Origin of the sequence: Limnomicrobium aquaticum, assembly GCF_040545545.1 — a bacterium.
Taxonomy (GTDB): domain Bacteria; phylum Pseudomonadota; class Alphaproteobacteria; order Rhizobiales; family Rhizobiaceae; genus Ensifer_A; species Ensifer_A aquaticum.
Window position 1 is genome coordinate 1 of record NZ_JBEPMB010000011.1, and the last position, 56,160, is coordinate 56,160.

The 56,160-nt window shown below is 60.0% G+C and carries 56 protein-coding genes and 4 pseudogenes (1 of these 60 only partly in view); 47 read left to right on the plus strand and 13 right to left on the minus strand.

The annotated features are described in order from the left end of the window. The coding region (locus ABID16_RS21590; RefSeq protein ID WP_354558448.1) for a DUF7933 domain-containing protein at positions 1-997 on the minus strand (997 nt) is incomplete at its 3' end. Positions 998-1,646: 649 nt separating this feature from the next. Between ABID16_RS21590 and ABID16_RS21595 the strand changes: the two genes are divergently transcribed. Next, positions 1,647-2,393, plus strand: coding sequence for a LuxR family transcriptional regulator (locus ABID16_RS21595; RefSeq protein ID WP_354558449.1), 747 nt, complete (start codon positions 1,647-1,649; stop codon positions 2,391-2,393). A 124-nt stretch (positions 2,394-2,517) separates the two neighbouring features. Here the strand turns inward: ABID16_RS21595 and ABID16_RS21600 are convergent. Continuing rightward, a pseudogene (locus ABID16_RS21600) lies at positions 2,518-3,022 on the minus strand (IS6 family transposase); the annotation flags it as partial. A 78-nt stretch (positions 3,023-3,100) separates the two neighbouring features. Here ABID16_RS21600 and ABID16_RS21605 point away from each other — a divergent pair. The 11 genes and pseudogenes from ABID16_RS21605 to ABID16_RS21650 all read left to right on the plus strand — a co-directional run. Then, positions 3,101-3,604: pseudogene (locus ABID16_RS21605) on the plus strand (IS66 family transposase); the annotation flags it as partial. Between the two features lie 318 nt (positions 3,605-3,922). Further along, entirely contained in the window at positions 3,923-4,162 is a 240-nt protein-coding gene (locus tag ABID16_RS21610; RefSeq protein WP_354558451.1) for a type II toxin-antitoxin system Phd/YefM family antitoxin, read from the plus strand. Continuing rightward, entirely contained in the window at positions 4,162-4,578 is a 417-nt protein-coding gene (locus ABID16_RS21615; protein WP_037146307.1) for a type II toxin-antitoxin system VapC family toxin, read from the plus strand. Before ABID16_RS21610 ends, ABID16_RS21615 begins: the two co-directional genes overlap by 1 nt. After that, positions 4,568-5,710, plus strand: coding sequence for a tyrosine-type recombinase/integrase (locus tag ABID16_RS21620; RefSeq protein WP_354558452.1), 1,143 nt, complete (start codon positions 4,568-4,570; stop codon positions 5,708-5,710). The genes ABID16_RS21615 and ABID16_RS21620 overlap by 11 nt, the downstream gene beginning before the upstream one ends. A 498-nt stretch (positions 5,711-6,208) precedes the next feature. Beyond that, positions 6,209-7,420 (plus strand): plasmid partitioning protein RepA, encoded by a 1,212-nt coding sequence (repA, locus tag ABID16_RS21625; RefSeq protein ID WP_354558453.1) that lies wholly within the window; start codon positions 6,209-6,211, stop codon positions 7,418-7,420. After that, entirely contained in the window at positions 7,417-8,460 is a 1,044-nt protein-coding gene (gene repB / locus ABID16_RS21630; protein ID WP_354558454.1) for a plasmid partitioning protein RepB, read from the plus strand. Before repA ends, repB begins: the two co-directional genes overlap by 4 nt. A 154-nt stretch (positions 8,461-8,614) precedes the next feature. Beyond that, a complete protein-coding gene (repC, locus tag ABID16_RS21635; protein ID WP_354558455.1) occupies positions 8,615-9,829 on the plus strand; it encodes a plasmid replication protein RepC in 1,215 nt (404 codons plus the stop codon). A gap of 1,313 nt (positions 9,830-11,142) precedes the next feature. Beyond that, positions 11,143-11,187, plus strand: a pseudogene (locus ABID16_RS23635) (hypothetical protein); the annotation flags it as partial. 16 nt (positions 11,188-11,203) lie between these two features. Next, the gene (locus ABID16_RS21640; protein ID WP_354558456.1) at positions 11,204-11,788 is read left to right on the plus strand and encodes a hypothetical protein; all 585 of its coding nucleotides are present in this window, start codon (positions 11,204-11,206) and stop codon (positions 11,786-11,788) included. Positions 11,789-11,799: 11 nt separating this feature from the next. Continuing rightward, entirely contained in the window at positions 11,800-12,468 is a 669-nt protein-coding gene (locus ABID16_RS21645; protein WP_354558457.1) for a transcriptional regulator, read from the plus strand. Between the two features lie 178 nt (positions 12,469-12,646). Further along, positions 12,647-13,099 carry a hypothetical protein gene (locus ABID16_RS21650; RefSeq protein ID WP_354558458.1) on the plus strand — a complete coding sequence of 151 codons (453 nt, stop codon included), beginning with the start codon at positions 12,647-12,649 and terminating at the stop codon, positions 13,097-13,099. Positions 13,100-13,393: 294 nt separating this feature from the next. Here the strand turns inward: ABID16_RS21650 and ABID16_RS21655 are convergent, their stop codons facing one another. Beyond that, positions 13,394-13,756 carry a transcriptional regulator gene (locus ABID16_RS21655; protein ID WP_354558459.1) on the minus strand — a complete coding sequence of 121 codons (363 nt, stop codon included), beginning with the start codon at positions 13,754-13,756 and terminating at the stop codon, positions 13,394-13,396. Between the two features lie 93 nt (positions 13,757-13,849). Between ABID16_RS21655 and ABID16_RS21660 the strand changes: the two genes are divergently transcribed. From ABID16_RS21660 to ABID16_RS21740, 17 genes are all read left to right on the plus strand, one after another. Next, entirely contained in the window at positions 13,850-14,389 is a 540-nt protein-coding gene (locus ABID16_RS21660) for a hypothetical protein (protein ID WP_354558460.1), read from the plus strand. Between the two features lie 2 nt (positions 14,390-14,391). Beyond that, entirely contained in the window at positions 14,392-15,078 is a 687-nt protein-coding gene (locus ABID16_RS21665) for a lytic transglycosylase domain-containing protein (protein ID WP_354558461.1), read from the plus strand. Next, complete coding sequence (locus tag ABID16_RS21670; RefSeq protein WP_354558462.1) at positions 15,075-15,374, plus strand: TrbC/VirB2 family protein; 300 nt, start codon at positions 15,075-15,077, stop codon at positions 15,372-15,374. Before ABID16_RS21665 ends, ABID16_RS21670 begins: the two co-directional genes overlap by 4 nt. Before the next feature lie 2 nt (positions 15,375-15,376). Then, positions 15,377-15,718 carry a VirB3 family type IV secretion system protein gene (locus ABID16_RS21675; RefSeq protein WP_354558463.1) on the plus strand — a complete coding sequence of 114 codons (342 nt, stop codon included), beginning with the start codon at positions 15,377-15,379 and terminating at the stop codon, positions 15,716-15,718. Continuing rightward, positions 15,711-18,092, plus strand: coding sequence for a VirB4 family type IV secretion/conjugal transfer ATPase (locus ABID16_RS21680; RefSeq protein WP_354558464.1), 2,382 nt, complete (start codon positions 15,711-15,713; stop codon positions 18,090-18,092). The genes ABID16_RS21675 and ABID16_RS21680 overlap by 8 nt, the downstream gene beginning before the upstream one ends. Further along, complete coding sequence (gene virB5 / locus ABID16_RS21685) at positions 18,092-18,790, plus strand: P-type DNA transfer protein VirB5 (RefSeq protein ID WP_354558518.1); 699 nt, start codon at positions 18,092-18,094, stop codon at positions 18,788-18,790. The genes ABID16_RS21680 and virB5 overlap by 1 nt, the downstream gene beginning before the upstream one ends. Further along, positions 18,787-19,020: an EexN family lipoprotein gene (locus ABID16_RS21690; RefSeq protein ID WP_354558465.1), complete on the plus strand. Its 234-nt coding sequence runs from the start codon at positions 18,787-18,789 to the stop codon at positions 19,018-19,020. The genes virB5 and ABID16_RS21690 overlap by 4 nt, the downstream gene beginning before the upstream one ends. 4 nt (positions 19,021-19,024) lie before the next feature. Beyond that, positions 19,025-19,960, plus strand: coding sequence for a TrbL/VirB6 family protein (locus tag ABID16_RS21695; RefSeq protein WP_354558466.1), 936 nt, complete (start codon positions 19,025-19,027; stop codon positions 19,958-19,960). A 34-nt stretch (positions 19,961-19,994) separates the two neighbouring features. Next, entirely contained in the window at positions 19,995-20,261 is a 267-nt protein-coding gene (locus ABID16_RS21700; protein WP_354558467.1) for a hypothetical protein, read from the plus strand. A gap of 3 nt (positions 20,262-20,264) precedes the next feature. Continuing rightward, complete coding sequence (locus tag ABID16_RS21705) at positions 20,265-20,936, plus strand: VirB8 family type IV secretion system protein (protein WP_354558468.1); 672 nt, start codon at positions 20,265-20,267, stop codon at positions 20,934-20,936. Beyond that, positions 20,933-21,787 (plus strand): P-type conjugative transfer protein VirB9, encoded by an 855-nt coding sequence (gene virB9, locus ABID16_RS21710; protein WP_354558469.1) that lies wholly within the window; start codon positions 20,933-20,935, stop codon positions 21,785-21,787. Before ABID16_RS21705 ends, virB9 begins: the two co-directional genes overlap by 4 nt. A 14-nt stretch (positions 21,788-21,801) precedes the next feature. After that, positions 21,802-22,974, plus strand: coding sequence for a type IV secretion system protein VirB10 (gene virB10, locus ABID16_RS21715; RefSeq protein ID WP_354558470.1), 1,173 nt, complete (start codon positions 21,802-21,804; stop codon positions 22,972-22,974). Between the two features lie 8 nt (positions 22,975-22,982). Then, on the plus strand, positions 22,983-23,984 hold the full coding sequence (gene virB11 / locus ABID16_RS21720) for a P-type DNA transfer ATPase VirB11 (RefSeq protein WP_354558471.1): 1,002 nt from the start codon (positions 22,983-22,985) through the stop codon (positions 23,982-23,984). A 108-nt stretch (positions 23,985-24,092) separates the two neighbouring features. Continuing rightward, on the plus strand, positions 24,093-24,365 hold the full coding sequence (locus ABID16_RS21725; protein WP_354558472.1) for a hypothetical protein: 273 nt from the start codon (positions 24,093-24,095) through the stop codon (positions 24,363-24,365). A 101-nt stretch (positions 24,366-24,466) separates the two neighbouring features. Next, complete coding sequence (locus ABID16_RS21730; protein WP_354558473.1) at positions 24,467-26,620, plus strand: ParB/RepB/Spo0J family partition protein; 2,154 nt, start codon at positions 24,467-24,469, stop codon at positions 26,618-26,620. Between the two features lie 71 nt (positions 26,621-26,691). Beyond that, on the plus strand, positions 26,692-27,348 hold the full coding sequence (locus ABID16_RS21735) for a hypothetical protein (RefSeq protein WP_354558474.1): 657 nt from the start codon (positions 26,692-26,694) through the stop codon (positions 27,346-27,348). A gap of 228 nt (positions 27,349-27,576) precedes the next feature. Then, entirely contained in the window at positions 27,577-27,999 is a 423-nt protein-coding gene (locus ABID16_RS21740; protein ID WP_354558475.1) for an antirestriction protein, read from the plus strand. Positions 28,000-28,410: 411 nt separating this feature from the next. Here the strand turns inward: ABID16_RS21740 and ABID16_RS21745 are convergent, their stop codons facing one another. Both ABID16_RS21745 and ABID16_RS21750 read right to left on the minus strand, forming a co-directional pair. After that, positions 28,411-28,734, minus strand: coding sequence for a type II toxin-antitoxin system RelE/ParE family toxin (locus ABID16_RS21745; RefSeq protein ID WP_354558476.1), 324 nt, complete (start codon positions 28,732-28,734; stop codon positions 28,411-28,413). Beyond that, positions 28,734-29,015, minus strand: coding sequence for a type II toxin-antitoxin system Phd/YefM family antitoxin (locus tag ABID16_RS21750; RefSeq protein ID WP_354558519.1), 282 nt, complete (start codon positions 29,013-29,015; stop codon positions 28,734-28,736). Before ABID16_RS21750 ends, ABID16_RS21745 begins: the two co-directional genes overlap by 1 nt. A gap of 249 nt (positions 29,016-29,264) precedes the next feature. Between ABID16_RS21750 and ABID16_RS21755 the strand changes: the two genes are divergently transcribed. Together ABID16_RS21755 and ABID16_RS21760 are read left to right on the plus strand one after the other, a co-directional pair. Beyond that, positions 29,265-30,455, plus strand: a complete 1,191-nt coding sequence (locus ABID16_RS21755; RefSeq protein ID WP_354558477.1) for a DUF932 domain-containing protein — start codon at positions 29,265-29,267, stop codon at positions 30,453-30,455. Between the two features lie 87 nt (positions 30,456-30,542). Next, complete coding sequence (locus ABID16_RS21760; protein WP_354558478.1) at positions 30,543-31,541, plus strand: hypothetical protein; 999 nt, start codon at positions 30,543-30,545, stop codon at positions 31,539-31,541. Between the two features lie 40 nt (positions 31,542-31,581). On the opposite strand, the gene ABID16_RS21765 is transcribed toward ABID16_RS21760, so the two are convergent. Next, positions 31,582-32,772 carry a DUF1173 domain-containing protein gene (locus ABID16_RS21765; RefSeq protein ID WP_354558479.1) on the minus strand — a complete coding sequence of 397 codons (1,191 nt, stop codon included), beginning with the start codon at positions 32,770-32,772 and terminating at the stop codon, positions 31,582-31,584. Positions 32,773-33,074: 302 nt separating this feature from the next. Between ABID16_RS21765 and ABID16_RS21770 the strand changes: the two genes are divergently transcribed. The 6 genes from ABID16_RS21770 (at position 33,075) to ABID16_RS21795 (ending at position 41,134) form a co-directional block, all read left to right on the plus strand. Continuing rightward, a complete protein-coding gene (locus ABID16_RS21770) occupies positions 33,075-33,323 on the plus strand; it encodes a DUF6117 family protein (protein WP_354558480.1) in 249 nt (82 codons plus the stop codon). Positions 33,324-33,557: 234 nt separating this feature from the next. Beyond that, entirely contained in the window at positions 33,558-33,779 is a 222-nt protein-coding gene (locus ABID16_RS21775; RefSeq protein WP_354558481.1) for a hypothetical protein, read from the plus strand. A 104-nt stretch (positions 33,780-33,883) separates the two neighbouring features. Next, on the plus strand, positions 33,884-34,216 hold the full coding sequence (locus tag ABID16_RS21780) for a hypothetical protein (protein ID WP_354558482.1): 333 nt from the start codon (positions 33,884-33,886) through the stop codon (positions 34,214-34,216). Between the two features lie 121 nt (positions 34,217-34,337). Beyond that, positions 34,338-38,774: a strawberry notch-like NTP hydrolase domain-containing protein gene (locus ABID16_RS21785; RefSeq protein ID WP_354558483.1), complete on the plus strand. Its 4,437-nt coding sequence runs from the start codon at positions 34,338-34,340 to the stop codon at positions 38,772-38,774. Between the two features lie 5 nt (positions 38,775-38,779). Next, positions 38,780-39,817: a DUF7146 domain-containing protein gene (locus tag ABID16_RS21790; RefSeq protein WP_354558484.1), complete on the plus strand. Its 1,038-nt coding sequence runs from the start codon at positions 38,780-38,782 to the stop codon at positions 39,815-39,817. 375 nt (positions 39,818-40,192) lie between these two features. Further along, positions 40,193-41,134 carry a DUF2493 domain-containing protein gene (locus ABID16_RS21795; RefSeq protein WP_354558485.1) on the plus strand — a complete coding sequence of 314 codons (942 nt, stop codon included), beginning with the start codon at positions 40,193-40,195 and terminating at the stop codon, positions 41,132-41,134. A gap of 49 nt (positions 41,135-41,183) precedes the next feature. Here the strand turns inward: ABID16_RS21795 and ABID16_RS21800 are convergent, their stop codons facing one another. From ABID16_RS21800 to parS, 3 genes are all read right to left on the minus strand, one after another. After that, entirely contained in the window at positions 41,184-41,462 is a 279-nt protein-coding gene (locus tag ABID16_RS21800) for an HU family DNA-binding protein (protein WP_354558520.1), read from the minus strand. A gap of 111 nt (positions 41,463-41,573) precedes the next feature. After that, positions 41,574-42,083 (minus strand): RES family NAD+ phosphorylase, encoded by a 510-nt coding sequence (locus tag ABID16_RS21805; RefSeq protein WP_354558486.1) that lies wholly within the window; start codon positions 42,081-42,083, stop codon positions 41,574-41,576. Next, a complete protein-coding gene (gene parS, locus ABID16_RS21810; RefSeq protein WP_354558487.1) occupies positions 42,080-42,565 on the minus strand; it encodes a type II RES/Xre toxin-antitoxin system antitoxin in 486 nt (161 codons plus the stop codon). Before parS ends, ABID16_RS21805 begins: the two co-directional genes overlap by 4 nt. Positions 42,566-43,155: 590 nt before the next feature. On the opposite strand from parS, the gene ABID16_RS21815 reads away from it, so the two are divergent. From ABID16_RS21815 to ABID16_RS21840, 6 genes and pseudogenes are all read left to right on the plus strand, one after another. Further along, entirely contained in the window at positions 43,156-43,416 is a 261-nt protein-coding gene (locus ABID16_RS21815) for a type II toxin-antitoxin system Phd/YefM family antitoxin (RefSeq protein ID WP_354558488.1), read from the plus strand. Beyond that, positions 43,406-43,800 (plus strand): annotated as a pseudogene (locus ABID16_RS21820) (hypothetical protein). Before ABID16_RS21815 ends, ABID16_RS21820 begins: the two are co-directional and overlap by 11 nt. Positions 43,801-43,897: 97 nt before the next feature. Then, positions 43,898-44,164, plus strand: coding sequence for a type II toxin-antitoxin system Phd/YefM family antitoxin (locus tag ABID16_RS21825; RefSeq protein WP_354558489.1), 267 nt, complete (start codon positions 43,898-43,900; stop codon positions 44,162-44,164). Next, positions 44,161-44,559, plus strand: a complete 399-nt coding sequence (locus ABID16_RS21830) for a type II toxin-antitoxin system VapC family toxin (protein WP_354558490.1) — start codon at positions 44,161-44,163, stop codon at positions 44,557-44,559. Before ABID16_RS21825 ends, ABID16_RS21830 begins: the two co-directional genes overlap by 4 nt. A 612-nt stretch (positions 44,560-45,171) precedes the next feature. Further along, positions 45,172-45,495 carry a DUF736 domain-containing protein gene (locus ABID16_RS21835; RefSeq protein ID WP_354558491.1) on the plus strand — a complete coding sequence of 108 codons (324 nt, stop codon included), beginning with the start codon at positions 45,172-45,174 and terminating at the stop codon, positions 45,493-45,495. Between the two features lie 347 nt (positions 45,496-45,842). Then, positions 45,843-46,010 (plus strand): hypothetical protein, encoded by a 168-nt coding sequence (locus tag ABID16_RS21840; protein ID WP_354558523.1) that lies wholly within the window; start codon positions 45,843-45,845, stop codon positions 46,008-46,010. Between the two features lie 94 nt (positions 46,011-46,104). Here the strand turns inward: ABID16_RS21840 and ABID16_RS21845 are convergent, their stop codons facing one another. Further along, a complete protein-coding gene (locus ABID16_RS21845) occupies positions 46,105-46,374 on the minus strand; it encodes a WGR domain-containing protein (RefSeq protein WP_354558492.1) in 270 nt (89 codons plus the stop codon). A 502-nt stretch (positions 46,375-46,876) separates the two neighbouring features. Here ABID16_RS21845 and ABID16_RS21850 point away from each other — a divergent pair. Continuing rightward, complete coding sequence (locus ABID16_RS21850) at positions 46,877-47,200, plus strand: hypothetical protein (RefSeq protein ID WP_354558493.1); 324 nt, start codon at positions 46,877-46,879, stop codon at positions 47,198-47,200. 210 nt (positions 47,201-47,410) lie between these two features. Here ABID16_RS21850 and traG read toward each other — a convergent pair whose 3' ends face one another. Genes traG through ABID16_RS21865 form a run of 3 tightly spaced genes read right to left on the minus strand, consistent with a single transcriptional unit; the run spans position 47,411 to position 49,840 of the window. Next, a complete protein-coding gene (gene traG / locus ABID16_RS21855) occupies positions 47,411-49,330 on the minus strand; it encodes a Ti-type conjugative transfer system protein TraG (protein ID WP_354558494.1) in 1,920 nt (639 codons plus the stop codon). Continuing rightward, entirely contained in the window at positions 49,327-49,563 is a 237-nt protein-coding gene (locus ABID16_RS21860; RefSeq protein ID WP_354558495.1) for a conjugal transfer protein TraD, read from the minus strand. The genes traG and ABID16_RS21860 overlap by 4 nt, the downstream gene beginning before the upstream one ends. Further along, complete coding sequence (locus tag ABID16_RS21865) at positions 49,553-49,840, minus strand: TraC family protein (RefSeq protein WP_354558496.1); 288 nt, start codon at positions 49,838-49,840, stop codon at positions 49,553-49,555. The genes ABID16_RS21860 and ABID16_RS21865 overlap by 11 nt, the downstream gene beginning before the upstream one ends. Positions 49,841-50,062: 222 nt before the next feature. Here ABID16_RS21865 and traA point away from each other — a divergent pair, with 222 nt between their 5' ends. The 3 genes in view from traA to ABID16_RS21880 are tightly spaced (at most 28 nt apart) and all read left to right on the plus strand, a layout consistent with a single transcriptional unit that may run on beyond the window. Then, positions 50,063-54,697 carry a Ti-type conjugative transfer relaxase TraA gene (gene traA / locus ABID16_RS21870; RefSeq protein WP_354558497.1) on the plus strand — a complete coding sequence of 1,545 codons (4,635 nt, stop codon included), beginning with the start codon at positions 50,063-50,065 and terminating at the stop codon, positions 54,695-54,697. Between the two features lie 28 nt (positions 54,698-54,725). Continuing rightward, the gene (locus ABID16_RS21875) at positions 54,726-54,995 is read left to right on the plus strand and encodes a hypothetical protein (RefSeq protein ID WP_354558498.1); all 270 of its coding nucleotides are present in this window, start codon (positions 54,726-54,728) and stop codon (positions 54,993-54,995) included. A gap of 2 nt (positions 54,996-54,997) precedes the next feature. Further along, positions 54,998-56,160 carry the start of a zeta toxin family protein gene (locus ABID16_RS21880; protein ID WP_354558499.1) on the plus strand. It continues 1,300 nt past the right edge of the window, so only the first 1,163 of its 2,463 coding nucleotides appear in the window; its start codon is at positions 54,998-55,000; its stop codon lies beyond the right edge, outside the window.

Here is a 56,160-nt window from a genome sequence, read left to right on the forward strand (position 1 = left end):
AACTGGTCGAGAAGCCGAGACCGGCCGGAAGCGTGCCGCCGGAGAGAGCATAGCTCAGCGTTCCGGTTCCGCCAGAGGCCGTGACCGGCGTGAAAAGCGTCGCCGCCGTTCCGGCGGTCAGCGTCGTCGAACCCACGACTTGAGTGGTCGTCAGCGAAGTTGCGACGGTCAACAGGGCAGCGGTGCCGGCGACGCCGGCACCGCTGCCTGCAGCACTGGGTGTGCCTGCGGGGATCGTATAGGGAGAACCGCTTGCGCCCGAGGCGGTGATGGCAACCTGAAAGGCGCAACTCGCCGATCCACCGATCGAACCACCCGAAAGCGACAGACTTGAGGATCCTGAATTGGGCGAGAAGGTCGCGCCACACGTGTTTGAAGCATTCGGCGTCGCTGCAACGGTAACGTTTGTCGGCAGTGTGACGCTATCCGCGACACCTGTGAGCGATGATGTGTTAGGATTGGTCAACGTCACTGTCAACGTGGACGTGCCGCCTGCAATGATCGTCGTTGGGCTGAGCGCGGTGGCGGAGGTCGGTGCGAAGGCGGATGCTATGGACGCACAAGTGACACTGTAGGTCGAACTGACCGTGGAAAACGAATTCCCGGCCTGAAAAACAACGGCACTTGAAACGTTGCTCGAAGTAATAACAAAACTTCCTGACGTGCTCGTACTCGAAGCGACAATCGTAGTGGCGTCAGAAGCTAACATAAAAGCGTGTTCGATCGACTCCGTACTATCTGTCGTCCAGCTGATCCTTTCGTTCACCGCAAAGCCATTGGAGGCCAAAAGCGTTTGTACAAGCTGCCCGGCGGGTAGCGTAATTGCAGATCCGTTTGCTCCCTCGGTCACTTGGCCGGAAGCATTGCTGTCGTACCATTGGCCATTATTTATGTCCGTACATGCTTGCGAAAGCGCCCAACTCGTTTCAGTAGCCGCAAAAAAGAAGACCAGAAAACTGACGAATATCTTTATTGCGCTAAGCTTCAAAATCTTCATCGAACGACAGCCGCCTTAATGCGCTTAAGTCACGCATGGTTTCGGCCCTAGGAGCCCTCCCGTCAACACGATGACCGGCGTGCCATGGATGGAGGCTCGCCGCTCGTCGCTGACGATTTAACTAAAATGAGAAAGTGTTCGGTCTGCTATTGTAGGAAATGACAAGGTGCGATGCATTTGCTGCTGCTGCTGCAAATTCGCAACAGCGCTCTGACGTCCGCCTCTCCAGCAAAGTGCGAGCATCTTCTCAGATGATTATCGAGCGGAGGACAATCGCCTTTGCCACCACCGCTTTTCTGCGGAAATTGTGGAAGGTGTAGGAATTTGTGTGTGGCGTCCGATATTTCCTCTCTAAATCTGCTGCAGGTGCAAAGCGCATTGTTTGACGAGCGTCGCGTCAAGGGCTCGTACGACGAAGCGATCTGTTTCGCGCAAGACTTGCGTCGCCAGATGTTTTAAAGATATGTTAATGACAATTGGGGGCTGCGGGATTGTTCTTATACATCTCCGGATTGACCGGGGCATTACAAGGCAGGCGCTCTGTCTATCGTGTTTTCGCAGCAGTATTGAGAAAAGTCTCGCGATCCGGCTGAAAGCTGTGATGGTGGAAAAATGCTGCGGAACCAGGCGACGTCGCTGAGGAGGAGTGATGGGGCGGAAAGAAGGCCATGAATCGCCTGCGCTTTGGCGTATGGCTTTCGAATTTATAGACAAGCTCAATCAAATGAAGCACCTCAACGACGTTTTGCGGGCGTCGTCGTCCGTTGCGCATGACTTCGGGTTCGATGCCATTGCTCTGGTCGACATACCGTCAAAGACGGCCGATATTCCGTTCAAGGTTTTGATTGACGATGTTCCCGCCGGCTGGATCGACCACTACACCGAACACAAATACGCAGAAAAAGACCCCATTCTTCGATGGAGCGTGACGACCGGGCTTCCCTTCGAATGGTCGGAAGCGCGCCATGTTCAGGCCCATAGCGATGAGGGACGCGTTGTCATGCAGAGGGCAGCGGACTTCGGCATGCGGCATGGATTTTCTCTCTCCGTGCGCCATTCCGATGCGCCGATGAATTGCCTTTCTATGGCCAGCACCGCCAAGCCGCATATCGATGCGACCACCAAGCCGCTGCTGCATCTGATGTCGACTTACGCCATCATGCGCGCGCACGTGCTGCGTACGGCACGACCGGTTTTTCCCGAACTGAGCCCGAGGGAGCGCGAAGTCCTGACTTGGGTCGCCATCGGCAAGACAAGCGATGACATCGCAGACACGCTTGGGCTCACCTCGCGCACAGTTGTCGCGCATATCACCAACGCGAGCCGGAAGCTTGGCGCTCTAAACAGGACACACGCGGTGGCCAAGGCAGCAACATTTGGTTTGATCAATATCTGAAATGAGAATTGGCGATAGCGGCAGGATCGGGGTTTGTCTGCCGGCATGTGGATGCTTGACATTCTTGCGGAGGCTGCGTCGCCTTAACTTGAGAAGGTTGGTCAGAGTGTCGCGGCGGCCAACTTTATGTGGCGTTTGGCAGCGTGATTTTACGCCAGACGGCCATAGCCCTCAGTGCGAAGGGTTCGGTGATCGGCGGCCGTTTGATGTTTGCGGTGGAATAGAAAGAGGTTCGAAATCGGGCCGTGGTTTGAAACGAAACGTTGGCATTGCGCGGCAGACTTGAACCGCATCATGATCAGTTCTCTCCGCCTTATCGGGAGATGGGAATTCTCGGCCCGATTGTTCAACCCCTTATGCGAACGATGCTCAATGCCGGGCATGATATCGCGTTTGGCGGCATCGTAGGACCGGAGTTTGTCGGTCACCATCACACGGGGCGTCACGCCCTGGCCTTTGAGCAACTTGTGCATCAATTTCAGCGCTGCCTTTTTGTTGCGACGGCTTTGCAAAAGGGCGTCGAGAACATAGCCTTCAGCATCGACGGCACGCCAGAGCCAGTATTTCCGGCCTTTGATCATGACCACCATCTCATCGAGGTGCCATTTATCCGCAAAGCTGCCCTTTGAGCTTGCATGATAAATCCTCTCGTTGACACGGCCACTATTTGCCGCCGAGGGCGCCGGCGGAAGGGGCGTCCATACCATCATGCCGAACGTCTTCTGCAAAAGCTGATGCCAGGGACCAAAAAAGAGGAGCGGTCGCTCACCCTGGTCCGCGATCTCGTGTGGCGGTTTTACAAGGCGCTGAAAGGCTACAAGCAAACGCCATCACCCCAGGCTGCTCCTGGCTTTCGATTACGGTTCGACCGCATCTTTGGCCTGCGCACCGGTTATGAGGCTCTCGATAAACTGCTTGCGCGGTTACTTCGAAGGAAGACCGAGCTGTTGAAGGTGCTCGATTATCCCGACATTCCGCTACACACCAACGCATCGGAAAACGATCTGCGAACGCTCGTGACGAAGCGGAAAATCTCTGGCGGCACGATGAGCCGGGATGGCCGTGTTGCACGTGACGTCGTGCACGGTCTTATGAAGACCTGCCAGAAGCTTGGACTGTCCTTTTACCACTATCTCGGTGACCGGCTTGGGATTGGCAATGCCGGCCAACCGGTGCCGCCCCTGTCGGCGATCATTCTCGCTCGGGCGTAATCGACGGGATCGCTTCCTTCGGCCTGGCTCAGCCACCACCATTGCCCAATGCATTGGCAACGCCACCGAATCTGCCCCACGTACCCCCCACGTACCCTGTCATGCCGATTTTCGCGAGACCTACGCCATTGATTTTATGGTAAATGTCGCGTTAACGAAAGCCAATCGGGGCTATTGATTCACAAAGGGAACGGCAATGTTTGTGGGCCATCACTCACGATAAGTACCCCTTATCGGATGTTAGTAGATCCACCGGTTGACCAACCGCCGCAGCCGCCTTATCCTCGGCCAAAATCACCCGTTATATGGAAGCGCGTCATGAGCACCACCGTCAAGGTTTCCGAGGCCAAGGCCCATCTGTCCGAATTGCTCGTCCGGGTAGAAGCCGGCGAAGACGTGATCATCTCGCGCGGAAACGACCCGATTGCCAAACTGTCCCGGATCCGCAGGGAAAACGATCTTCAGCTTCTGGTTAACGAAGTGCGGGCCGCCCGTGGCCGGGCAAAGCCCTCTTCTCACGATGAGATCATGTCCTGGCGGGACGAAGGTCGCCGATAATGTCCTTCGTCATTGATGCATCCCTGGTAGCGGCCTGGCTGCTACCGGAAGAGTATAGCGATGCGGCCGAGACCGTTATCGCCTCGATTGCGGAGCCCTGTCCTGCGCCGTCACTGTTCTGGTTCGAAATTCGCAACATTCTGGTCATGTCGGAAAGGCGTGGCCGGATTGCTTCAGGAGGCGCGCTACTTGGCATGGAGCGGGTGCGACGATTGCCGCTCGACGATGCAGGGATTGGCGGCGACGGATCAATCCTGCTCCTGGCTTCCAATCACATCCTCAGTGCCTATGACGCGGCCTATCTTGCCCTGGCCATCAATAGAAACGTGCCCCTGGCCACCCTCGACCGCAAGCTTGCCGCCGCAGCCCGGAAAGAGGGGGTAACCGTGCTCGGCCCTTACGCTCATGGCGACTGACAGCGAAGTTCTCGTCTCTGCCCGCGCCAAACAACTCGACACGATCGCCGCCGTCCTGCCGATCGACCGGCGCGACGAACTGGCCGAATTGTTAACCGACCAGGACATCGAAACACTCCGCCATCTGGTCAACGAGGGCATGGGCGAAAACACCCTGCGCGCCCTTACCTCCGACCTTGCCTATCTGCAGGCCTGGTCGCTCGCCGCAACCGGCGCCTCCCTCCCCTGGCCGGCGCCTGAGGCGCTGCTGCTGAAATTTGTCGCCCACCATTTGTGGCAGCCTGACCAGCGTGACATCGATCCTCATCATGGCATGCCAGCTGACGTCGAACAGAGCCTGCGCGAGCAGCGGTTCCTTCGATCCTCCGGCCCGCATGCACCCAACACGGTGCGCCGACGGCTTGCCAGCTGGTCGACGCTGACGAAATGGCGCGGGTTGACCGGTGTCTTCTCCTCGCCTTCGCTGAAAACGGCGATACGCCTCGCCGTGCGGGCAACGCCGCGGCCAAGGAAGCGCAAGAGCGCCAAGGCGGTCACCGGCGACGTCCTGGCAAAAATGCTTGCGACCTGCAGCACCGACAGCCTTCGTGACATCCGCGACCAGGCAATCCTGATGGTGGCGTTTGCGTCCGGCGGCCGCCGGCGCAGCGAGATTGCCGGTTTGCGAAGGGAGCAGCTCTCGGTCGAGCCGCCAATCGCTGTAGAAAACGGCCCTCCCCTCCCCTCTCTCGCCATCCATCTGGGTCGCACCAAAACGTCCGGCTCCGAGCATAATGAGGTTGTTTATCTGACCGGTCGGCCGGTGGATGCGCTGAACGCCTGGATGACCGCTGCCAGAGTTGAGAGCGGGAGCATATTTCGGAAGATCGATCGCTGGGGCAACGTTTCGAAGCGGGCATTGGAGCCGAGTGCGGTCAATGCGATCGTCAAACATCGGGCGGCGACGGCCGGGCTGGAGCCTGGCGAGTTTTCGGCGCATGGGTTACGCTCAGGCTATCTGACCGAGGCCGCCAATCGAGGCATCCCCCTGCCCGAGGCAATGGAGCAATCACGCCATCGATCTGTCCAACAGGCATCCAGCTACTACAACGACGCTACGCGGCGGAGCGGGCGGGCTTCCCGTATACTTTGACTGCGGGAGGAGGAGGATTTTCATAAATCACGGATAGTTGCTATTTGACATTCCCGATCCCTCCCCTCCTCCATCGAAGAACGACCGGCCCAGGTCGCTTGTCCAGCCGTGCAAAACTCGTGCAGCCATGCGGCGGGCTGCATCGTGTGGCGGCGGCTTTTCTGCCTTGGCCGGCGGTGATGATTCTCATCATCGGCACTCGGGAACGCTAATCTGAGTTGCCAGATGGGTCGTCGCCACCGCACAAAAGGGTCCCCTCCGCCTTTTGTTTCAAAGATTCCAGTGTACGGCTGAAACCCGGATCCCGAGTTACGGTGCCTATAACCGTTTGTTGTTGCATAAGAATGTTGAGATCTCTTGGCCTGAGCGACCGTGGTCATTAAGGCTTTGTTAACCCTAAATAGCTTGCCAGCCTGTTAGAATCGATGCTTATTGCAAGCAGCGGAGTGATTAGGAATTTCCGCTCAGAAGCGCTATTTCAAGAAATCAGGTCCGGGGATGCCCAAAATCGCTGCAAAATTACCGCCAAAAGACGAAGATTTGATGGGCTTGATCGAGCGCCATTCTCGTTCCTTGTCGGCGCAACTGCAAGAGCATCAACTCGCGACCTTTCCCCCCACGGCGGAGAAAGGTATCCGCACGTTTCAGCCGGCGGAGGCAGCAAAGCTCGTCGGCGTGAAAGAAGTATATCTCCGTCAGCTCGCAAACGAGCTAGAGGATCTGCAGGTTAGCACCAGTCCGACCGGCCGCCGGTCATATTCCGTCGAGGACATGCACAGGATCCGCAAGCATCTCGACCAGGTGGGCCGTGGCAATCGCCGCTATCTGCCACATCGCCGCGAGGGTGAAGCGTTGCAGGTTATCTCGGTCATGAATTTCAAGGGCGGGTCCGGCAAAACCACGACGGCCGCGCATCTGGCCCAATATCTCGCGCTACGGGGCTACCGGGTGCTCGCTATCGATCTTGACCCACAGGCGAGCCTGTCCACACTCTTTGGCAACCAGCCAGAAACCGATGTCGGCGTAAACGAGACGCTTTATGGTGCGATTCGATACGACGACGCTCGCCCAATGGCCGAAATTGTTCGCGCGACCTACATTCCTGATCTTCATCTGATCCCCGGCAACCTCGAACTTATGGAGTTCGAACACGACACGCCGCGGGCGCTGATGAAGCGAAAGATCGGCGATACCATGTTCTTTCACAGGATCAGCGAAGTCCTTGATCAGGTCGCACCCAATTACGATGTCGTGGTGATAGACTGCCCGCCGCAATTGGGCTACCTGACCCTCTCCGCCCTGACCGCAGCTACCTCCGTTCTGATCACAGTGCATCCGCAGATGCTCGACGTTATGTCGATGAACCAGTTCTTGTCGATGACATCGGATCTGCTTCGGGAAATCTCATCGCACGGTGCGCGCTTCGACTATAACTGGATGCGCTATCTCGTGACGCGGTTCGAGCCGAGTGATGGGCCACAGAACCAGATGGTCGGATATCTCAGGGCAATTTTCGGAGAAAATGTTCTAAACTTCCCGATGCTGAAGACGACGGCCGTTTCCGATGCCGGTCTCACGAACCAGACCCTTTTCGAGGTGGAGAGAGGCCAGTTCACCCGGGCCACTTACGATCGCGCGCTGGAGGCGATGAACAATGTCAACGATGAGATCGAGTCGCTGATCAAGAAAGCATGGGGAAGAAAATCATGAGCAGGAAGGACATTCTCCGTACCCCTAAGCCAACCGCTGCCGCAGCTACCCCGGTTGAAAGACCGCTCAAGAGCCGGAGCATTCTTCCGCTCTTAGGCTCCCAGCCAGCGGAGGGGACGACAGCGGCATCCTCGCGTCTCACCAGCCAGGTTGGCGGCGCTTTTGCCGAAGGTAAGGCGAGGTTCGAGCGCGCCGAAGAAATCGAAAAACGCTTGGCTGAAGGCCAGACCATCATCGAGCTCGATACAGGTACGATCGATCCATCTTTCGTACAGGACCGCATGCCCGGTGATATTGCCGGTCTTGTTGAAGCGATCCGCGAACAAGGCCAGCAGATCCCTATTCTGGTGCGCCCTCACCCCGAGGCGCCAGGGCGTTATCAAGTCGCATTTGGTCACCGTCGTTTGCGCGCAGTCTCGGAACTCAACCGGCCCGTCAGGGCGGTTGTCAGGGACCTGACCGACGAGCAGCTCGTAATTGCCCAAGGTCAGGAGAACAATGAACGCCAGGACCTGACATTCATCGAAAAGGCGCGGTTTGCCTCCCGGCTGACCGGGCAATTTTCACGAGATGTCGTGATGGCAGCGTTGTCAGTCTACAAAAGCGACCTCTCGAACATGTTGTCCGTGGTGACGCGGATCCCCACGGATATCGTCGATGCGATCGGCCCGGCACCCGGGATTGGCTTGAAAAGTTGGGTGGCTCTCGCCGAGCTTCTCACCCGCGAGAGTGACCTTGAACAGGCTTCCACTTTCTTGCGATCGGCCGAGGCGAAAGCCCTGCCCTCGCCCGACCGGTTCAAGTCGCTCGTCGCCAGCCTCAAACCTGCGCCGACGAAGCGCGGACTACCGGATCTCCTGACAACGCCCACGGGGCTCCGTCTGGCTCAGGTAACGAAGAGCAAAACCAAGTTGGACCTGTCAATCGATCGGCGCGAGATGCCCGATTTCGCCGCCTTCGTCCTGGAGCGTTTACCAGCGCTCTTCGAGGAGCATCGCTCCAGGAACAGCAGTCAAGACCAGTTGAACAACGGAGATTAAGCGGAAAAAGAAAAAGGCCCCCAAAACGTCGCCGTCGTGGAAACCTCTTTCAGATCTAAGCAACCTGAGAATCGCACTTCCACGCATATTCGTCAAGAGTCTTGGCACTGATTTGGTGAGCCGATTTCTTTTGCCTTCTGAAAGGTGAAAGACGATGCAGACAGGAAGTGTGACGACGCCCTTCGGGCGGCGGTCGATGACGCTTGCTCTCGTGAAGCGACAGGTCGCTACACGAGAGATCAAGGCGGGAAAATCGGTCGAAAAGTGGAAGGTCTTCCGGGACGCTTCAGAGGCCAGGGAAACGCTCGGCCTGCAGTCGACCAGCCTCGCTGTGCTCGACGCACTGCTAAGTTTCTATCCAGAAAACGAGTTGCGCCAGGAGGCACAGTTGGTGGTGTTTCCGTCGAACGCACAACTGATCCTGCGCGCCCACGGAATGGCCGGAGCAACCCTTCGCCGTCACCTCGCATTGCTGGTGGAATCCGGGCTAATCGTTCGGAAGGACAGCGCCAACGGGAAACGCTTCGCGCGCAAAAATAATGCTGGTGAAATCGAAAATGCTTTCGGCTTTGATCTCTCACCAATGCTCGCCCGATCCGAAGAATTGGCTCTCATTGCGCAGAAAGTCGTTGCGGCGCGGCTTGCGTTCAGAAAAGCCAAGGAGAACCTGACGATCTGCCGCCGTGACGTTCGCAAGTTGATTTCTGCAGCAATGGGGGAAGGCGCCCAAGGCGACTGGGCAGCCATTGAAGCAATCTATGTCGAACTCGTTGCTCGCATCCCTCGCTCCCCGACCGTGGAAGACGTAGCGGCGGCTCTGGACGAGATGGGGCTTCTTCGCGAGGAGATCATTAATCGATTGGGCAACCAGCACAATTTGCAATTTAATAGCACCAATGATGCTCAATTTGAGCAGCACATAGAGAGTTCAAATCCCGAATCCTTCCATGAATCTGAACCTAGCTCTGAAAAAGAGCAGGGCGTTAAGCAGAGTAAACCCGGCAGGTCAAAGGTCGAGCCGCTGAAGGCTTTCCCTCTTGGTGTCGTGTTGAAGGCCTGCAAGCAACTGGCTGACTATGGGCCGGGCGGGGCGATCGGAAGCTGGCGCGACCTCATGTCGGCCGCTGTAGTGGTGAGGTCGATGCTAGGGATCAGCCCGTCCGGCTACCAAGACGCGTGCGAGGTCATGGGACCGGAGAATGCCGCAGTCGCGGTCGGCTGCATTCTTGAGCGTGCAAATATGATCAATTCCCCAGGTGGATATCTGCGAGATCTCACGCGGCGAACCGAGCGAGGTGAGTTTTCTCTCGGCCCGGTCATCATGGCGCTACTCCGCAACAATGCTGGCGAGCTCCTTAAAGCGGTGTAAATCGCCGTTAGTTGCGACTAACTACGCTAAACGACTGAAATAGCGGGTGTTTCTGGGCTGCGTGGCGTTCCGTCGTCCAACCTTACGAGTTTTGCGATTTAGCGGCAAGGTTCGTTCTACTGCAATACAGGCACTGCGATATTGGAAGCCGGAGGAGGGGAAGTTTAGTCCTGGTTGTAGAGTTGCGGTGTGGAGCTTTGGTAAATTCTAGCGCTAGCACGGTCCGAAACACTCAAAGCGGTCCAACTTTCAGTTCTCAGAGTATCACGCGGGAGACAGGTGCCTTGGTTGGCTCGCTGGGGTTGCTCAACTGGCGTCGCTGGCAGGAGCTCATTGGTCGTTAGTCGTGACTAACCGCGTGAAACCACGAAAATTGCTCAATTTTCGCCGATGTTGGTCAACGGTCTACGTCGCCGCAGAGCCTTCGAGTTCAGCAGCGCTCCGAGAGCACGTTCATAACCGAGAGAGGGTTCTTGGTCCCCCGGGTGCGACGTATTTCTTGGGACTCTGATCATCCTTCATGCCCGTGAAGGCGTCTGGGCCGTCTGTCGGTCACGGATTAACCCTGCGCGCGGCCACCGGGTCGGCCTTACACTGTCGACAAACACATGATCAAGCTGCTCGCCTGGCGAGACAGGTGAAGAAGATCGGTCAGTCGTGCGCGGACAACGCGCAGGTAGGCTTGAAATCCTCGGCACCCCGTTGCTATGGCGGCCTGAAATTCGTCTGCTATGTACATACAGGCGCGAACTGCCCCGGTTCATCCTATGTGTCGCTTTACCGTATGGTTTTGGTGGAAGCAGAATCTTACGATAAATGAAAAACCACACAGCCTTGCGGTCGGCCGCTCAGGCCATGCTCTGTTCACAAGTGACTGTGAAGCGGCTTAATCGTTCAACGTCGATGGCTCGGGTACGAATACCCCACAGTTCCATAGCGCCGTCTCCCTCTGGCGAGAGACCCGGTTTCGGGCTTCAAGGGTCATCGCGAGCGCGAAACACGATCCTCAAACCCCAAGAATGTCCGGACGAAAATTATTAGCCGAGCCATGATGTGGCAATGTCATGATCGCAATCCGATCAGAAGAAGCGAGCGTAGGGTGGTTGTTCGAGCGAAGAGATGTCTTCGGCCTGCCCGACGATTTTACCGCGACCCTCAGGTCATTTGGTGCGCTCACCGGCGTTCCGGCATCAGGAGCGCCCTTGCGTCTACCATCGCGACCAACGGCCAGAATTTGGATCTCGGAACGCTGGTCCAGCCGTCCGACGCTGCACCAAGGCATTCCCGCTTATCGCTAGCTCAACGATATCAGGGTGATTCCTAGCCGCCTCTTGCAGTGTGCCCTGCATCAGGGGCTGATCCGGGAGGGGCCCTATGGCACCGCTTGGTTTGGTCATCGCACTTCGACCGGAAGATTTGTGGCTGGGAAGTGCGCGGTCGGGATGGCGCGGCTTCTCCTCGGCTGGCAGTCAGGCCGCAGTTCGTCTGTGCATTACCGAAGCCACCATCGACGCACTCAGCCTCGAGGTCATCGAACACGAGCGCTCCGATACTCTCTTTGCGAGCACCGAGGGAGGATGGTCGCCAGCAGCGGAATTGGCGGTGAGCGATCTTGCCTGTCGGTTCGAGATCCTCGTTGCGGCGACCGACCGCAACAGCCAAAGCGAGGTGTGTGCCGACACGTCGCGGCGCATTGCAGAGCGAGCGGAGCGGCTTCCGGCGACTTCGTTCGCGCCGGACGATCGGAACGAGGATCTGGCCGAATGGAACTGGTATCTAGGTCCGGCCCTGACACAAGGCCTGCGTGTTTCGTCTTGGCCTCCAAGATCGAATGCCGCCGCGGACCGCTCGGCACGCTTGGCGGCGGGAGCAAATACCGCGTTGCCCGGTGTTGATTGCGCGCTCGCCGCGCTCTTGCGATCTCCCCTGGATCGCTGGTACAGAAGCCTCAGATATTGAGGCATCATCCCGTGAAAAAAACCAACCACAGCTTCACCGTCGAGTACAAACCCGGGCGGCGCAAAGCAGAGCGCCAGCCGAATTCGATCTGGGGAGACATCGATTTGAAGTCGGTGGCTCGGCAGGCAGACGGAGGTGCATTTTCGTTGCCGGGTGAGGACGGGGAAGCCTTCCACGTCAATCCGCCTCAAGGGCAGGGCAGTTCGGCAGAGCCGGTGTTGACACAGGCGCTGGCGCAGCAGAACAATGCATCGGCGACAGAGGAGATCCACATGCCCGACGAAAATGAAACCGTGGCGGAAACGAACACGCCGGCCCCCATCGTGGCGCCCCTCGCGCCGGCTAAACAGCGAAAGCCGCGAACCGTAAAGGCCGCGGCGGGCGCGAATCCGTCACAGGTCGTGGATGCGGCACCAGACAACATCGCTCCGACAGCCGGCAAGCAGAAACGCGGCCGAAAAGCCAATGCGATCCCGGCTGCAGGTCCTGCTAAAAGCAAGCCTCTTAATCGCGCGCGCAAGACGACGGACGCTGCACCACCCATCACCCCGGCGGATCCAATCGACGACATGGCGGAGCTTCTGCGGCTTGAAGATGAAAACCGCAGCCTGCGCAAGCAGCTTTCCGAAAAGCTGCGAGCGGAGAATGCGGATCTGCGAAAGCGGCTTAATCTCGCTTGACGGGTAAAGGCGCACCCGGCCAGCCGTGACCGTCGGGTCGCGGAAGTCACGGCGGCCGCCGCGCGGTTCGCGCTCGCTTTGCCCAGGCGAGTAGAACACGAGGTCAATGACAATGGCATCCTTATGGAATCTCCTTACCCGTTTGGCATCAAAGCGGCGCCCGGAGCCGCAACAGCTCTTGCTCAACACTGACGTCGTCGATCAACCGGACGCCCCAAGGCTTCAGGCTGCCGAGACGGACGTTGACGACGCGACTCCCGTGCCCGAACTGACGCACGCCGGGATGATCGCGGGTGAGCCGGGCAAAGTGGTCGACGCTGTCGACATTTCGACGAGAGCCTGGACGGCACGGGCGACAAATGCTGATGCCGTGTCCGATCACGGCAGCAATGTTGCGGAAGAGCCCGATATCCAGGCGTCCTTGCCAATCCCACGGACCCCTGCGCCGCGACGACACAGGAACAAGTCAGCGGAATCAGCCGCAGGGCCGCAGCTTGCGAACGCTCCCACCGTTACCGCTCAGGCCATCAGCCTCGATGACGACATAAAGCTATTGCGCAGCGAGCTTGTCGGCAAACTTCGGCTGCAGAACGCCCAACTGAAGACCATGCTGGAGCGGTTTGAGCGTTAGGTCGCGGACTTCAGGCATGCCAGCGATGAGTTGGCGGTGGCGGAAATGATGGCCCGCCACATGGATCAGTTCCAGTTGAGGGCGAAGCGACACTCCAAGCAGTCGCGCTCTTGCAGAGTTGGAGCAAAACCACTCGGCTCGCCGGCTCTGCGGACATCGCAAACTCCAACACCGCCCGGTGATACTGGCTTGAGGTGTAGTGCGCCAGTCGTGGAGCATTAACAACAACGCGCCACCGGAGCCGTCACACCCTCGAGCTCCAATCAGATAGTGCACATTATCTGTAGGCTAAAGTCAGCGCTTTCCCTCTCCAACAACGACGCGAAGGCTCTCAAATACTCCCGGTGCAAACTGGAATTGTCGCGCCGTGCCGCGCCCCATAGAGTTTTTGCCGAGCGTTTCAAGCAGGATACCTCGCTCGACAAGGAGGTCAATCGTCTCAATTACCCCACCTCGGGTCATTCCGGTGATTTCTATGATCTTTGATAGCGTTAGGCTCTCGTGGGCCTGGTGCATCATGTACAGGATATTCATCATCCCGATCTGCTTGATGCGGGACTGAGCCGATTCGCCCTCGATCGGTTTTTCGAGAATTTCACGCACTGCGAAGACAGATAAAGCTTGGCTTTGCCATCGGTCGCTCAAATTGCTTGCCATCGGTTTAACTATCTATTATTTTCATAGTCTATGGATTGAAGCGAGTCGCTTTTCAATCGCAGGTGACACTGGAGAAACCGGAGGGTAGGGGACATGAAGGGCCTTTTCTTTCGAACGATCATAGCAGCGTTGGGCTTCGCCTCACTGTACACCATTTCGGAGCGAAACGCTCGCGCCGACGAATGGGGCTGCCAGGTTATTCTGTGCCTATCCAATCCAGGCGGCCCGACACAATACGACAAGTGCCGACCACCGATCCAAAGACTCTGGCGTCACCTCGCGAAGGGGCGCTCGTTTCCGGCCTGCAGCGGGGTCGGCTTTCAGAGCTCGCGCCCCCATTACGAGCCATACTACTGCAATGCCGGCTATCGTCTATCGGGTGGCTACGGACCACGGGGGATAGACGCGACGTGCGTTTCCACGTCGCCCCAGGCGGTAAGCGACAGCTTCTGCCAACGAGACCGAGATGGCGGCGGTTCGAACAACGGCTCAGTTATGTCGCCGCGCTGGCAGAGGGAAAACGATCGCTATCAGTGCATGGCCTATACCGTGGCCCGACCCTTGGTGCGTGAGAAACCTCGGTACATCGATGTGACGATCGGCGGGGTCGGTAAGCAGAGGGTGTGGTTCTGAGCATGCCTATTGTCTTCCTCGATCTTGCACAGACTTGCGCGCCCTTCGTTGCATCCGAAACCCTTGCGGGCGTCGTCAGTCTCGAAAGCCGGTTCGCTCCGTTCAACATCCGGATCAACAGCGGCGCCCCCCTCAAGCCGCAACCTTCAACGAAGGCTGAGGCAATCGAAATCGCGACATCATTGGTGGCCGAACGCTATGACATCCAGGTGGGCCTTGGCGGGATCGGAGCGGACGAGCTTCGGAGGTTCAAACTCACGATACCAGACGCGTTCGATCCGTGCCTTAACCTTCAGGCTACGGCGACTCTGCTCGACGGCTACTATCGCCTCGCGGTGAAGGCGGGTGCAGATCCCGCTAGGGCTGAGCAGATCATGCTGCAATCCTATTATGGACGTGACGATCCATCTGTCGGCGCCATGGTCAACTATGACGATCAGGTCCGCCGCGAAATCGAACGGCTCGGGTCGACCATGGCACGAATCATAGTTGGCGGCACGGGGGAGGGGAGGGAGGACGATGTCCCAAACGAGATTCCCAACGCGGACGCCGTAGCCGAGGCAGTGGCGGAAAACGCCCCGGAGGAAACAGCCGCGATCCCGGCCGCGCCGGCATGGGACGTCTTCGAGAGCCGACGCCAATCGTCCGTCATCGTGTTTCAGAGCAACCAATCGGAGCAGAGTAAATGACAATCAATTCCCGGATCAGACCCGCTGTCGCTTCGTCCATGATGGCCGCCGCCATTGTGATGACGATGGTCGAACCAGCATTCGCGCAATCCGCCGGCATCGAATCCGTCCTGCAAAACATCGTTGACATGCTCACCGGAAACATCGCCAAGCTCCTGGCGGTCATCGCGGCGATTGTGATCTGCATTGCCTGGATGTTCGGCTATATGGACCTGAGGCGGGCAGGCTTCTGGATCATTGGGATCGGCGGCATCTTCGGCGCCACCGAACTCGTCAACACCATCGTCGGAAGCTGACGATGGTGGGCGAGCGTGCGGTTCTCGAAGAAGACACGCTTTTCATCGCATGCACGCGTCCGGCAATGATCGCTGGCGTGACGATGGAGGCGATGGGCTTCAACATCATGCTCACGACGGTCCTCTATATCGTTGCCGGATCGATCGCCTATGCGCTGGTCGGCGTGGTGTTCCATCTCATATTCCGCGCCCTCGTGAAGCACGATCACAACATGTTCCGCATCCTGCTGGCCTGGATCGAGACGCGCGGCCGTTCGCGCAACAGTGCCTATTGGGGCGGAGCAACGCTCTCGCCTCTCAGATTGGTCCGCCGCTTTGACGAAAGGGATATTGGATTTGCCTGACATCGCCACCCTCAGATCCCGCGAGCTCGCACCCGAGGCCTTTATTCCATACGTGCGCCACGTCAATGAGTCGACGATCGCGCTCGACTCCCGCACCCTGATGGTCATTATCACGCTCGACGGTGTGTCGTTCGAAACCGCTGACGTGCTCGACCTCAACGCCCTCTACCGTGACCTCAACACCCTTTATCGGAATATTGCCGATGAGCGGCTTGCGATTTGGACGCACCTCGTCCGGCGTCGAGACAGCGACTATCCAGATGGAACATTTGCAACACCATTCTCTGCCGCGCTCAACGAGAAATACCGCGACCGTATGGTGCGGGAAGACCTGTTCCGCAACGATCTCTATCTGACCGTCCTCTGGTCACCGGCTCGCGATCCGGCCGATAGGGCGGCAAAGCTGCTATCGCGCCTTCGACGGGCAAAACGCCTTGATATGGAAGTCGATGAAGAAGCCCTGAAACAGCTTCAGGACAAGGTCGTCGATGTGATGGCGGGCTTGAAGCGTTTCGAACCACGTGTGCTTACTCTCTACGAGCAGGACGGCATGTTTTTCTCTGAACCGAACGAAGTGCTGCACCAAATCGTCGGTGGGCGGCGCGAGCGTGTGCCGCTGACTGAAGGTCGGGTCGGCTCGTCGATTTACTCGGACCGCGTCATCATCGGACGGGAAGCGATCGAGATTCGGCATGAGGCGGAAAGCCGCTTTGCCGGCATGCTGAGCTTCAAGGAGTATCCCGCCCGCACCAGGACCGGCATGCTGGACGGAGTGCTGAACAGTCCGTTTGAGCTCATTCTCTCGCAGTCCTTCTGCTTTGTGTCGAAGGCGGACGCTCGCATCATCATGGGGCGAAAGCAAAACCAGTTGGTGAGCAGCGGCGACAAGGCGGCTTCCCAGATCGGCGAACTTGATGATGCCATGGACGATCTGGAGTCGAACAGGTTTGTGGTCGGCGAGCATCACCTGACGCTCTCCGTTTTTTCCACCACGATGAAGGAATTGACCGACAACCTCGCAAAGGCGCGGGCGAGCCTGACCAATGGCGGCGCTGTCGTGGCACGCGAGGATCTCGGCCTGGAGGCGGCCTGGTGGGCGCAACTGCCGGGAAACTTCCGCTACAGGGCCCGATCCGGTGCCATCACCTCGAAGAACTTCGCGGCATTGTCACCGTTCCACTCCTATCCAATCGGACAGAAGGACGGCAACGAATGGGGACCAGCCGTCGCTCTGCTCAAGACGGCTTCGGGGTCGCCCTATTACTTCAATCTCCACTACGGCGATCTCGGCAACACCTTCATGTGCGGCCCGTCCGGCGCCGGCAAGACCGTAATCGTCAATTTCATGCTGTCCCAGCTAGAAAAGCACGACCCGCATGTCGTTTTCTTCGACAAGGACCGGGGCGCGGACCTCTATGTCCGCGCCGCCGGCGGCACCTACCTGCCGCTGAAGAATGGCGTTCCCACAGGCTGCGCTCCTTTAAAGGCCCTCGACCTCACGCCGGAGAACAAGGTGTTCCTGGCGCGCTGGGTCGGCAAGCTGGTGGGTTCAGGGACCCGGGACCTCACAGTCACCGAACTTCGCGACATCTCCGGCGCGATCGATGGCCTTGCCGACCTACCCGTCGATCGGCGGACGATCGGCGCGCTGCGAACTTTCCTCAACAACACGGATCCGGAAGGTATCGCCGCCAGGCTGCGCAGGTGGGAGAGGGGAGGGCCACTCGGCTGGGTCTTCGACAATGTCATTGAGGATATCGGCTTTGGCGATTTTGGCGGGCCAAGCAAGTTCATAGGCTACGACATGACCGATTTCCTCGACAACGAGGAAATCCGCACCCCGCTGATGGCCTACCTTTTCCACCGGGTAGAAGAGTTGATCGACGGCCGCCGGATCATCATCGTCATCGATGAATTCTGGAAGGCGCTTCAGGACGAGGGGTTCCGGGATCTTGCGCAGAACAAGCTGAAGACCATCCGCAAGCAAAATGGATTGATGCTGTTTGCCACGCAAAGCCCACGTGACGCACTAAACTCGCCGATCGCGCACACGATCATCGAGCAATGCCCGACACAGATCTTCCTCCCCAACTCCCGCGGCAACCATGCCGACTATGTCGACGGATTTAAGCTCACCGAGCGCGAATACGAATTGATTGCGCGCGAGCTCTCTGTCGAAAGCCGGAGGTTCGTGTTGAAGCAAGGCCACAACAGCGTCGTTGCCGAGCTCGACCTCAACGGCTTCGATGACGAGCTCGCCATCCTTTCCGGCCGGACCGCCAATGTCGAACTGCTGGACGTGATCCGCGCGGAGGTTGGGGATGACGTCAAGGATTGGCTTCCCGTTTTCCAACAGCGAAGGAGTGCAAGCTGATGGCTTCCTATCGAACTCAAGGTGCAATGCTCGCCACAGCGCTTATACTTTCGGCTGGGGGTGCGGCCGGGCAGGGGATTCCGGTCATCGATCAGACGGCAATCGCCAAGCAGATCGAAAGCATCGCACAGCTCAAGTCGCAACTTGATGCGCTCAATCAGCAGATCGAGCAGGCACAGCAGCTCTATGGCTCGCTCAACAAGCTGACCGATATGGCGGATGTTGCGAACGTTCTCAACGATCCGGCCATCCGCAAGGCGCTTCCGTCCGATTTCGCAGCCATTGAGGGTTTGCTCAAAGGCAATGGCACCGGCGTATTCGGCGATTCGGCAACGAAATTCCTGGACAGTAACTCGACCTACCGCACCAGTGCCGACGATTTCTACGCCAAGGAATTGTCGCGTATTCAGAGCCAGAATGCGGGTCAGATGAGCCTCGGCCAGCAGATCTACGATGCTGCCACCAAGCGGATCGACGGAATCGATCAGTTGCGCGAGAAAATCTCAACCGCAGGCGACGCCAAGGAGGTTGCAGATCTACAGGCCCGCCTGCAGGCCGAACAGGCATTCCTGCAGACCGATGTCCTCCGTATGGAAGGACTGCGGATGGTCCAGCAAGCGCAGACCCAGGTCGACGAACAGCGTAAGGCCGAGGATTGGCGGCAACGCATGGACGCTATGAAGGCGGCGCTCCGGTGAGGCAGCTCCCCATCTTTGTTACCCTTTTGCTAGTGGCGTCTTGCTCGCAGGAACCCGAGCGGCGGTACACCGTCGACGAACTCCTCGCTGACGAAGCGCTGCTGAGCCGTGCGATTTCTGACTGCCGTGGCAATCCTGGTGAGTTGCGCAACACGGTCAACTGCCAGAACGCGGAAGCCGCCGACGGCAAGCGACGCCTCCAAAATATGCGCAAAGCGCTGGGAGGCTGATCCGATGTACCAGGTATTCGAGTTCATCGACGGGCAGTTCAAACAGCCGCTGGAGACTTTCGTGTCCGATGGAACGTCGAACATAGCAGAATGGGTCACTGGCCCGTTGACGGCGGCAGTCACTCTCTATGTCGTTCTCTATGGCTATCTCGTCCTGCGCGGCTCAGTGCAAGAGCCCATCCTTGATTTTGCCTTCCGCGCGATAAAGCTCGCGATCATCGTCATGCTGGTCAAGAACGCTGGCGAATACCAAACCTATGTCACGAACATCTTCTTCGACGTTTTGCCGCGCGAAATCGCACAGGCCCTGAATTCGGGCACGGCGCCGAGCGCCAGTACCTTCGACAGCCTGCTCGACAAAGGCCAGGCTTCTGCGACCGATATCTGGTCCCGCGCTTCCTGGCCTGTCGATATTGTCACCGGCGTCGGTGGCATAATGGTGATCGGTGTCAGCTTCCTCGTCGCGGGGATCGGCTACGTGGTCTCACTCTATGCACGCTTGGCGCTGGCAATCGTGTTGGCCATTGGGCCAATTTTCATCGCGCTTGCCATGTTCCAGTCGACGCGGCGCTTTACCGAGTCCTGGATCGGGCAGCTTGCGAACTTCGTGATCCTGCAGGTGCTCGTCGTTGCCGTCGGCTCACTGCTGATTTCCTGTATCGATTCCACCTTCACCGCAATCGATAGCTACAGCGACGTTCTCATGCGTCCGATCGCCCTCTGCGCCATCGGGATCGCCGCCCTTTATGTGTTCTACCAGTTGCCGGGCATTGCGTCAGCCTTGGCGTCTGGCGGCGCGTCGCTGGTCTACGGTTATACGACCGCACGGGATGCGCATGAAGGCATGCTGGCGCGAGGAACCTCCTACACCGGCCGTATGATTGGTCGCGGAGCCCGCTTTGCGGGCCGGGCATTGGGATCGAGGAATGCCGACGCATGACACACTTCAGAACAATAAGAAAAGGCCTGCCTGAATGATTAAGCCTGCCGCATTCATCATCATTGCAGCCACGCTTGGCGGTTGCGCATCACTGACCTACCCTTTGCCGAAATGCGAAGGCTATTCGCGCCGCCCCTTAAATCGTTCGATGTGGGAATGGGAGGGTGATAGCAAGCTGAAACAGCAGCAATCCAACGCGAACCCCTCCACGTCCGTGACACCGTTTTTCGAAGAGGCTGCGGAGCCTGCAGCCTTCGCGCATCTGGACATCGACGGTTCCTATCGCCGCTGTGAGGGATGAGAGATGGTGACGACAGATAATCTCAAGAGCTACTTCGACAAGGCGCGCCGTTTCGACCAGGACCGAATGATCCAGATCGAACGTTCGAACAGGATCGCCTGGTCGATTGCTGTCGTCTCAGGATTTGTCGCCGGCGTGTCCGTCTTGGCGATTGCAGGTCTCACGCCCCTCAAGACGGTTGAACCCTTTGTGGTGCGTGTCGACAATTCGACGGGCATTGTCGATGTCGTCTCCGCGTTGACGTCGACGGCCGGCACCTACGATGAGGCCGTGACAAAATATTTTGCCGCCAAGTATGTCCGCGCCCGCGAGGGTTACGTCTGGAGCGAAGCACAAGAGAACTTCCGCACCATCGCTCTGTTGTCGACGCAAGCGGAACAGACACGGTTTGCGGGAATGTACCGCGGCAGCAACCCGGAATCGCCTCAGAATATCTACGGCCGTGCCGCCACGGTGAGGATAGATATCGCTTCGATTTCTCTCATCAATCAGAATGTCGTCTCGGTGCGCTACATGCGCACCATCACGCGCGGCGAGGACGTGCGGACGACCCACTGGGTTGCGAGCCTTACCTATTCCTACGCAAACGCTCCGATGTCGTCGACGGACCGGCTGGTGAACCCGCTTGGCTTTGTCGTCAGCGAATATCGTGCGGATCCGGAGGAGGTGAGATGATGCGCACCGCACCAATCGTCGCACTCGTCCTTTCAATTTCCATGTCACCCGCACTTGCGCTGGAGATTCCAAGGGGCGCCTCGCAAGACAGTCGTATCCGCTTTGTGAACTACCAACCCTACAACATCACGAGGGTCGTCGGCACTTTACGGTCGTCCGTACAGGTCGAGTTCGCGGCGGACGAAGAAATCGCCCATGTGGCGCTCGGTAACAGCGTCGCCTGGGAAGTTGCGCCGGCCGGCAACATCCTTTTCTTGAAACCACGCGAGAACCAGCCGGTGACGAACATATCCGTGGTGACAACGCGGCGGGATGGCTCGACCCGCAGCTACCAGATGGAATTGACAGTGCGTGACGGTTCTGTCGAAGCCGGGCAGAACACCTATTTCTACGTGAAGTTCAGGTATCCAGGGGACGAAGCTGAGCTTCGCCGCCAGCAGGCAGCATCGAGAGCGCTCGCCGCCCAGGCGAAAGACGCCGACAATGTACTGGCCCTTCACGAAGCGTATGGCCCACGAAATTGGCGCTATTCGGCTCAGGGCTCCCAGGCACTGGAGCCACAAAGCGTGTACGACAACGGAAAGATCACGACGTTCGCCTTTGTGGGCAACCAGGAAATGCCCGCGATCTATATGGAGAATTCTGACGGATCCGAAAGCCTTGTTCCCAAGTCGGTCGACGGAAATCTGGTGATGGTGCACGCCATCAGCCGCAAGTTCATCCTGCGTCGCGGCAAAGACGTGCTTTGCGTCTTCAATGAAGCCTACGATCGCGTCGGCATCAACCCCGACACCAATACGACGTCTCCCTCGGTGGAGCGCGTTGTAAAAAGCGACGTCTCCGGGCAGTAGGGGAGGGAACGATCATGGCTCAAGAAGATGAAGCGCGCATTCCCGGAGAGCGTGCGGAAACGGTCACCGGTCGACGGATCGACAACAATCCCCTTTTGAAACGCGGCGCGGTGGCAATCGCCATCGTTGCGTTCGTCGGATTTGCTCTCTGGTCGACCACAGGCAAGAAAGAAAGAGACAAGAATACCCCGCCGGAGCGGGTTGTTATTCGCCAGACAAATCCCTTCGAAGCCACCAAGGAAAAAGCCGAGCCGGTTCAGATTGTCCCGGAGGTGAAGTTACCGACGCCCGTCGTCGAACCGGTCGCGGAGGAGAGTGACAAACTTCTCGATTCCGCCCGCCGAGCGCCCGTGATGGCTTTCAGCGGTGGTAAGAAAAATGCGAACGAGCGACGAGAGACCGATAATCCGGACAATTCAAACAGCAGCAATTTCGTACCGCTCGACAATAACATGATGGCTCAGAACCAACAGAACAGCGATCAACAGCGCTTCGATGGTCTGCTGCGGCCAACCCGACTTGAGGGCTCACGCGCCGGTACGCTTGGAAATCGCGACTTTATCGTTGCGATGGGAACGTCGATCCCCTGCGTGCTCGAAACGGCATTGGCATCCGACCAGCCGGGTTTTGCCAGTTGTGTGATCAACCGCGACGTCCTCTCGGACAACGGCCGGGTCGTGTTGATGGAAAAGGGCACGCAGGTTGTCGGCGAATATCGCGGGGGCCTGCAGCGCGGACAAAAGCGCCTGTTCGTCCTCTGGAATCGAGCCAAAACTCCAAAGGGCGTGATCGTCACGCTCGCATCGCCCGCAACGGATGCGCTCGGTCGCGCCGGCGTCGATGGCTATGTCGACACCCACTGGTGGGAGCGCTTCGGCAGCGCCCTTCTTCTTTCCATTGTCGGAGATGCGACGAGCTATGCCAGTAGCCGCTTGCAGGAAAGCGACGTCGACGCGCAGAATACCACGAGCGCCAGTCAACAGGCGGCCGCCATAGCGGTCGAACAGTCCATCAACATCGCGCCGACGCTGAACAAGCATCAGGGTGAACTGGTTTCTATTTTTGTTGCCCGCGATCTCGACTTTTCCGGGATCTACCGTCTCCGGGTGACGGAACCCAGAAACCGCATTTTCGATCGCGCGGTGCTGGGCGATTTTGCGCCGCGGTCGACGCTCGTAACGAAGTAGGATAGGCAATGTCTGAGGGGCAGGACTCGGCTGTTGTTAGCGAGCTGCTGAAGCCGTTTTCGAGATATCTCCAGGATCCGTCTCTCTACGAAGTGATTGTGAATCGGCCCGGGCAGGTGTTGACAGAAGGTCCCGGCGGTTGGCGGACCCATGAAACGCCGGAATTGACCTTCGAAAAGCTCATGCGCCTCGCCCGGGCCGTCGCAAGTTTTTCGCATCAGTCGATTGACGAGACCCGTCCAATTCTGTCGGCAACGCTCCCAGGCGACGAACGAATCCAGATCGTCATCCCACCGGCGACAATCAAAGACACTGTCAGCATTACAATCCGAAAGCCCTCGTCGGTCGACTTCAGCCTTGATGACTTAGAGGAAAATGGATTTTTCGAGAACACGCGCGCGGCTAATGGTGCCTCATCCTCGCAGGATGAGGCGTTGAGCGAAATCTATCGTGCTGGCCGTTTTAAGGACTTCCTGCGGCATGCCGTCATCGCCCGCAAGAACATCATCATCTCGGGCGCCACAGGTTCGGCCAAAACCACGCTTTCGAAAGCACTGATAAAACACATTCCCACAACCGAGAGGATCATCTCAATCGAAGACACTCCTGAGCTGGTGATCCCGCAGCCAAATCATGTGCGCTTATTCTACTCAAAGGGCGGGCAGGGTCTTTCCCGTGCGGGACCACGCGAGCTCCTGGAGTCATGCCTTCGTATGCGGCCGGACCGTATCTTGCTTCAGGAGCTTCGCGACGGCACTGCGTTCTACTACATCCGCAATGTCAATTCCGGCCATCCCGGCTCAATAACGACTGTCCATGCGAATTCAGCAGAACTTGCTTTTGAGCAGTTGGCGCTCCTGGTAAAGGAGTCCGACGGTGGAGCCGGCATTGATCGCGCCGACATCTTCACTTTGCTGAAAACGGGGATTGATATTGTGGCGCAGTGCGTGCGCGAAAATGGAACATTCCGGTTGGCAGAAGTTCTGTTTACAAGGGCTTCAAACACTTGAGATCAATATCGAGCACTACGAGGCGCGGATGACGGCCGAGATTGCTGCTGCGATGAAACGGGCGGGCTCGGCACACGATGGCCGCGTGCGAAAACTGAGCGACGGGTCATGCCATCCGGCGAACATCCGGGTTTCCACATCAATTCGATGACGGAACACCGCACTTGGCCCTTCGTCGAAGTCTGCCTGGTCGGCGGTGCCCTCTATCTCGATGTGAGGCACCACTTCGTGGAGCTGTTCCGTGAAGACGGTTTCGTAACGGGGAGCGCGCCTGTAACGGAGATCTGCGGGCCTTTAGGCATCATGCGAAAACGGATGGCGATCTGGCTGAACAAACCGCACGGCGATGGCGGCGAAGCCGGTGCCCGCTCGGACCGGTGAGGGTGGCGGGACCGCCAGGGAGGGAGAGGGGGGAAGGGAGGTTCGTGGCGGGTTGAGGTTGTCGGAGAGAGGCTCCGGCCAGCCCGCTACGGAGAAACGATATGGCACAGGCCATTCAGAAAATCACGCTCAACGCCGGGCGCGATGTCCCCTTCAACAAGCTCGTTCTCAGCCAGCAGAACGTGCGCAAGACCAAGGCGGGCGTCTCGATCGAGGAGCTTGCCGAGGATATCGCTCATCGCGGGCTGTTGACCAGTCTCAACGTTCGCGCTGAAGTCGATGCGGACGGCAACGAGACTGGCATCTATCGTATTCCGGCTGGCGGTCGCCGGTACCACGCGCTCGAATTGCTGGTCAATCAGAAGAAGCTGTCGAAGACGGCGGCCATTCCCTGCATCGTCAGCAAGGGCGACACCCTCGAAGTAGAGGATTCGCTTGCCGAAAACGTCACGCGTGTCGATCTTCACCCGCTCGACGAATTTCGCGCCATAATGACACTGCGCGAACAGGGGCTGGACGAGGAAGAAATTGCCGCCCGCTTCCATATGTCGGTTGCAACGGTCAAGCAGCGCCTGCGGCTGGCCTCGGTCTCGCCGCGCCTCCTCGAACTCTATGCGAACGATGAGATGAAGCTCGGCCAGGTCATGGCATTCTCGATCACCAATGACCACGTCCGCCAGGAGCAGGTCTGGGACACGGTCTCGCGGTCACACAACCAGGATGCCTATTATATCCGCCGGATGCTGACCGAAACCGCGGTCCGCGCCTCCGATCGACGCGCCGTCTATGTGGGGATCGACGTCTATGAGGCTGCCGGCGGTGTCGTGATGCGCGACCTGTTCGAACAGGACAACGGCGGATGGTTGCAGGATCCGGCGCTGCTCGAGCAGCTCGTGCTCGAAAAGCTGACCTCCGACGCGGAAGTGCTGAAGGCCGAAGAGGGCTGGAAGTGGGTTGAGGCCGCATTCGACTTTCCTTATGGCCACACCTCCGGTCTTCGCCGGTTCTATGGCGAACGCGCCGAATACACAGAGGAGGAGCTTGCGCGTCACGACGCCCTGAAGGCGGAATACGACAGGCTCGACGCCGAATACGCGGCGGCGGCGGACTATTCCGAGGAAACCGAAGCCCGACTCGAGGAACTCGGCAATGAGCTGGATGCCCTCAATGACCGGCCCTTTGTCTTCGACAGGCAAGAAGTCGCCCGCGGCGGCGCCTTCGTCTCGCTCGGCGCTAACGGCGAATTGAAGATCGAGCGCGGCTTCGTCCAACCGGAAGACGAACCCGTTGTCGAGTTGAACAGCGGTGATGCCGATGATGGCGGCAGCGATGGGGACGACGGTGGCGACCCCATTGCCGCCTCGGCGAACGGCGGCATTTCGGTCAACGGCAAGCCGGTCGGCGTTGAGGAACCGGAGGACGACGACGGCAAGGTTCGTCCGCTTTCCGATCGCGTCATCGAGGATCTGACGGCCGCCCGCACCCTCGCACTGCGCAATGCGCTGGCGAACGATCCTGTGATGGCCTTCATCGCCGCCCTGCATGTCGCGGTCCTGAAGATCTTCTACCGTTACGGGGCGGACTCGTGCCTGGAGATCACGCTGCAGCACACCGCGTTCAGCCAGACGCAGGGGCTTGGTGATACGGTCTGGGCAAAGGAGATCGAACAGCGGCAGGAATCCTGGGGCTATGATCTTCCCGGCAACGCCGACGAGGTCTGGAACTATCTGATCGCGCTCGACCAGGATAGCCGCATGGCATTGTTTGCCCATTGCGTCTCGTTGTCGGTGAACACAACCGTGCAGGCGTGGAACCGACGGACGAAGGAAGCCGCTCATGCCAAACAGCTTGCCCGTTCGCTCGAGTTCGGCATGGTCGCGGCAGGCTGGACGCCGACGGTCGACAACTATCTCGGCCGCGTGACCAAGGCGCATATCCTGCAGGCAGTCCGCGAGGCGAAGGGCGAACAGTCGGCGCAGCTGATCGATCATCTCAAGAAGCCCGACATGGCGCGCGAAGCCGCCCGGCTGCTGGAAGGCAGCGGATGGCTCCCTGAAGTGTTACGGCTTCCGATTGATGAGATCACGGCGGAAGGCGATACCGATCCTGCGGTTAACGACGAGGTTGTCGAAGACGATACGGCTGAAAGCACCGACATCGATCTGCCGGCCTTCCTGACGGAAGGAGAGGAAGCCGCAGAAGCGGCCGCCAACCCGATCGATGACGACGGCAAACATCTCCAAGCCGCTGAGTAACGACTTCAAAACGCACACTCACGAAAGCCCGGCGATTGCGCCGGGCTTCTCTGTATTCAGGGAGCACCGTCATGCCTGCCTATACAATCGAAACGACCTACACCCTGCCGATATTCCGGCATGGCACCTATACCGCCGACACGCCCGAAGCCGCCTGCAAGGCGGCCGTCGACGACGACAACTGGGAGCTCCTGAAGAAAGACTACGATTCCTCAGGCGATATCCATGTGACCGGCATCTGGGAGGGTGAGAACACCGCTTATGCCGGATCGCCGATCACAATACCTTCGCAGTTTGATGAAGCAGTTCAGCGCCGCGCTCACCACTTCGAGATCCTGCTCGGTCTGCTGAAGATGTTGTTCCACGATGTCCAGGCGGCACGAGCTCCGTCAGTCGATTGGTTGGCCAGATCGGCCTGGGCGATTGCTCGGGGCGAGGCGATTCTTGGCTATGCACCCGATCCCACCGAACCGGCCGACGCGCCAAAGCCGAGCCATGTCCTTGCACGTTTGCAGGAAGAACGTGTCCGTAGCGCGATCCTCGCCGTGCTTGAGGTCGATCGCGACTTCGAGGGGATTTCACCAGAATCGGTGAGCGACGAAGAGATCCGATCGGCTTGTGAGTCCATCGTGACAACGATGGACCTCTCGGATGCTGTGAGCAATGCCGAGTTTCACGCGGCAATGGCAGCAATCCGAGCAGCGCATCGGCGCCTCCATCCAGATTGATTTCGGTTGAAGCGCCCTGATTTTTCAACGCGGTCCTCCGTAAATCCAAAACCTCGCGTTCCATTCAAGCCAGCCCGACGTCTGTGTCTTTTCTTCCTGGCGCATGTCGGCGAAAGCCGCGGCGGCGGCCAGCCTGACGGGGAAGAGTGGGGCCGTGGAGAGGGGCGAGGCCGGGCCGTAGAGAGGGGCGTCCGGCTAGAATCCTGTTGCCTCTCTGGAGAAAGATCGATGTCGATATCCGAAGTCACACACCAAACTGCTTCCATCGTCTCTGACGACCGCCGCCTCGATTTCCTGCCCACCCTGTTCGGGCGCTCGCTCCTGATGATCGGCGAGAACGCGGTGTACAGCCTCATGGAGCGGCTCAGCCCCCTCGATTATGGCGGCGGCTTCTGGGATTTCTACGAACATGAGGGAAAGCCGCTGTTTCTGGCGCCGAAATCAAAATCGCGTTTCCGGATCACCGGCGAAATCACCGGATTTCAGGGGGAGGTTTCCGCCGAGGCTGCCGGGATTATCGCCACGCTTTTCGCCTTCTCGCATCTCTCCTTCCAGTATCAATCCGAGCATCTCTCGGATGGCTATGGCCGCCTCTATGGCTTCTCGGCCGACCATCCCGAGGCCGCGGAGATTTTTCAGGCGATTGATTGAGGCACCAACGCGCGCCCATCTCGATTGGCTCGTCTGGATGGCGTATCGTCTGGACGAGCCGTCTCGCAATCCCAAAGGGTCGAAGCAATCACGACGTTAGAAAGCCACAAATTCGTGACCTTCTCGACAGGTCACGTGAGCGCCGAAACCGCCCGGATGCTTGACAGTAGACCCTGCACGGAATGGCCTTGCGTCTGAAGGAGGTATGCCCACTACGGCTGGTTCTTCTACGCCCATGACGAAAATGCTGGCGAAGCGGCTCAGCGTATTCCCGACGATCTCTTTGCCGTCATGACATGGGCTCGCCGGGAAAGGGTTCAGCCATATCCTGCTCGACCGCGACGCAGAGCAGGTCGACGATCTGGCCTGGTTTGACTGGTGACGACGCCGACACATCGGCGAGCGTGTTACTCAGCGCAACAGTCGCCCTTCGAGGAGGGATTGCATGTCTCGCCGACCGTCCGCAACGCAATAGATGATCACAACCTCTCCCATGACGCGATAGATCATTCGCCACGGCTTGTGGTGCAGTTCGCGATATTCGGTGATGCCCAGTCCGACAAGTTCCTTTGGCACATTTCCTCGGCCGGGGAATTCCTCAAGTCCCAGGCAGGCATGTTCGATTTCGCCTAGAATCCGCTCGGCGGTTTGGACGCCATCCCGACCGGCGAGGAAGCGGTAGAGATCTTCAAGATCCCGTTCCGCGTCCTCTGCAAAGAGGACCTGATACGGCATCACGTTTCAGAGTTCGACAGACGTGCGCGAAGGCGTGCGAAGGTTTCTTTCGCAGGGCGGACTTTTCCGCCCTCGACCTGCTTGTTGGTCAGCGCCAGCACCTTTAAAAGCGCCAGCGTTTCCTGCGTCTCCTCATATTGCGTGACGTCCTGAAGCACGGCTTTTGCTTCGCCATGCAATGTGATCACGACAGGCCTCCGATCATCGCCAAGCCGGCGAATGACCTCCGGTGCATGAGCCTTAAGGTAACTGATGGGCTTGACCTGTTCCGAGAATTTCATCGATCCGAACTCCTTTTGACCAGAATATAGACCGTTAATGGTCTGACTGGAAGCAATCATTGCGTAGCTGCAAAAGGGAGAGGAGGGCGGTTTCGCGGGGCGGTTGCTGCTGGAAGGCCAGAGAGAGGGCTTCCGGAACCGCCTGCATCGCTGTGCCACTCTGCCAGCGACGTTATCCACTCTTCCCCTCACCAGCCCGGTAACCGCGAAAGCGGTCAGCCGGGCTTTTTCCTTTCAGGAGACTTCACCATGAACACCATGATTTCCAACCCGCGACCGGTATCGTCCGGATTCAAGGTCGATATCTCCCGCGGCGAACGCATTGGCCGCGTTTCGTCGGAATGGTTTTCGCGTCCCGACGACGAGCGTTATCTGTCGCTTTCCGATCTGCATCGCGCCGTCAGCGCCAGAACGGAGCGGGCTCGCGTCCGTACGGTCGAGACCGCCGAAATCCGCGTCGAGGCGACCCGCGACAATGCCGAACGTTTGTCCCTGATCGTTCCCGGCGGGCGCGAGCCGTTGGCGCCGACACACTGGAGCTACGGCCAGCTCTGCAGCCTGGTCGGCGCGCCTGCGAGCTACATGCGCCAGCTGCCGGCGCCGTTGGCGGCGATCAATCTCCAGCACGGACTCCTCAACCATAATGCCGAAATGGTCAAAACGCTCGAGATGGACGACGGCCGCCTTGAACTGCGGGCGGTGACCGGTCCCGAATATGGCCGCATTTGGGATAAGGATTTGATCGCGGCGATCATGAACATTGCTGGCAACGGCACTGGCGACACGATCTGGAAAGTTCCCGGTCTGCTCGACTGGTCTACGATGACCCACAATCCCTTCGTCGACATCACGAAGGACACCACGACGCTGTACGCCAGCGATCGCGACGTGTTCGTCTTTCTTTGCGATGACACACACCCGATCGAAGCCGGACGACTGCCGAATGGCGAACCTGATTTGTATTTCCGCGGCTTCTACGCCTGGAACTCAGAGGTTGGTTCAAAAACGCTAGGAATTGCAAGCTTTTACTTGCGGGCAGTGTGCGCCAACAGGAATCTTTGGGGCACCGAAAATTTCGAGGAAATCACCATCCGTCACTCGAAATTCGCGGCCCAGCGCTTCGCCCACGAAGCAGCCCCGGCGTTGGCGAACTTCGCCAATTCCTCGCCTGCGCCGTTCATAGCCGGCATTCGCGCCGCTCGTGAACGCATCGTCGCCCGCACCGAAGACGATCGCTCGGAGTTCCTGCGCAAGCGCGGCTTCTCGAAGGCCGAGACCGGCAAGATCATCGAGACCGTTCTTTCCGAAGAGGGGAGGCCACCGGAGTCGATTTTTGATTTTGTGCAGGGCATCACCGCGCTGGCGCGGGGAAAGTTGCAGCAGGACACCCGGCTCGAACTTGAAGGCAAGGCAAAGAGACTGCTCGAAAGCGCCGCCTGACCGCGCCAATCCCCGGCAGACCCTCATCCATCTCTTTCATCGCCCGGCCATCGTGCCGGGTTTCCCCGTTCAGGGAAAGGAAACATCATGACCGCGCTCGAAACCAGAATCTATTGCCATCCGCCCATTCCTCTGGCAGACATCAGCCCGCTCGAAATGCTGATCCTCACCAATGTGCTCGAGTGCAGCGAAACCGAAGAGGGCCTCGTCCTGTTCACGGATTTCGGGCCGACCAACCCGGTACGCGTGGCGCGCAGCGAACTGGTCGCTGCGTTTCGTGCCTCGGCGCAGAACGCCGAGGATCCGATCAACATCTTCATCGCCGATCGTGTCCTCTCGCTTCTGTCGGCAGGCGGCAACACGGTCGAGGACGATGCAATGATCGACATCGACCTCAGCGAGTTCCCGTGGCAGTTCGCGGTGAAGGGCATCGTCGCTCGATCAACGGATATGGACGAGGTCACGGTGGTCCAATGGATGAATCGCCCCTCGCAACGTCTGGAAAGCTTCGGCGCCAGCGTTTCTCTGATCACCGCCAAGGCCATCCATCATGCCACAAGCGAGGATCTTCTCGCCAGATTCAGGCTTCAGGACAAGGCCCTTCCACCTGCGGCATCGTCGGCTGCCTCGCCAGAGGACGACAGCACTTTGGCCGGTGGCGCTGCAAGCGACTTGTTCACGGTGAAAGAGATCGAGACGGCTCTCTGCATCTGGGAGGCGATGCTGTATTTCCGCGGGCTGCATCAGGATGAACGGCCGGTCCCGGACAATATCGTCCGCATGTCCGAAGTGTGGGATGCGGTCGGATGGCAGGCGATGCGTTCCCATGTTCGCGAGATCGTGCCCTTCGCACTCGACGTCCATGACAACGTTTCCGAGGGCCTTGAGGAAGAAGGCTTCACCTTCGATTTTGATTTCGCGCCGGCGCTCATTGAGACCCTGCTCTGGTCCGAGGATGGCGCCTACCGCGAAGGTGAACCGAAAGAGTTCCTTAAAGACGTGATGGTGGCCGTCAGGCGCCGTCGACAGGACGTCGTCGCGCGAACCGCATCGGGCTTCAACCCGGCTTCATGCCAGGTCGACTGATGAGAAGAGGCGCTCGCCTGCCGACTCGCGCGTTTGCGGATCAAGGCAGCCGCGGCATCTCGCCTTCCGCGACCCGCCAGACCCATGGTGTGATCTCGGGTCTCGCCTCGATCATCTCCGCAAGCGCCTGCTCGTATTCCTCTCCGGCGCTGACCGGCACGATGAACATGGCGACGGGAGCCGGTTTCTGCTCCGGCAGTGTCACCGACACGATCGGTGCATCCCGTGGCAGATTGAAACGCAACCCCTTGACGCTCTTTCGCTTGAAGTGGCTGAGCTTTTCCAGAAGGCGCAGCTCGTGAATGTCCTCGAACGGCAGCCAGTGCTCGTTGACCACCATCAGTGCGACCTCTTCGACCGCCGTAATGCCGGCGGCGGAGATGCCGAAGGTGGCGATGACGATCAGATGAAATGTCTCGTTCGAGCGCCACAGTTCGAGTTCTGTCTCATAGCGCGCGGCGAGCCGTCGCCATGCGCTCTCCTCGATCATCAGCGGAAAGGGCATGTGCCGCACGACGATCCTCTGTCCCTCCCGCGCGGCGGAAAATTCCTTCACTTCTGCCACGATCATCATCAGCTTGCGTGGACCAGCACCCGTCGCCTGCATGCCCTTGAGCGCCGCAGCGCGCCGGGCGGCGATCCCATCCTTGTCCTCGGGATGAAACACTTCCGGCACGAAGAGCATTTCGCCCAAGGTGGCGCCTCTTGCCGTCATCTGCGCCGCGGCATTCAGAAGGCTCGCTCGCACCCGGCCCCAGCCGCGCCTGCCGGCCCAGGTCGAACGCCATTCCGTCAGTTCGCCCGCCTCCCAGAGGTAATGCAGCATCGCCCGCAGCGACAATTTCCTGGGCTCGCTGCGGATGCCATGTTCGGACGTCTCAGCCGTCGCGCTGGGTGCAGCCCGAGGCCCGCGTTTCGTCAGCGAAAAATCCAGTTTCAGGTCGGCCTTGCCGTTGGCATCGATCTGGATCGCATTGCCGATCAATGGGCCAAGGCCGGAAAGCTCGTAAGGAGGCTCATAGGAGGGGCAGGCGGGATCGTGATCGCGTCCCGATAGTGGCATCCGTTTGATGAGATACTGGTCTTCGACCTTGGCGATGTACGTCGGCACGGACGGTTCCTTGCACATGCACATCGGGCGTAGTCGCTGCTCGTAGGCCTGCGGGAGGAATGCCCGCAAATCAGGCGAGGACTCCTCGATCACCCGACCATCGATTGTAAATTTTCGCACCTCTGTTCTCCCCGTTCCGTGGTCGAAGTTACACGGCCGCCGTACGTTTTACTATATAAAACATATATAGTAAAACGCCGCGATGCCGATAAAGCCTGCGCGGCTGAGAGGGGGAGTTCGGCCAACAGAAAGACGGCGGCTTTGGGCTGGAGCAGAGGCTTTCGCCGCCGCTCGATATTGGCCGAGCTCCGTGCAGTTCGGCGCAGTCTCCCCATGCCTTCCGGCTGTGAGATCGATGGCCACCAGAATTCAGAACCCTTCGCCCGGCGCAAGCCGGGCTTTTCCCGTTTCAGGAGGATAGAATGACAATACCCAACCATGCAAAGGCCAATTTCCATACACTGTTGCGCGCGGCCGCAGACGGCAACCTCGCCCTGATGGACTGCCTGGATTCCCGAACGAGCGAACCTCGCTACGTCCTGTGTGCTATCGGGCACGACGGGACGGACCGGGTTTTCACACCGTTTGGCCATCTGGCAGACGGGAATCCCTACGACGCTTACTTTCCTCCCGATCCTGACAATCCTCAAGGCTTTCTGACTGCCGACTAGGTTCGATCCGACAGCCACTCGCCACCGCCAACGACAGAGGAGAGAGCAATACAGACCAGGCGTAAACCCCGGCCCGGCGAAAAGCCGCGGTATCTCGCTCACTCTCTCTATTCGGCAGAGCTCGGGGCGCATGATCCCGGCCGTTTTCGTTCGACGCCGAGCGGCGCGCCGGATGTCGCGGCACTCGTTCACCCCGGCATGAAGGTCCATACGTCCTATGGCAGGGGCGGAATCGTGACAGAAGTCGATGGTCCGCATCTCCATGTCACTGCAGATGGCAGGGAGCATTCGCATTTCACGATCGTCTATGTGCAGTTCGAGCGGTTCGGCCGACACGGCAAGCTCGATCGCAACTGGATCAACGAATGCGTCACTGTTAACGGCCGTATCCTGAAGCTCCTCGAAGCCAACCTCGACGAGGTCTTTATCGAAAGTGCGGTCTCCGGCCCGCGCTGACGCTCTGGGGAGAACGCCCCACCAATCTTTCTTCCAGCCTTTTCCAACCAGGCCCGGTGCTCCGAATGGAGTGCTGGGCCTTTCCACGTTTTCAGGAGACTATCATGACCAGGCCTGCACTCGACTGCCTCCGCCCGGCTTCTGCGCCAGTCGCACCGGTCGCGCCGGTGTTCCTCAATTTCCGTTCGCAGATCGTTCGGCCCGTCTGCTTCGCCATCGTCTATTGGGACAGCCCGGGCGATACGCTTTACGCTTTCGAGGACCGCGACGCCTTCGAGCGCCAGCGGACCACGGCCGAGCGTCATTTCGTCCATGTTCATGAGCTGTCGGTTGAGGAGGCCGCCGATTGGATCGCCGGCGGCGGCAAAGCTGTCCTGCACGAGGTATCGGTCGCCGGCGTTGCGGCATTCGGCAATCTCAAGCTCGCGCCCGGCTGAAGGCCGGGCGCCCGCGGCCTTGATCGCTCGAGAGGGAGAGAGGGGCCGGAAAAGGGCGGTCTGCCGGGCTTGGAGAGCGTCCGGGCGGGCCTGTCCTTTCCCGCTCTCGACAGGGTTTCCCATGAACATCGTTCCTTCCCGCGCCATAAACGCCAACAACGCCTCGCTCGCTCCCCCCGATAGCACCAGCCGAGCAGGCAAACTCTTCCGCTCCGGCCACGCGCTTCTGCCGTCTCTCAAACGTGGCCAGCCCATCGGCGCAGCCGATCTCCGCACCACGCTGATGAACATTTTCGGCGGCTCGGACGCCGAAGGCTTCTGGTCATGGAAAGACGCCTACGAGGCGACCGAAGTGGCGCAGGTTCTGTTTCTGCGCAAGTTCGGCGCAGCGATCGCCGCCCGCGCAAACGCGCCGAAGGCGACGCTGGCGATGCTGACCAAGGTAGCGGGCTTGATCCCTACCCACACGCGGCGCTCCGAGGAAAGCCAGCAGCTCCAGCAATTTTCGACGCCGATGCCACTTGCGTATGTCGCGGCCCGCGCCGCCGGCATCATGGCGGACGATACCGTGCTCGAACCCTCCGCCGGGACCGGCCTGATGGCGATCTTCGCCGAACTCGCGCATGCGCGCCTTTCTCTCAACGAATATGCGCCGGTCCGCCACGGCCTTCTGGAGCAGCTTTTCTCCGCATCGACCGTGTCGCAACACGACGCGGCCCACATTGATGACTATCTCGATCGTTCCATCCGCCCGACCGTCGTTTTGATGAATCCGCCGTTTTCCGCCGGTGTTCATGTCGAAGGCCGTATGGCGGACGCCGCATGGCGTCATCTCGCCTCCGCCTTCGCACGGCTTGCCCCTGGTGGCCGGCTGGTTGCGATCACCGGCTCGAGTCTCTCTCCCGACAATCCCAAATGGCGCGACGCCTTCGTCCGCCTGCAGGAACGTAGCACGGTTCTGTTCAGCGCCGCGATCGATGGTTCTGCCTACGCCCGGCATGGCACGACAATGGAAACGCGGCTAACCGTGATCGACAAGATTCCCTCCGTCGTCCCAGTGACGCTGGTCGCATCGCACGGTGTCGCTCCCGATCTGGAAACATTGCTGTCGTGGATCACCGGCCTGCCGCCTCGCTTGCCTTCGACTGCGTCGAACTCCATTGGCGCGCTTTCCAACGGCATCCTGCGGGCCTGCGCGGCGAAGATGGCCGCCCGCAAGGCCGCCGACACCTTTCGTCCTGCGGCGGTGACAGCTCCGACAGGACGACCATCACCTGCCGTCCGTGCGTCGCGTCCCGTCTCTCAGCCCACCATTCGTGTTGACGACGAAATCGTCGAACTGTCTTATGAGCTGCGCAACGAAGCACCGAGCGCCCGCGCCGATGCCGTCGACGGCATCTATGAGCCTTATCGGCTGAAGGCGATCCACATTCCGGGCGCAAGACCGCATCCGGACAAGCTGGTCGAATCCGTCGCCATGGCCTCCGTCGCGCCGCCCAAGCCAACCTATCGGCCGCATCTGCCGAAGCGCGTTGTCACCAGCGGCGACCTCTCCGACGCCCAGCTCGAAAGCGTAATCTATGCCGGCGAGTCGCATTCCGGCTATCTCGCCGGCCATTGGTCGGTCGACGCCACGTTCGACAATCTGAAAGCCGTCAAGCCGGACGAAGAGGGCGCCCGCCGCTTTCGCCGCGGCTGGTTTCTGGGTGATGGCACCGGTGCGGGAAAAGGACGCCAGGCTGCTGGTATCATTCTCGACAACTGGCTCAAGGGCCGTCGCCGCCATCTTTGGATCTCCAAATCCGAGACCCTGATCGAGGATGCCCAGCGCGACTGGGGTGCGCTCGGCCGGGAAAGGCTGCTCGTTACGCCGCTCTCACGCTTCCGACAGGGAAAACCGATCAAGCTTGATGAGGGTATCCTCTTCGTCACTTTCGCCACCCTACGCAGTGACGAGCGTGAGGGCAAACGCTCGCGCGTCCAGCAGATCGTCGATTGGCTTGGTGACAATTTCGATGGCGTCATTGTCTTTGACGAGGGACACTCCATGGCCAACGCCGCCGGGGGCAAGTCGGAGCGTGGCGAAAAGGCCGCCTCGCAACAGGGCCGCGCCGGTCTTCGCCTGCAGCGCGCTCTTCCCGAGGCCCGTGTCGTCTACGTCTCCGCCACCGGCGCTTCCGAGGTGGAGTCGCTGTCCTATGCCGAACGACTTGGCTTATGGGGCAGCACGGATTTCCCCTTCTCGACGCGATCGGAGTTCATCGCGGCGATCGAGGACGGCGGTGTTGCGACGATGGAAGTGCTGGCCCGCGACCTGAAGGCGATGGGCCTCTACGCCTCGCGGTCGCTGTCCTTCGAGGGTGTGGAATACGACATCCTCGAACACGAACTGACCGAAGAACAGGTTCGCATCTACGATTCCTACGCCGAGGCTTTCCAGGTCATTCACAACAATCTGAACGCCGCCCTCGAAGCCTCCGGTATCAGCAGCAGCAAGGGAACGCTCAACAAAAATGCCAAAGCCGCCGCCCGTTCCGCCTTCGAAAGCTCGAAGCAGCGCTTCTTCAATCATCTACTGACCTCGATGAAAACGCCGGCGCTGATCGAAGCGACGACTAAGGACGTAGAGGAGGGCCACGCGGCGATCGTCCAGATCATCTCCACCGGCCAATCGCTCACCGAACGCCGGCTCGCGGAAATACCGACCGAGGAATGGGGTGATATTCAGGTCGATGTCACGCCGCGCGAGATCGTCGCCGAATACCTCAATCATTCCTTCCCGACGCAGCTCTTCGAGGAATATTCGGACACTGAGGGCAATCTTCTGTCCCGGCCGGTTTACGACCCCGACGGCAACCCTGTTCTGTGCCGGGAAGCTGTCGCCCGCCGGGATGCGCTACTCGAACGCCTCGGCAGTCTGCCGGCGATCCCAACTGCGCTCGACCAGATCGTCCAGCACTTCGGCGGTGCCCGGGTGGCTGAGATCACCGGCCGCACCCGCCGCATCGTCCGCCGCGATGACGGCGGCACGATCGACCGCTTCGCCGTCGAAAGCCGGCCAGGCAGTGCCAATCTCGACGAGACCCGTGCCTTCATGGACGACGAGAAGCCGATTCTGATCTTCTCCGAAGCCGGCGGCACAGGACGGTCTTACCACGCCGATCTCGGCGCGAAGAACCAGCGCCTGCGTCTTCACAACCTCCTCGAAGCCGGCTGGCGGGCTGACGTGGCGATCCAGGGCCTCGGGCGCAGCCATCGCACCAATCAGGCGCAGCCTCCACGCTTCCGCATGATTGCCACCAACGTCAAGGCCGAGAGACGCTTCCTGTCGACCATCGCCCGACGTCTCGACACGCTCGGCGCCATCACCCGCGGGCAGCGGCAGACAGGCGGGCAGGGGATGTTCCGCTCGGAGGATAATCTTGAATCCCAATATGCCCGCGATGCGCTGCGCCAGTTCTACAAACTCGTCCACGGTGGCGGCGTGGCAGGATGCTCGCTCGAAAAATTCGAGACGATCACCGGCCTGGCACTGACCGCGGAGGAAGGCGGCTTGAAGGACATACTACCGCCGATCCATACTTTCCTCAACAGGATGTTGGCGCTCACGGTTCGTATGCAGAACCTGCTGTTCGATGCCTTCGAGCAATTGCTGGCGGCGCGCATCGAGGGCGCGATTGCAGCGGGCGTCTACGACAAGGGGCTTGAGACCCTGACGGCGGACCGCATGACGGTGAAGGATCGCAAGCTGGTCTACACCCACCCGGTCACCGGCGCGCAGTCACATCTACTGAAAATCGAGCGCATGGATCGCAACCAGCCGATGCAGCTCGCCGACGCATTGGATCTTACCGCGAGCGATACCCGCGCCATGCTTATGGTCAACGGCAAGTCCGGCCGTGCCGCGGTGCAGGTTCCGACCCGTTCGATAATGCTCGACGACGGCTCGGTCCAGCCGCGCGTGGCGCTCATCCGGCCGATGGACGAAATCCGCTTCGAGCTGCGCCAACTCGAAGAATCAAACTGGGAGCAAGCGGACGAGCAGAACTTCTCCGCCGCCTGGAACGCCGAAGTCGCCGGTCTTCCGGAGTTTTCCCTCTCGACCATCCATGTGGTTTCCGGCCTCCTCTTACCGATCTGGAAACTGTTGCCGCAGGATTATTGCCGCGTCTATCGGCTTGAGACCGATGAAGGTGAGCGGATCGTCGGCCGTGTGATCTCTTCGGAAGGGCTCTCCCGGCTTTGCCGGAATTTCGGGCTCGATCAGACAGAAGTCGTGAGCGCCGCTCAGGTGTGGCAATCGCTGCTCGGCGGTTCCGCGGTCGTGGCACTCGCGGGCAATATGACGCTGCGGCGCGTTCGAGTGATGAACGACTATCGCATCGAGCTCTCCGGCTTCACCGAAGGGATGCGCGACAAGCTGAGGTCCGTCGGTCTGTTCTCCGAGATGATCGCCTGGAAGGTTCGGTTCTTCATCCCGGCCTCGGATGATGGACAGGCGGTTCTGGCGAGCCTCCTTGAGCACCATCGCGTCATCGATGTCGACGGGCGAGGTTGAACGCTATGCTGTCCGCCTCACAACTGGCGGATCGTCTGGCGCGCGACGCCGAGGCGGTCTGCCGTCACTACCTTTCCGCCGGACGTCGGGCCGGCAATTACTGGATCGTCGGCGACGTCGCCAACAGCAAGGGGAAGTCGCTTTACGTTCATCTCTCCGGCCCTCGCAAGGGCAGGTGGACGGACGCCGCGACGGCTCAATATGGCGACCTTCTCGATCTCGTGCGGGAATCCTGCGGACTGGTCGACTTCCGCGATGTTGCAGACGAGGCCCGGCGTTTCCTGAACGAACCACGGGGCAGCCTGGTCTCTTCCGACAGGGATGATAGGCTCGACCGCCAGCCGGTTGAAAGACCGGCTGCGGAACGTGCAAGACGCCTGTTCCAAATGACGCAGCCGCTCGCTGGCACTCTGGCCGACAGCTATCTGCGTCAGCGCGGCATCCTGCGTGCATCTCTGCATTCCTCGCTCCGCTTCCACCCGTCCTGCTACTATCGCGATCTCGTCAGCTGCAGGACGAGCAGTTATCCCGCGCTGATCGCAGCGGTGACCGACCAAGCGGGCACGGTCACGGGCGTGCATCGCACCTGGCTCGATCCGGACGGCGACGGCAAAGCTCGGGTCGAGGATCCCCGCCGTGCGCTGGGCGGGCTGCTCGGCAACGCCGTGCGGTTCCGCTTTCCCGTCGATGGCCCTGTGCCGGTCATGGCGGCAGGCGAGGGGCTCGAGAGCATGTTGTCGCTCTCGCATGTGATGCCCGATATGCCTGTGGTCTCGGCGCTGACGGCCAATCATCTTGCCGCCTTCCGACCGCCAAACGGATGCCGGCACCTCTACGTTGCCGCCGACGCAGATGCCGCCGGCCGCCATGGCATCGAGGGATTGAGCCGCCGGGTGCGGACGCTTGGCATCATGCCGCTTGTGCTGACCCCCGAGCTCGGGGATTTCAACGAGGATCTGCGCCGGCTTGGACCTGACCGACTCATCGCAAATCTTCGGGCGCAGCTTGTGCCGGAACACGCGTCGGACTTCCTTCTCGACTGATGCGGTTGCGGGGAAGCTGATCGTCCGCTAGGCCGCCGGCGGGACCGGTTCCGCCGGTCTCCCTCCAGGTAAAGCGCGCCTGCGGGCCTGCCGAGAGGCGACCCTTACCAGGCGGCTGTCAGGCCTTCAGCGGGTCGGTCAGGTTTCTTCCCCGCGCCGGCTTTTGACCCCGCATCGGCCGTTCCGAAAACCGGTTCCCAGTTTTCGGGCCGATGCTGTAGCCGGCGCTCCTCGCGCTACCCAAGAAACCCTCCCTCAACCGCCCGGCGCTTCGCTGGGCCGCTTCACTGCGCTCGCGGTTCCGGCCCGCCTGCCGCCTGGACAGGGATCGCCGTCAGGCCGCGAAAGGCGCGGCCCAAACCAACGGAGACCATCATGAACCTGACCTTGTCCCCCGATGAAGCCTTCGAGCCGCACCACGCGTCTTCCCCGACCGACCGCTTCATCTACGAGATGCAAGTCTTTGGCTACCGCCCCTTCCAGGACGAGCCGGACCCGCGCCCACTACCCGAGGAGCCGGTCGTCCAGTCGGCGCTGACCGCGATGTTCTCCGCGATGTTCGAGATGCTCGGTGACACGCGGTTGGAGCCCGATCTCGAAGACCTCCTCTGGTCGACGGTCAATCTCTTTCATCGCGCCGGCGAACGCATCCAGCGCGAGCTTCAGCGCAACGAGGACGCCCAGCGCACCGGCCAGCGCGAGCAGGACGGCTCGGAAGTGAAAAGTGTCGAGCTTGAGCGCCATGTCGTCGAGGGCATCACACTTCTCGAGCGGCGCAACGTCTTCGAATTCATGCGCGACTACGCGGCCGATCTCTTTGAGGCGCAGACCGGCTCGGCATGGCGGCCGCGCACCGGCTCGAAGGTCAACCACGCCAACATGACCGCGGCGATGATCGATAGCAGAGATTTCCTCTCTGCCCGCCGGCATGCCGAAAACACGGTCCTGATCCCGGCCGGCACGAAGATCGCCTTCGGCGGCGGCATGGACTACAACGATCACGACCGGATCTGGGCCGCGCTCGACAAGGCCCATGCCAAGCACTCGGACATGATCCTGCTGCACGGTGGCTCGCCAAAGGGCGCCGAGCGTATCGCCGCCTGCTGGGCCGAGGCCCGGAAGGTCACCCAGATCGCCTTCAAACCCGACTGGAACAAGCACGCCAAGGCGGCCCCGTTCCGGCGCAACGACGAGATGTTGGCGGTCATGCCATCAGGCGTCATCGTCTTCCCCGGTTCCGGCATCACCGACAACCTTCGCGACAAGGCCCGTCGGTTCGGCATCAATGTCTGGGAACTGAAAGGAGATGGCGCGTAAGCGCCATCGTCTTCGCGAAACACCATTTCGCGATTGTCTCTGCCCGAGACTACTTGTTCAGCGCATCCTTGAGCGCCTTCGCCGGAGTGAAGGCCACCTTTTTCTGTGCGGCGACCTTGATCGTCGCCCCCGTTGCGGGATTGCGCGCGTCGCGTTCTGGGGTGTCTTTTATCTTGAACTTTCCAAAGCCGGGGATAGACGTTTCCGCACCGGACGTTGCGGCGGCCGTGATGGCGGAAAATACTGCTTCAACGACAGCCTTGCTTTGAAGCTTGGTCAGGCTGTGTTCGGCGGCGATCTTGTCTGCGATTTCGTTGGTCGTGGTCATATGGATCCCTTTCTCGTCGGAACCTAAGCCTTTCCATCGGGACAACGCGCTGTCACGCGGTTCATGCCTCACTCGCAGCTGCCTTAGCCACCTTTCCACAAGTTCTGGCGATTAGACGGCCGCCGGTGGGTGCAGACGCGTATCAAGAGCGAATGACTCCTGGAGCTTCAGCGAATAGCTGCCGGCCGCTTGGCTCGCGATAAAAATCAGGTTCCAGCTATGAGTGGAGACCGCGCTTGGGATTGCGACAAAACGATGCTGTCGCAGCAGGTCGTCGCCGAATGCCTGCTGGCCGGCGCTTGGGATACCGGGCCGCAGCCAGTTCGGATTGGGAACGGTCACGGGATCAACGACATGCACCGCGGAGGTGTCGGCTATGACAGCCGCAGTCAGGATGTGTGGGATTGTGTCGAGTGTGCGAAAACCCTTGTGGACCGCGACCTCAAGGATCGCCGTCGACGGGTCGATCGAGCAGTAGATCGCCCGCACGCCCTTGCTGTTCCAGCGGCCGCCGACACGATAAGCGCCTTCACCGCTATCCCATGTCGGGGCATAAGCGGCTTGGTCGAGGCGCCATGCGATCAGCTCGGAACCGCCAAGCGCGATTGGCAAAGGCGTCATGCATAGACGCCGTATTCGAGCCGTTCCAGATAGTCCTCTACCAACTCGACGCCGGCAGGCGTCCCGAGCAGGTCGATCGGGCGGCGCTGGTCGAGCCCTATGGCCGGACGTTCCAGCCATTGCTCAGCTTCTGCCTGCGTTCCCAATACATCCGTTGCCTTCGACAGGATTTCGGCGAACTTCCATGCCCGACCGCTCTGCTCCTGGCTCAGCGGCTTGGACGGCGCATCCTTTCGGCGTTGCCATGTCCTGAGGCTCATACCGACAGCCTTTTCGAGGGATTCGGTCTTACCTATAAAGACCAAGCTTCCGACGAGGTGATCGATTGCGGAGGCCGGCAATCCGATAAGCAGCAATTCATGTGCGTCGAGGGCTGTTGTCAGCCGGCGCGACAGCACGCGAGCGCCACCGAGAAGGGCCTCGATCTTTTGCAGTTCCCCACTGCGTGTCATTGAAGAAGGTGCTTCTGCTGCTACGGCCATCACTGTCTCCCGCGTCATCTGTCGCTCTTAATATGACATCTGTCGCCGGCTGTTTCAAGCACTAAGGCGAAACCGGTGATTTCTCTGATGAACGGGTTAGTCAAAGTGCCTTCGCAATTATCGCTCATACCGGCAGATTTCCGAACCGCATTTCGACAGACGCCAGAGCACCATCGATGTCATTGGTGTTCTTTTCCAGCGCACCAAAGGCGGGGGCATAGAAATTTGCGGCCTCTCTCTCCCGCCATGTTCAACAAACAAAGAAGTCGATCGAGCATCTCTCGTGAGCCAAGGTCAAGGTGCTCCCGCGCGAGAGCGATGTCGACACAGAAAAACCGGAACAAAATAGATGCCCCGCCGCCGGACGGTGTGGTCTCGAAATGGGTCCAGGTCTCAGGAAGGTTTTCTTCAAGCGGCAAATGAAAGTATGTGCGATGAAGGTTGTGAAGCCGCCCGTCTCGCTCGAAGGCCCGTCGGTTCGGCATCAATGTCTGGAACTCAAAGGAGATGGCGCGTGAACGTCGTTTTCTTGCAAATCTGGGAAATCTGGGAAATCTGGATAATATGGAGATCAATAAAGGAGCACGGCCATGCGGCAATTCACGACAGGCGATCTCAACAAGCAGGTTGGCGACGTTACCGACGCCGCTTCACGCGAACCAGTTGTTCTTACCAAGCACAGGAAGCCACGCTTCGTGCTGATGAGCTATGAGTATTATGAGCGGATGCGCACCGGCGGCGATCCCCGTACCGGCCATCGCGTTTCGGATATGCCGGAGGAACATAAAGAACTCTTCGCGGCGGAGATCGACCGGCTGGCGCGCGGCGAGGGGTATGACAATGAGCCGTGAGTTCCTACCAGGGCAGGTGATAGTCTACCCCTATCTCTGGTCGTGGCAACATGAGCGCGGTGAAAGTGAAGGCCGGAAGAGCCGTCCGACCTGTGTCGTCGTCGCGGTCCGTGGCGCGAACGACGGCCTCACCCATCTTGCCCTGCTGGCGATCACGACCCAGCCGCCACAAGCCGATCGGATCGCCTTGGAAGTTCCCGATATTGAAAGTCGGCGCGCAGGCCTCAGTGACCACAAGCGCTGCTGGATCGTGGTCGACGAATATAATTACGATGTCGCGGAAAAGCACTCGGCCGCTTCAGCAAAGCCTTCATGATGAGGATAGCCGCAGCCTTCGGGGAGGCGTCGCGCAAAGCAAGTCGTCGCGTCAATCGGACTGAGTGAGGCCGCGCTGGTCAAGCGCCATCTCTCTTTCCATTCAGGCAACGCTTGCATTTTTGGGAAATTGTGTACACATTTTCCACTCAAACGGAGCCTCGCCATGCCTCAGTCCCGGCCGCAGACACCATCTCCCCGCCGCGTCGGCGTGCGGGAGTTTCGCGGCAACCTGACGTCTTTCCTCAAACAGGTCGAGGATGGCCAGCGTTTTGTCCTCACCTCCCATCATAAGGTCGTTGCGGAAATTGGACCGCCATCACAGGACATTGTCGTTCGCAAGCCCGGCGCGCTACGCGGGAAGATCAAACTTGCCGAAGACTTCGACAGCTTGCCGGCAGACGTCCTGACCTCGATGGAAGACGAGGCGTGAGGCTACTCCTCGATACGCATGCCTTGTTGTGGTGGTTGAACGACGACGTGAAACTCGGGAACCATGCGCGTGGTCTTATCGGCGATGCTGAGAACGACGTCCTCGTCAGTGCTGTCTCGCTTTGGGAAATCACCGTGAAGCTGCGGATTGGCAAACTCGATGCCGATATAGAAGAGATTCTTGCGATCTCGCCGGATCAGGGATTCGATCGGTTGGATATCACGGATGCGCATCTTGTCGCTCTTGCTGCTCTTCCGCTTCATCACCGTGATCCCTTTGACCATCTCCTCATGGCGCAGGCCGTGGCGGAGGGTGCGCATTTCGTTTCGCAGGATCGGAATGTCGGGCTCTACGGCATTCCGTTCTTGACGTGCTCGGATCCTACCGCCTTGTGATATTGGATGGGCTTGGTTCCGCCGAGGTGGCCGGCTCCGATCGCTCGGAAGGCGCGCTGGCCCATAGTGGTGTGCTTGGCGGACACCAACCGCTCAGGCTGCCATGCGCTGGCAGGTCAGTTGGCGAAGTCTGTATCCGATGCCCCCGCTAGAACAGCTTCGTCCGATATTGCCGACCGTTCGGCAGACGGTAATTTGGACGCTACTAGACCTTGCAGGTTGGTGCACGTGTGATGTTGGCAGGGGCGTGCTCATCCGCATGCAGCAGTTTGGAGAAGGCATGGCGTCGATGCGGATGGCGGCGAAGCGCTCAAGAGGTGCGTTGCCAATATCCCGCAGCGCCGGACCGGCTAGCCATGAAGGTTTCGCGCCCTTCAGTTGCCCCGAACCATTCCCGTGTTATGTCGCTCGTATAGACGACCGCCTGCTTTTGCGGCCAACCCCTAAAGGGGTAAGACTCGGTCAAAATTTTTGCGAAATTCGATTTCAGTTGTTTGTTTCTGGCGGAAAATAGAATTTCGCAAAATTTTCGCCCGAGCTGACCGCAGCAGGTCGGCCGTCTCTTCGTGCGTCATCGGGAAATGGTCCCGAGCAACCGAAGGAGACAATACCATGGCCACCACGATCGCAACCCTGACGCAGAAGACCGACGGCATCCTCGAAGGCATCTTCGCCACCATCCGGGTCAACGCCCCGATCGCCATCATCCCGAACGCCAACAAGGCGAGCGAGGAAGCCCCCGACTACCGCGTCATCCACCGCAAAACCGGCTTCGAGATCGGCGCGGGCTGGAACCGCATCGCCCGCCAGACCGGAGAGGAATACCTCTCGGTGAAGCTGGAGGCGCCGGAGATCGGCGTCATCTTCGGCAACCTCGCCCAGGCGCCCGGCGGCGACCCGAGCAAGAAGGTGATCCTCTGGAACAATCCGAACTGAGTGGCTAGCATCGGCCCCGAGCGATCGGGGCCGATGCTAGCAGATGAGGCCAGACCCGCCGGAACGATTGGAGGAATGATAGCGGGCATCGAGCCCGCAATCATTCCTTTTTGGTGCCACACGAGACCAAACCCTGTCTGCTCAGAACGCCAAGTATGCCGTGAGGATCGCACCGCCTCAAGGACATCGCGGCCCCTCCAATTTTCAGCCGACGCCCTGAAGGGCGCCGGCAGAAAATCGGCTCCTCCGCTCGCCGCCTCCGGCGGTCGCGTGCCGCGATCCTTGACCCGGCGCGATCCTCACGACGTCCGCGCGTCATCTTTCACACTATCAAGGAGATGACGACGATGACCTACGACCTCGAAATCCACATTGAAGAACTGCGCGCCGAAGCTCGCCACTGCCACCCGGTCGAGCGCGCTCAGATCGAAGCGGAACTGGAACAGGCGCGCGCCGAACTGGCGGCGGCGATTGCAACTCAGGACGCCGAGTGCGGCGGCGAGGCTCCCTACTAAGGGGGCTTTAGCCATGCCATCCTGGTCCACCGCGCCGGATCGACCGACGCGTTGGACCGAAGCTTCGCTTCTCCGGCTACATCTTTCCGCTCGATCAATCCACGTCCTTGGCATTCTCCTCCGCCCGCGTTCGGTATCCGCGCGCGCGCCGTGCCCGGAGCAGATCGAGGAACATCGCTACTGCGTCTTCCTCGCAGACGAAATGATGCTCCTTCGCCTGTCCGTAGGAGCCGATACGTCCCCAACGCCGCGTCAGGCAAGGTGTGCCGAAAAGCGTCGGTTCGATCGACAACACATAGAAGCGTGCCATGTTCTTCGTCGTGTCCGTGCGTTCGAAATACAGTCGATAGGGTTGAGCCAGCATGGGGAGAAGATTCGTCCGTTCGCCCCGCGACGTCCAACGACAGTTTTGTATCGAAACGCCTGCTCCGATTCATTTTCGTGATCTCTGCTTCGCGATGTCGTGCCCCTTGGAGGGGGCAGTGTTTCGGGCGAGCCGGCCGCTGGCCGACCATGCTCTACTCGCGCCGTCCCGTCGCTCCCCGAGCCGACGTTGTCGGCTCGGCCTTCGGTGACGATCATTCTCGCAGGCAAACCACGTCGACCGGCCGCCACGCCTCAACCGTCGCCCATTGCGCTTTGCACCGACTGGCCCGGACATGGCCCTTCAAGGATCATTGGCTTAGCGCCATTGTCGTAGTCGCCGGTATTTTCCGGTACCGCTACATCAACCTCTTGCTTGCCCTCAGCCCCGGCTCGGATCTAGAATCCCCTGCAACAGGAATTCTGCTATCGATGGAGCCCGCAATGGCGACAAAGCCGCCGGCAGCCGAAATCGAGTCCGAGCCGACAGAGCCCCGAAGCGCTTGGCGAGTGTTTCCTTTCGTCACGCGACTTCCCTTCTGATCGTCTGCGGCCTGACGAAGGCGACGCTTTACGCCGCGTGGTGTCTTACCTTCTACATCCTCAGCATGTTTCGCCCGTTCACTGGGATGGCGATTCTGGCGGCGATCGTCATGGTGCCGCTCTCGATTGGGGCCTTCGTCAAGCCCGAGGCAGCGTCCGGTATACCGTTCTGGACCTTCATTCTGGTGACCTTCGGTTTCGCCAGCTTCTCCATCGGATATACGATCTTCCTCGACTGGATCACCCCACCCGGCCTGGAAGACACGTCCGCGCGGTATCGTTGAGGTAAGCACGGCTGATAAATCACGTGGTGCGCTCCGCTCGCTTCCAGGGGTCAGTGGGTTATATTCAGGGTTCGGTCTCTATCGACCCTTCGATGAGACACCACGACCTGATTGAGGCGCGCAACGCAATCGAAGCGGCGCTGCCAATCATGAAAGCGACGGAATGACCGACAGAAGCCGAATACGACGCACAGGAAAACGCCTAAACCGTTAAGGTCTCAGTTTAGCAAACCTGTTGGGCCTGGCTTGCGTATCCATGTCCTTTCGCCTGAAGTAGATCGCCCGTCCGCAGCGGATCGGACTGTGGCCCTGGACGACGATGATCTGCTCATCCTTCCTCATCGACTGTGTGATCTCGTGGGGCATGATCAGCGGCCGGCGCTGAAAGTTCAGACTCTCCGATTTACGCGATGCGCTGTTCTTCGTGTCCCAGCCGATATTGCGGGAACTGCCCTTCACCTCGACGGTCATCTCGCCGCATTGCGCCGAGACGTTGCGCGCCGTCTCCAACGCTTTGATCGCGGCATAGCTCGCGAACGCGCAGCCGTCGATCCATGAGACCGCGCCATCTTTTCCAAAATGCCGTTCCAGCTGACCGACGGATTGGTAGAGGAGCATCATGCTGATGCCGTACTTACGGCCGCGGTCGCGCGCCTCTTCGAGCACGCGCATGTAACCGAGCAAGTCGACTTCATCCAACATGAACAGCGCCCGCCGCTGGAACGCACCGTCGGCCTCGATCATCGCGTTGATCAGCGAGCCGACGATCACACGTCCGATCCCGGGATAGGAGCGCAGGATCGACGCGGGGATATTGAGGAACACATCCTTTTTGCCGCTGATGAGATCGCTAGGCTTGAACGTGTTGCCGCAGACGAGCGCCGCGTAGTTGTCGAGCGATAGCCATTGCGTGTCCTTCGACGCGGTCGAATAGACGCCAGAGAACGTCTGCTCGGTCATGTTGACGAAAACGCCCAGCGTTTCGCTGATGAACTTCGATGCCGAATTCTGCTGAACGTCTCGGAGCATTGCGAGCACGGACGTCTCCGGCTCGGAGACGATCTGCCGGAGACTGCGCAGGTTTCGCCGTCCTGCATATTCGGGCGACAACATCACATGCGCCAGAAGACCGGTCAGCAGGTTATGCGCCTGCGATTGGAAGTAGGAACCGGTCGACGATTCAAAGCGCACGCTTTCCGATAACAGCATGTGGGCGATACCGACGATGTCCTGTTCTTTTTGCTTCGACGTCTCGATTCCATCAAGCACGTTGAAGCCCATGATCGGGTTTGTCGGGTCGAGCACCATTACCTGACGCCCAAGGCTTTGCCGCCGATGCTCGACGACCATCGGCGCGACCTCTGTCGACGGGTCGAGGCAGATCAGCGGTCCGGAATATCGAAGCGCGGTCGGGATAACGTTGCTGGTTGTCTTGTACCCACCGGATCCCGCGAAAAACAGCATGTGAGTGGAATCGAAGTCTTGGCTATAGGTGAGCAGCGGTGCTTTTCCGCCCTGTCCCCAAGTCCCCGGATCGTTCGGATCGAACGGCAGTTCATGGACGATTTCCTTGTCGACACGATACCGCTCACCAACGACAATCTCGCCGTCATCAGGAAAGAGCCGGCCCGCCGCAGACATGGACAGCCAGTCCGCATCTCCGAAGGTGCCGCGCGTGGCGCGCCTCACCGGTTCGGGCACGACCGTCGAAATGCGTGCGGACACCGCAGTCGCCATGAAGCCGACGACGGCGCCGACGATGGCCACAATGTCGATGAACGACAGCGCCTGGCTCCATGTCACCGCGCCGCTTTCGACGAAGGGCGAAAGCCGACCGAATTCCCGCAACGCATAAAAGCCGGCGACAGAAAGGAAGCAGATGAGGGTGGCCATCGCGACCGGTCTTCGCCGATGCAACGGCAAGGCCCAAACGGTCAGAAGCCCGGCCAGCGGTCCGAACAAAAGAACCGGCACAGGAGAGGCTCGAAAGAACCAGTATTGCGTTTTGCCCGTCATGCCCACAGCAAGTTCTGGCCAGCGCCAACCGGCGACATAGGCAGCAAACACCGTCACTGTGAACGGCACGAGTATGAGCAACAGGCTGGGATGCGGCTTTGCCCTGATTGTCATTCTGCCGCCTCGACCATGAGCGTCGTGTCACCATCCAGCAGCATCGGGGCCTTGAAGGCCTCCTCACCGATGGCCCGAAGCCGCCGATGCTCGAATGAGCTTGGCGTGATCCTCGCAAGCTCCAGCAATCCGCCGAGCAGGAAGGCGCGGTCCGCCTTCGACAGTCCCGCCCGCACGACGATGCCGCCGAGCAGGAATTTTTCTCTCGCTTCTTTTTTCCGGTCAGCTGTCATGATGAACCTCCGCCGTCGCTCCAGACCCGCCACCTGGCTGTCCACCCGGCGCAGAAGATAGGCGAGCAGCCCCTTTCTTCTCTGCTTTGCGAAATCGGGCCGCGATCTCTTCGAAGATGCGATCGACCTCCTCGTCGGTGATTTCCATTTCGGCCAACCCCGACTTCGTTGCCGCGCGGGCAAATCGATCTGCCGATTTGACTATCAAAGTTTTTCTGCGTTCGCGCAGTTTCTCGATTTGCGCATCGATATCCAGAATTGAAGGTTTAGCGGCCATAATCCGATCCTTTTCAATTGCAACAAACTTTCCATTTCCCGATTGAACTGACTAGAAAATCGTAGTCAAATAAGTTACCTTGCACAAGCCCCCAAAACGTCGACGCCTGAATTCTCAGCTGGACCGTCATCCGGAAAAGCAGCATCGGCCCTTCGGTCCGATTGGTTTGAGGGCGCAATAGACGTCGCTGGAGCGACGTGCTTGGAAGGTGGAGAGACGACAGTGGCGATCATGTTCGTCAGAGCGCAGGTGATCAGCAGGGGAGCGGGACGCAGTATCGTCTCGGCCGCCGCTTATCGCCACCGCGCCCGAATGATGGACGAGCAGGCTGGCACGTCGTTCAGCTACCGCGGTGGATCGCGGGAACTGGTGCATGAGGAACTGGCGGTCCCGGATGAGATTCCCGCCTGGCTGAAGATGGCCATCGACGGCAAGACGGTTGCCGCGGCCAGCGAGGCGCTGTGGAATGCGGTCGATGCCTTCGAGACGAGGGTCGACGCGCAGCTCGCGCGCGAGCTCATCATCGCCCTGCCGGAAGAGCTGACGCGGGCCGAGAATATCGTCCTCGTGCGTGAGTTCGTCGCGGACAGTTTCACGTCGAAGGGCATGGTTGCCGACTGGGTGTTCCACGACAAGGACGGCAATCCGCACATCCATCTGATGACGACGCTGAGGCCGCTGACGGAGGAGGGGTTCGGGCAGAAGAAGGTGCAGGTAGCTGGCGAGGACGGCGAGCCCTTGCGTGTCGTCACACCGGATCGTCCGAACGGCAAGATCGTCTACAAGCTTTGGGCCGGTGACAAGGAAACGATGAAGGCTTGGAAGATCGCCTGGGCGGAGACAGCCAACAGGCATCTGGCGCTCGCCGGCCATGAGATCCGCCTCGACGGTCGCTCCTATGCCGAGCAGGGCCTCGACGGCATCGCGCAGAAACATCTTGGGCCGGAGAAGGCCGCGCTCGCCCGCAAAGGCGTCGAGATGTACTTCGCGCCGGCCGATCTCGCGCGCCGGCAGGAAATGGCCGACCGGTTGCTCGCCGATCCCGGTCTTCTGCTGAAGCAGCTCGGCAACGAACGCTCGACCTTCGATGAGCGCGATATCGCCAAGGCGCTACATCGCACTGTCGACGATCCCACTGACTTCGCCAATATCAGGGCACGTCTGATGGCTTCCCACAATTTGGTGCTCTTGAAGCCGCAGGCGATCGACAGTGCGAGCGGTAAAGTTTCAGAGCCGGCGGTGTTCACCACGCGAGAAATCTTGCGCATCGAATATGACATGGCACAGTCGGCGTCGGCTCTGTCGAAGCGCACCGGCTTCGGTGTTGCCGATGCAAAAGTCGCCGCTGCTGTCCGCAGCGTCGAGACGGCCGACCCGGAGAAACCCTTCAGGCTCGATGCCGAGCAAGTCGATGCCGTGCGCCACGTCACCGGCGACAGCGCGATTGCGGCCGTCGTCGGTCTCGCCGGCGCCGGAAAGTCGACGTTGCTTGCCGCTGCGCGCGTTGCCTGGGAAGGGGACGATCGCCGGGTGTTTGGCGCGGCGCTGGCCGGCAAAGCGGCCGAAGGCTTGGAGGACAGTTCCGGGATCAAGTCGCGCACCCTCGCTTCCTGGGAACTGGCTTGGGAGAACGGGCGGGATCTCCTGGAGCGCGGAAATGTCTTTGTCATCGACGAGGCAGGCATGGTTTCCTCGCAGCAGATGGCGCGGGTCCTGAAGGCCGTCGAGGACGCCGGTGCGAAAGCCGTTCTGGTCGGTGACGCCATGCAGCTGCAGCCGATTCAGGCGGGTGCGGCGTTCCGCGCGATCAGCGATCGGATCGGCTTTGCCGAACTTGCCGGTGTGCGGCGACAGCGCGACGAGTGGGCGCGCGAGGCTTCGCGTCTGTTCGCGCGTGGTGAGGTGGAAAAGGGTCTCGACGCCTATGCCGCGCATGGCCGTCTCGTCGAGACCGAAACCCGCGACGAAATCATCAGCCGCATGGTGTCCGATTGGGCGGATGCACGCCGTGGTCTGGACCAAAAATCTGGCGAAGGAGAAATTAGGTCTCATCGTGGTGACGAACCGCTCGTGCTCGCCCACACCAACGATGATGTCCAAAAGCTGAATGAAGCTCTGCGCAAGGTCATGATGGACGACGGTGCGCTCACCGGTGCGCGTGAGTTCCATACGGCACGCGGGGTTCGCGAGTTCGCCGCCGGCGACCGCATCATCTTCCTGGAGAACGCCAGGTTCCTTGAACCGCGGGCGCGTCGCCTCGGCCCGCAACATGTCAAGAACGGGATGCTCGGCACGGTCGTTGCGACTGGCGACAAACGCGCCGGCCCGCTGCTTGCCGTGCGTCTCGACAACAGCCGCGACGTTATCCTCAGCGAGGACAGCTATACCAATGTCGATCACGGCTATGCCGCGACGATTCACAAATCTCAAGGGGCAACCGTTGAGCGGACCTTCGTGCTCGCAACCGGCATGATGGACCAGCATCTGACCTATGTGTCGATGACCAGGCATCGCGAGCGCGTGGACCTCTACGCGGCCAGGCAAGATTTCCAGCCGAATCCGGTATGGGGTAGTGCGGCGCGCGCCGATCATGCCGCCGGCCTCACCGGCGAACTCGTTGAAACCGGTGAAGCAAAATTCCGTCCCGGAGACAAGGATGGCAAGGATAGTCCTTACGCAGACGTAAGAACTGACGATGGCACTGTCCATCGCGTTTGGGGTGTCAGCTTGCCGAAGGCGCTGGACAAGGGCGGCGTCTCGGAAGGAGACACGGTCACGCTCCGCAAGGATGGTGTAGAGACCGTTAAGGTGGAAGTCACCGTCACCGATGAGGTGACTGGCGAGAAGCGAACAGAGGAACGTCAGGTCGACCGCAATGTCTGGAGCGCTCGCCAGGTCGAGACGGCTGATGCCCGGAAGGAACGGTTCGAGCGTGAAAGCCACCGGCCGGAATTGTTCAAGCAGCTCGTCGAGCGTCTGGGCCGGTCCGGCGCGAAAACCACGACTCTCGATTTCGAGAGCGAGGAAGGATACCAGGCCCATGCTCGCGACTTCGCCCGGCGCCGCGGCATCTACATGCTCTCTGGGATCGCGGCGCGACAAGAGGAGGACGCTTCCCCGCGGCTGGCGTGGATTGCGGAAAAGCGGGGGCAGATGGCAAGGCTCTGGGAGCGGGCAAGCGTCGCACTTGGTTTTACGATCGAACGGGAACGCAATGTCTCCTACAACGAGGTGCCGACGGCTACCGTCTCGGCCGAAATCCCGGTCGGTGGTTACCATCTGATCCCGCCCACAACCACGTTCACTCACAGCGTCGAGCATGAAGCCCGCCGTGCTCAGCTTTTGTCCGAACCATGGAAAGAGCGGGATAGCATTCTGCGGCCGGTTCTCGAGAAGGTCTATCGCGATCCGGACGCGGCGCTGATCCGCCTGAATGCGCTCGCTTCGAATTCCTTGATCGAGCCTCGCAAGCTCGCCGACGATCTCGCGACGGCTCCGAACCGTCTCGGTCGCCTGCGCGGGTCTGATCTCATGGTCGACGGACGGGTGGCACGCGATGAGCGCACCGCAGCAATGGCTGCCCTCAATGACTTGGCGCCGCTGGCACGCGCGCACGCGACGGAGTTCCGAAAGAATGAGAGTCGGTTCCAGGCTCGCGAGAAGACCCGCCGCGCCCATATGGCCTTGTCGATCCCGGCGATTTCGAAGCAGGCGATGGCGCGCTTGGTCGAGATCGAGGCCGTGCGCAAGCAGGGCGGTGAGGATGCCTATAAGACTGCATTCTCTTTGGCTGTCGAGGATCGAGAGATCGTTCAGGAGGTGAAGGCGGTCAGCGACGCGCTGAACGCGCGCTTCGGCTGGAGCGCCTTCACCTCGAAGGCAGATAGGATCACTGAGCGCAATATTGCTGAGCGTATGCCGGAAGACCTGACCGATGACCGCCGCGAAAAGTTGGTGCGCCTGTTCGAGGTTATCAGGCGCTTCAGCGACGAGCAGTATCTTGCCGAGAAGCGGGATCGATCAAAGATCGTCGCTGGTGCAAGTGTCGCGGCTGGAAAGGAGAGCATCGCCATGCTTCCCATGCTTGCCGCCGTCACGGAGTTCAAGACGCCGGTCGATGACGAAGCCCGCACACGGGCCCGCGCCGTCCCGCATTATCGCCATCATCTTTCAGCACTTGCCGAAACCGCTGGACGCGTCTGGCGCGATCCCGCCGGCGCCGTGGACAAGATCGAGGACCTGATCGTGAAGGGCATTGCCAGCGAGCGCATTGCGGCAGCGGTCACAAATAATCCCGCTGCCTATGGTGCGCTGCGCGGCTCCGATCGCATCATGGACAAGCTGCTCGCCGTCGGTAGAGAACGAAAAGATGCGTTCCAGGCTGTGCCCGAAGCAGCCAGCCGGGTGCGGTCGCTCGGCGCGTCCTGGGTCAGCGCTTTAGATGCGGAAACACAGGCGATCACCGAAGAGCGCCGGCGCATGACCATCGCCATTCCCGGTCTGTCACCGGCGGCCGAAGAGACTCTTCTGCACCTGGTCGCCGACCTGAAGAAGCAAAGACAAGAAAAGGCGAAAAGCGCCATTATCGAGACCGCCGCTCGCTCCCTCGATCCTGATATCGCCCGAGAGTTCGCCGCCGTCAGCCGGGCGCTCGACGGACGCTTTGGCAGGAACGCCATTCTTCGCGGCGAGACGGATGTCATCAATCGCGTGTCGCCGGCGCAGCGCAGCGCCTTCGAGGCAATGCGGGAGCGCCTGCAGGTCGTGCAGCAAACTGTGCGGACGCACGGCAGCCAGGAGATCATATCCGAGCGCCAGCGCCGTGCCATCGATCGCGCCCGCGGTGTCACCCGATGACAGGTTTTGAAGAACGAAAGGAAAGCACATGACAGAGCACGAAACGTCCTACGACGCGATCGTCCGAGCCGAGATCGCCATCGAAATCCTCAGCCAGGCGCGCGCCATCGTCACTGCCCGCGTCTACGCGCTTGAGGAGACGGACCCGGCGGCAGCTGAGGCGCTACGCCAGCGGCGTCGCGATCTTATCGATGTCCAACAGCGCCTTTCCGTCGTGGACCGTGATGTTGTCGAGAACATCATCGCGGTCTGGGGACCGCGCGTGCAGGACGAGACCCGCTTCTGGGCGGAGTTCTGATCATGGCCGAGGATCAGGCATCCGGCCCACTCTCACCGGAGAGGAACGAGAGCATTTTCCGCAATGACATTCTTCCCGATTATCTGCCGATGACAATGACGCCGGCAGAGCGGCCACGCCTTATCGTGCTCGGCGGCCAGCCGGGCGCCGGCAAGACGGGCGTGCTGATCGCCAGCCACGCGGAGCTTGAACACTCTGGCTCGGCGATCCGCATCGTTGGCGACGATCTCAGATCCTACCATCCGCAGTTTCTGAGCTTCCAGCGGCAGGATCCGGAGACGGCCTCGCAGTTCACGCAAGTGGACGCTGGGCGATGGACGGAAAAACTGCTGGCGGCGGCGACCGATCGCAAGGTGAACATCGTCTTCGAGACAACGATGCGCACCCCCGAAAATGTCGCTCGTGTCATCGGAATGGCGCGCGAGGCTGGCTACGACGTCGAGGCCCGCGCTGTTGCCGTCAATCCGCGGCTCAGCTGGCAAGGCAATCATTATCGCTTCGAGGAAATGCTGCGTCTCGGTGACGCCGCGCGTATTCCGCCGCGGCATATTCATGATGCCGCCGTCGACGGGCTTCGCATGAGTCTGGAGAAAATCGAAAGCGAGCGCCTGGCCGACAGGGTGCAATTGCGCACACGCGGCGGCGGGATCCTCTATGACAACGAGATGCGGCAAGGAGAGTGGTCGCATCGCCCAGGCGCAAGGCAGGTACTGGAAGCGGAGCAGTCTCGGGCGATGGGCCGTTCGGAACTCCAGCGATTTGCCGACGACTGGAGTTATGTGTTGAACCGGATGGATGAACGAAAAGCCCCGGCGGATCGGATTGCTGAGGTGAGAACGCGCGCTGCTGATGATGTCAACTACCTGCTCACGCAACGCCGCGAGGTCGACGGCGAAGACACACGGCGGGCGCGGACTATCTTCCAGCGCCAGGCTGATGCGCTCGGCCTGTTCGTCGAGCTTTACGACAATGCCCTGCGTGATCACGAGCGCCGGCCGATCGGCAATATCGAGGCCCATGCCATCGGGCGTCTCTCCGAGAGCTACATAGCGTTGCGACTTGTCGAGGCGGCACGCGATCTTGGTCTTCTGCCGGAGGATGGCAGGATCGTTGCGACGCGTGCCATGGTCCAGGACAAGCGGGCAAGGAGCGAGTTTCCGGCAGC

Excerpts from the sequence above, each read along its gene's own strand:
- repC (WP_354558455.1), top strand. The coding sequence starts at position 8,615 with ATGCAGACAGGAAGTGTGACGACGCCCTTCGGGCGGCGGTCGATGACG.
- ABID16_RS21665 (WP_354558461.1), top strand. The coding sequence starts at position 14,392 with ATGCCTATTGTCTTCCTCGATCTTGCACAGACTTGCGCGCCCTTCGTT.
- ABID16_RS21845 (WP_354558492.1), bottom strand. The coding sequence starts at position 46,374 with ATGCTGGCTCAACCCTATCGACTGTATTTCGAACGCACGGACACGACG.
- ABID16_RS21595 (WP_354558449.1), top strand. The coding sequence starts at position 1,647 with ATGGGGCGGAAAGAAGGCCATGAATCGCCTGCGCTTTGGCGTATGGCT.
- ABID16_RS21735 (WP_354558474.1), top strand. The coding sequence starts at position 26,692 with ATGCCTGCCTATACAATCGAAACGACCTACACCCTGCCGATATTCCGG.
- ABID16_RS21700 (WP_354558467.1), top strand. The coding sequence starts at position 19,995 with ATGATTAAGCCTGCCGCATTCATCATCATTGCAGCCACGCTTGGCGGT.
- ABID16_RS21795 (WP_354558485.1), top strand. The coding sequence starts at position 40,193 with ATGAACCTGACCTTGTCCCCCGATGAAGCCTTCGAGCCGCACCACGCG.
- ABID16_RS21695 (WP_354558466.1), top strand. The coding sequence starts at position 19,025 with ATGTACCAGGTATTCGAGTTCATCGACGGGCAGTTCAAACAGCCGCTG.
- traG (WP_354558494.1), bottom strand. The coding sequence starts at position 49,330 with ATGACAATCAGGGCAAAGCCGCATCCCAGCCTGTTGCTCATACTCGTG.
- virB9 (WP_354558469.1), top strand. The coding sequence starts at position 20,933 with ATGATGCGCACCGCACCAATCGTCGCACTCGTCCTTTCAATTTCCATG.
- ABID16_RS21610 (WP_354558451.1), top strand. The coding sequence starts at position 3,923 with ATGAGCACCACCGTCAAGGTTTCCGAGGCCAAGGCCCATCTGTCCGAA.
- parS (WP_354558487.1), bottom strand. The coding sequence starts at position 42,565 with ATGGCCGTAGCAGCAGAAGCACCTTCTTCAATGACACGCAGTGGGGAA.
- ABID16_RS21640 (WP_354558456.1), top strand. The coding sequence starts at position 11,204 with ATGGCACCGCTTGGTTTGGTCATCGCACTTCGACCGGAAGATTTGTGG.
- ABID16_RS21835 (WP_354558491.1), top strand. The coding sequence starts at position 45,172 with ATGGCCACCACGATCGCAACCCTGACGCAGAAGACCGACGGCATCCTC.
- ABID16_RS21705 (WP_354558468.1), top strand. The coding sequence starts at position 20,265 with ATGGTGACGACAGATAATCTCAAGAGCTACTTCGACAAGGCGCGCCGT.
- virB11 (WP_354558471.1), top strand. The coding sequence starts at position 22,983 with ATGTCTGAGGGGCAGGACTCGGCTGTTGTTAGCGAGCTGCTGAAGCCG.
- ABID16_RS21815 (WP_354558488.1), top strand. The coding sequence starts at position 43,156 with ATGCGGCAATTCACGACAGGCGATCTCAACAAGCAGGTTGGCGACGTT.
- virB5 (WP_354558518.1), top strand. The coding sequence starts at position 18,092 with ATGGCTTCCTATCGAACTCAAGGTGCAATGCTCGCCACAGCGCTTATA.
- ABID16_RS21755 (WP_354558477.1), top strand. The coding sequence starts at position 29,265 with ATGAACACCATGATTTCCAACCCGCGACCGGTATCGTCCGGATTCAAG.
- ABID16_RS21800 (WP_354558520.1), bottom strand. The coding sequence starts at position 41,462 with ATGACCACGACCAACGAAATCGCAGACAAGATCGCCGCCGAACACAGC.
- ABID16_RS21875 (WP_354558498.1), top strand. The coding sequence starts at position 54,726 with ATGACAGAGCACGAAACGTCCTACGACGCGATCGTCCGAGCCGAGATC.
- ABID16_RS21840 (WP_354558523.1), top strand. The coding sequence starts at position 45,843 with ATGACCTACGACCTCGAAATCCACATTGAAGAACTGCGCGCCGAAGCT.
- ABID16_RS21805 (WP_354558486.1), bottom strand. The coding sequence starts at position 42,083 with ATGACGCCTTTGCCAATCGCGCTTGGCGGTTCCGAGCTGATCGCATGG.
- ABID16_RS21655 (WP_354558459.1), bottom strand. The coding sequence starts at position 13,756 with ATGGCAAGCAATTTGAGCGACCGATGGCAAAGCCAAGCTTTATCTGTC.
- ABID16_RS21825 (WP_354558489.1), top strand. The coding sequence starts at position 43,898 with ATGCCTCAGTCCCGGCCGCAGACACCATCTCCCCGCCGCGTCGGCGTG.
- ABID16_RS21620 (WP_354558452.1), top strand. The coding sequence starts at position 4,568 with ATGGCGACTGACAGCGAAGTTCTCGTCTCTGCCCGCGCCAAACAACTC.
- ABID16_RS21670 (WP_354558462.1), top strand. The coding sequence starts at position 15,075 with ATGACAATCAATTCCCGGATCAGACCCGCTGTCGCTTCGTCCATGATG.
- ABID16_RS21745 (WP_354558476.1), bottom strand. The coding sequence starts at position 28,734 with ATGCCGTATCAGGTCCTCTTTGCAGAGGACGCGGAACGGGATCTTGAA.
- ABID16_RS21790 (WP_354558484.1), top strand. The coding sequence starts at position 38,780 with ATGCTGTCCGCCTCACAACTGGCGGATCGTCTGGCGCGCGACGCCGAG.
- ABID16_RS21725 (WP_354558472.1), top strand. The coding sequence starts at position 24,093 with ATGCCATCCGGCGAACATCCGGGTTTCCACATCAATTCGATGACGGAA.
- ABID16_RS21780 (WP_354558482.1), top strand. The coding sequence starts at position 33,884 with ATGACCAGGCCTGCACTCGACTGCCTCCGCCCGGCTTCTGCGCCAGTC.
- repB (WP_354558454.1), top strand. The coding sequence starts at position 7,417 with ATGAGCAGGAAGGACATTCTCCGTACCCCTAAGCCAACCGCTGCCGCA.
- virB10 (WP_354558470.1), top strand. The coding sequence starts at position 21,802 with ATGGCTCAAGAAGATGAAGCGCGCATTCCCGGAGAGCGTGCGGAAACG.
- ABID16_RS21785 (WP_354558483.1), top strand. The coding sequence starts at position 34,338 with ATGAACATCGTTCCTTCCCGCGCCATAAACGCCAACAACGCCTCGCTC.
- ABID16_RS21740 (WP_354558475.1), top strand. The coding sequence starts at position 27,577 with ATGTCGATATCCGAAGTCACACACCAAACTGCTTCCATCGTCTCTGAC.
- ABID16_RS21675 (WP_354558463.1), top strand. The coding sequence starts at position 15,377 with ATGGTGGGCGAGCGTGCGGTTCTCGAAGAAGACACGCTTTTCATCGCA.
- ABID16_RS21865 (WP_354558496.1), bottom strand. The coding sequence starts at position 49,840 with ATGGCCGCTAAACCTTCAATTCTGGATATCGATGCGCAAATCGAGAAA.
- ABID16_RS21615 (WP_037146307.1), top strand. The coding sequence starts at position 4,162 with ATGTCCTTCGTCATTGATGCATCCCTGGTAGCGGCCTGGCTGCTACCG.
- ABID16_RS21730 (WP_354558473.1), top strand. The coding sequence starts at position 24,467 with ATGGCACAGGCCATTCAGAAAATCACGCTCAACGCCGGGCGCGATGTC.
- ABID16_RS21660 (WP_354558460.1), top strand. The coding sequence starts at position 13,850 with ATGAAGGGCCTTTTCTTTCGAACGATCATAGCAGCGTTGGGCTTCGCC.
- ABID16_RS21750 (WP_354558519.1), bottom strand. The coding sequence starts at position 29,015 with ATGAAATTCTCGGAACAGGTCAAGCCCATCAGTTACCTTAAGGCTCAT.
- repA (WP_354558453.1), top strand. The coding sequence starts at position 6,209 with ATGCCCAAAATCGCTGCAAAATTACCGCCAAAAGACGAAGATTTGATG.
- ABID16_RS21770 (WP_354558480.1), top strand. The coding sequence starts at position 33,075 with ATGACAATACCCAACCATGCAAAGGCCAATTTCCATACACTGTTGCGC.
- ABID16_RS21760 (WP_354558478.1), top strand. The coding sequence starts at position 30,543 with ATGACCGCGCTCGAAACCAGAATCTATTGCCATCCGCCCATTCCTCTG.
- ABID16_RS21860 (WP_354558495.1), bottom strand. The coding sequence starts at position 49,563 with ATGACAGCTGACCGGAAAAAAGAAGCGAGAGAAAAATTCCTGCTCGGC.